The organism is Thalassobacillus hwangdonensis, assembly GCF_042675915.1.
GTDB classification, from domain to species: domain Bacteria; phylum Bacillota; class Bacilli; order Bacillales; family Halobacillaceae; genus Thalassobacillus_A; species Thalassobacillus_A hwangdonensis.
The window spans coordinates 338696-396366 of the sequence record NZ_JBHTKL010000006.1 but is presented as its reverse complement, the minus strand read 5'-3'; the positions used below and the strand labels follow the sequence as shown (position 1 = coordinate 396366).

The 57671-nt window shown below is 42.6% G+C and carries 48 protein-coding genes and 1 pseudogene (2 of these 49 running past the window's edge); 36 read left to right on the top strand and 13 right to left on the bottom strand.

Annotated elements, in window-relative coordinates:
- The 3 genes and pseudogenes from ACFQ2J_RS17550 to ACFQ2J_RS17540 all read left to right on the top strand — a co-directional run.
- A protein-coding gene (locus ACFQ2J_RS17550) for a GrpB family protein (RefSeq protein ID WP_386063669.1) crosses the window boundary here: on the top strand, window positions 1–442 show its 3' portion. The gene continues 74 nt to the left of window position 1, outside the view; the window shows 442 of its 516 coding nt (coding positions 75–516); its start codon lies beyond the left edge, outside the window; it ends in the stop codon at window positions 440–442.
- 11 nt (window positions 443–453) lie between these two features.
- Window positions 454–681, top strand: a complete 228-nt coding sequence (locus ACFQ2J_RS17545; RefSeq protein WP_386063666.1) for a hypothetical protein — start codon at window positions 454–456, stop codon at window positions 679–681.
- Window positions 682–876: 195 nt separating this feature from the next.
- Window positions 877–1692: pseudogene (locus ACFQ2J_RS17540) on the top strand (MBL fold metallo-hydrolase).
- Window positions 1693–1784: 92 nt separating this feature from the next.
- Here the strand turns inward: ACFQ2J_RS17540 and ACFQ2J_RS17535 are convergent.
- Together ACFQ2J_RS17535 and ACFQ2J_RS17530 are read right to left on the bottom strand one after the other, a co-directional pair.
- Complete coding sequence (locus tag ACFQ2J_RS17535) at window positions 1785–2309, bottom strand: GNAT family N-acetyltransferase (protein WP_386063663.1); 525 nt, start codon at window positions 2307–2309, stop codon at window positions 1785–1787.
- 17 nt (window positions 2310–2326) lie between these two features.
- Entirely contained in the window at window positions 2327–2785 is a 459-nt protein-coding gene (locus ACFQ2J_RS17530; protein WP_386064021.1) for a GNAT family N-acetyltransferase, read from the bottom strand.
- A gap of 230 nt (window positions 2786–3015) precedes the next feature.
- Between ACFQ2J_RS17530 and pruA the strand changes: the two genes are divergently transcribed.
- Window positions 3016–4566: an L-glutamate gamma-semialdehyde dehydrogenase gene (gene pruA, locus ACFQ2J_RS17525; protein ID WP_386063660.1), complete on the top strand. Its 1551-nt coding sequence runs from the start codon at window positions 3016–3018 to the stop codon at window positions 4564–4566.
- Window positions 4567–5140: 574 nt separating this feature from the next.
- Window positions 5141–6694 carry a sodium/proline symporter PutP gene (gene putP, locus ACFQ2J_RS17520; protein ID WP_386063657.1) on the top strand — a complete coding sequence of 518 codons (1554 nt, stop codon included), beginning with the start codon at window positions 5141–5143 and terminating at the stop codon, window positions 6692–6694.
- A gap of 326 nt (window positions 6695–7020) precedes the next feature.
- Here the strand turns inward: putP and ACFQ2J_RS17515 are convergent, their stop codons facing one another.
- Complete coding sequence (locus tag ACFQ2J_RS17515; protein WP_386063654.1) at window positions 7021–7821, bottom strand: alpha/beta fold hydrolase; 801 nt, start codon at window positions 7819–7821, stop codon at window positions 7021–7023.
- 253 nt (window positions 7822–8074) lie between these two features.
- Between ACFQ2J_RS17515 and gatC the strand changes: the two genes are divergently transcribed.
- From gatC to ACFQ2J_RS17485, 6 genes are all read left to right on the top strand, one after another.
- Window positions 8075–8365 (top strand): Asp-tRNA(Asn)/Glu-tRNA(Gln) amidotransferase subunit GatC, encoded by a 291-nt coding sequence (gene gatC, locus ACFQ2J_RS17510; RefSeq protein ID WP_386063651.1) that lies wholly within the window; start codon window positions 8075–8077, stop codon window positions 8363–8365.
- Window positions 8366–8376: 11 nt separating this feature from the next.
- Window positions 8377–9849, top strand: a complete 1473-nt coding sequence (gene gatA / locus ACFQ2J_RS17505; protein WP_386063649.1) for an Asp-tRNA(Asn)/Glu-tRNA(Gln) amidotransferase subunit GatA — start codon at window positions 8377–8379, stop codon at window positions 9847–9849.
- Window positions 9846–11276, top strand: a complete 1431-nt coding sequence (gene gatB / locus ACFQ2J_RS17500; protein WP_386063647.1) for an Asp-tRNA(Asn)/Glu-tRNA(Gln) amidotransferase subunit GatB — start codon at window positions 9846–9848, stop codon at window positions 11274–11276. The genes gatA and gatB overlap by 4 nt, the downstream gene beginning before the upstream one ends.
- Before the next feature lie 176 nt (window positions 11277–11452).
- Entirely contained in the window at window positions 11453–12364 is a 912-nt protein-coding gene (locus ACFQ2J_RS17495; RefSeq protein WP_386063644.1) for a diacylglycerol kinase, read from the top strand.
- A 114-nt stretch (window positions 12365–12478) separates the two neighbouring features.
- Window positions 12479–13855 carry a 23S rRNA (uracil(1939)-C(5))-methyltransferase RlmD gene (gene rlmD, locus ACFQ2J_RS17490; protein ID WP_386063642.1) on the top strand — a complete coding sequence of 459 codons (1377 nt, stop codon included), beginning with the start codon at window positions 12479–12481 and terminating at the stop codon, window positions 13853–13855.
- 12 nt (window positions 13856–13867) lie between these two features.
- Window positions 13868–14356, top strand: a complete 489-nt coding sequence (locus ACFQ2J_RS17485; protein WP_386063639.1) for a YehS family protein — start codon at window positions 13868–13870, stop codon at window positions 14354–14356.
- Between the two features lie 392 nt (window positions 14357–14748).
- Here the strand turns inward: ACFQ2J_RS17485 and ACFQ2J_RS17480 are convergent, their stop codons facing one another.
- The 3 genes from ACFQ2J_RS17480 to ACFQ2J_RS17470 all read right to left on the bottom strand — a co-directional run bounded on the left by ACFQ2J_RS17480 (window position 14749) and on the right by ACFQ2J_RS17470 (window position 17059).
- Window positions 14749–15144: a DUF948 domain-containing protein gene (locus ACFQ2J_RS17480; protein ID WP_386063637.1), complete on the bottom strand. Its 396-nt coding sequence runs from the start codon at window positions 15142–15144 to the stop codon at window positions 14749–14751.
- Between the two features lie 550 nt (window positions 15145–15694).
- Window positions 15695–15904, bottom strand: a complete 210-nt coding sequence (locus ACFQ2J_RS17475; protein ID WP_386063634.1) for a hypothetical protein — start codon at window positions 15902–15904, stop codon at window positions 15695–15697.
- A gap of 402 nt (window positions 15905–16306) precedes the next feature.
- Window positions 16307–17059, bottom strand: coding sequence for an SDR family NAD(P)-dependent oxidoreductase (locus ACFQ2J_RS17470; RefSeq protein WP_386063631.1), 753 nt, complete (start codon window positions 17057–17059; stop codon window positions 16307–16309).
- 177 nt (window positions 17060–17236) lie between these two features.
- Between ACFQ2J_RS17470 and ACFQ2J_RS17465 the strand changes: the two genes are divergently transcribed.
- From ACFQ2J_RS17465 to ACFQ2J_RS17450, 4 genes are all read left to right on the top strand, one after another.
- On the top strand, window positions 17237–17968 hold the full coding sequence (locus ACFQ2J_RS17465; RefSeq protein ID WP_386063629.1) for a YetF domain-containing protein: 732 nt from the start codon (window positions 17237–17239) through the stop codon (window positions 17966–17968).
- 13 nt (window positions 17969–17981) lie between these two features.
- On the top strand, window positions 17982–18347 hold the full coding sequence (locus tag ACFQ2J_RS17460) for a DUF4363 family protein (RefSeq protein ID WP_386063627.1): 366 nt from the start codon (window positions 17982–17984) through the stop codon (window positions 18345–18347).
- A 128-nt stretch (window positions 18348–18475) separates the two neighbouring features.
- The gene (locus tag ACFQ2J_RS17455) at window positions 18476–19519 is read left to right on the top strand and encodes an oxidoreductase (RefSeq protein ID WP_386063625.1); all 1044 of its coding nucleotides are present in this window, start codon (window positions 18476–18478) and stop codon (window positions 19517–19519) included.
- Between the two features lie 51 nt (window positions 19520–19570).
- Window positions 19571–20047 carry a DinB family protein gene (locus tag ACFQ2J_RS17450; RefSeq protein ID WP_386063623.1) on the top strand — a complete coding sequence of 159 codons (477 nt, stop codon included), beginning with the start codon at window positions 19571–19573 and terminating at the stop codon, window positions 20045–20047.
- A gap of 45 nt (window positions 20048–20092) precedes the next feature.
- On the opposite strand, the gene ACFQ2J_RS17445 is transcribed toward ACFQ2J_RS17450, so the two are convergent.
- Together ACFQ2J_RS17445 and ACFQ2J_RS17440 are read right to left on the bottom strand one after the other, a co-directional pair.
- The gene (locus tag ACFQ2J_RS17445; protein ID WP_386063620.1) at window positions 20093–20557 is read right to left on the bottom strand and encodes a helix-hairpin-helix domain-containing protein; all 465 of its coding nucleotides are present in this window, start codon (window positions 20555–20557) and stop codon (window positions 20093–20095) included.
- A 25-nt stretch (window positions 20558–20582) separates the two neighbouring features.
- Window positions 20583–21056, bottom strand: coding sequence for a DUF4367 domain-containing protein (locus ACFQ2J_RS17440; protein WP_386063617.1), 474 nt, complete (start codon window positions 21054–21056; stop codon window positions 20583–20585).
- Between the two features lie 247 nt (window positions 21057–21303).
- Here ACFQ2J_RS17440 and ACFQ2J_RS17435 point away from each other — a divergent pair, with 247 nt between their 5' ends.
- Window positions 21304–21654, top strand: coding sequence for a DUF2200 domain-containing protein (locus ACFQ2J_RS17435; RefSeq protein ID WP_386063614.1), 351 nt, complete (start codon window positions 21304–21306; stop codon window positions 21652–21654).
- A 254-nt stretch (window positions 21655–21908) separates the two neighbouring features.
- Here ACFQ2J_RS17435 and ACFQ2J_RS17430 read toward each other — a convergent pair whose 3' ends face one another.
- On the bottom strand, window positions 21909–22457 hold the full coding sequence (locus tag ACFQ2J_RS17430) for a GNAT family N-acetyltransferase (protein WP_386063610.1): 549 nt from the start codon (window positions 22455–22457) through the stop codon (window positions 21909–21911).
- A gap of 134 nt (window positions 22458–22591) precedes the next feature.
- On the opposite strand from ACFQ2J_RS17430, the gene ACFQ2J_RS17425 reads away from it, so the two are divergent.
- The 13 genes from ACFQ2J_RS17425 to ACFQ2J_RS17365 all read left to right on the top strand — a co-directional run bounded on the left by ACFQ2J_RS17425 (window position 22592) and on the right by ACFQ2J_RS17365 (window position 41284).
- A complete protein-coding gene (locus ACFQ2J_RS17425) occupies window positions 22592–24496 on the top strand; it encodes a BglG family transcription antiterminator (RefSeq protein WP_386063607.1) in 1905 nt (634 codons plus the stop codon).
- A gap of 96 nt (window positions 24497–24592) precedes the next feature.
- A complete protein-coding gene (locus ACFQ2J_RS17420; RefSeq protein WP_386063604.1) occupies window positions 24593–26539 on the top strand; it encodes a fructose-specific PTS transporter subunit EIIC in 1947 nt (648 codons plus the stop codon).
- Between the two features lie 286 nt (window positions 26540–26825).
- On the top strand, window positions 26826–27329 hold the full coding sequence (locus ACFQ2J_RS17415) for a ferritin (protein WP_386063602.1): 504 nt from the start codon (window positions 26826–26828) through the stop codon (window positions 27327–27329).
- 189 nt (window positions 27330–27518) lie between these two features.
- Window positions 27519–27986 (top strand): GNAT family N-acetyltransferase, encoded by a 468-nt coding sequence (locus tag ACFQ2J_RS17410; protein ID WP_386063599.1) that lies wholly within the window; start codon window positions 27519–27521, stop codon window positions 27984–27986.
- A gap of 399 nt (window positions 27987–28385) precedes the next feature.
- A complete protein-coding gene (locus ACFQ2J_RS17405) occupies window positions 28386–30251 on the top strand; it encodes an OPT family oligopeptide transporter (RefSeq protein WP_386063596.1) in 1866 nt (621 codons plus the stop codon).
- Window positions 30252–30427: 176 nt separating this feature from the next.
- Entirely contained in the window at window positions 30428–30658 is a 231-nt protein-coding gene (locus ACFQ2J_RS17400) for a hypothetical protein (RefSeq protein WP_386063593.1), read from the top strand.
- 165 nt (window positions 30659–30823) lie between these two features.
- On the top strand, window positions 30824–31831 hold the full coding sequence (locus tag ACFQ2J_RS17395) for a LacI family DNA-binding transcriptional regulator (protein WP_386063591.1): 1008 nt from the start codon (window positions 30824–30826) through the stop codon (window positions 31829–31831).
- 198 nt (window positions 31832–32029) lie between these two features.
- Window positions 32030–33352, top strand: coding sequence for an ABC transporter substrate-binding protein (locus ACFQ2J_RS17390; protein WP_386063588.1), 1323 nt, complete (start codon window positions 32030–32032; stop codon window positions 33350–33352).
- A 102-nt stretch (window positions 33353–33454) separates the two neighbouring features.
- Window positions 33455–34360, top strand: a complete 906-nt coding sequence (locus tag ACFQ2J_RS17385) for a carbohydrate ABC transporter permease (RefSeq protein WP_386063585.1) — start codon at window positions 33455–33457, stop codon at window positions 34358–34360.
- On the top strand, window positions 34360–35190 hold the full coding sequence (locus ACFQ2J_RS17380; protein ID WP_386063583.1) for a carbohydrate ABC transporter permease: 831 nt from the start codon (window positions 34360–34362) through the stop codon (window positions 35188–35190). The genes ACFQ2J_RS17385 and ACFQ2J_RS17380 overlap by 1 nt, the downstream gene beginning before the upstream one ends.
- A 12-nt stretch (window positions 35191–35202) precedes the next feature.
- The gene (locus tag ACFQ2J_RS17375; RefSeq protein WP_386063581.1) at window positions 35203–36537 is read left to right on the top strand and encodes a GH1 family beta-glucosidase; all 1335 of its coding nucleotides are present in this window, start codon (window positions 35203–35205) and stop codon (window positions 36535–36537) included.
- A gap of 12 nt (window positions 36538–36549) precedes the next feature.
- Entirely contained in the window at window positions 36550–37884 is a 1335-nt protein-coding gene (locus ACFQ2J_RS17370; RefSeq protein ID WP_386063578.1) for a glycoside hydrolase family 30 protein, read from the top strand.
- A gap of 166 nt (window positions 37885–38050) precedes the next feature.
- A complete protein-coding gene (locus ACFQ2J_RS17365) occupies window positions 38051–41284 on the top strand; it encodes a cellobiose phosphorylase (RefSeq protein WP_386063575.1) in 3234 nt (1077 codons plus the stop codon).
- Between the two features lie 115 nt (window positions 41285–41399).
- On the opposite strand, the gene katG is transcribed toward ACFQ2J_RS17365, so the two are convergent.
- Entirely contained in the window at window positions 41400–43610 is a 2211-nt protein-coding gene (gene katG, locus ACFQ2J_RS17360) for a catalase/peroxidase HPI (protein ID WP_386063572.1), read from the bottom strand.
- A 347-nt stretch (window positions 43611–43957) separates the two neighbouring features.
- Complete coding sequence (locus ACFQ2J_RS17355) at window positions 43958–44131, bottom strand: hypothetical protein (RefSeq protein ID WP_386063570.1); 174 nt, start codon at window positions 44129–44131, stop codon at window positions 43958–43960.
- 101 nt (window positions 44132–44232) lie between these two features.
- On the opposite strand from ACFQ2J_RS17355, the gene ACFQ2J_RS17350 reads away from it, so the two are divergent.
- Window positions 44233–44814, top strand: a complete 582-nt coding sequence (locus ACFQ2J_RS17350) for a Crp/Fnr family transcriptional regulator (RefSeq protein ID WP_386063567.1) — start codon at window positions 44233–44235, stop codon at window positions 44812–44814.
- On the opposite strand, the gene ACFQ2J_RS17345 is transcribed toward ACFQ2J_RS17350, so the two are convergent.
- Complete coding sequence (locus ACFQ2J_RS17345) at window positions 44797–45516, bottom strand: DUF4386 domain-containing protein (RefSeq protein WP_386063564.1); 720 nt, start codon at window positions 45514–45516, stop codon at window positions 44797–44799. The two genes, ACFQ2J_RS17350 and ACFQ2J_RS17345, sit on opposite strands and share 18 nt — an antisense overlap.
- A gap of 155 nt (window positions 45517–45671) precedes the next feature.
- On the bottom strand, window positions 45672–46838 hold the full coding sequence (locus ACFQ2J_RS17340) for a DUF4317 domain-containing protein (protein ID WP_386063561.1): 1167 nt from the start codon (window positions 46836–46838) through the stop codon (window positions 45672–45674).
- A gap of 193 nt (window positions 46839–47031) precedes the next feature.
- On the opposite strand from ACFQ2J_RS17340, the gene ACFQ2J_RS17335 reads away from it, so the two are divergent.
- The 6 genes from ACFQ2J_RS17335 to ACFQ2J_RS17310 form a co-directional block, all read left to right on the top strand.
- Window positions 47032–47334, top strand: coding sequence for a hypothetical protein (locus ACFQ2J_RS17335; RefSeq protein WP_386063558.1), 303 nt, complete (start codon window positions 47032–47034; stop codon window positions 47332–47334).
- A 226-nt stretch (window positions 47335–47560) separates the two neighbouring features.
- Window positions 47561–49252, top strand: a complete 1692-nt coding sequence (locus ACFQ2J_RS17330; protein WP_386063555.1) for a hypothetical protein — start codon at window positions 47561–47563, stop codon at window positions 49250–49252.
- 15 nt (window positions 49253–49267) lie between these two features.
- A complete protein-coding gene (locus tag ACFQ2J_RS17325; RefSeq protein WP_386063553.1) occupies window positions 49268–50842 on the top strand; it encodes a hypothetical protein in 1575 nt (524 codons plus the stop codon).
- Window positions 50842–55953 carry an FtsK/SpoIIIE domain-containing protein gene (locus ACFQ2J_RS17320; protein WP_386063551.1) on the top strand — a complete coding sequence of 1704 codons (5112 nt, stop codon included), beginning with the start codon at window positions 50842–50844 and terminating at the stop codon, window positions 55951–55953. The genes ACFQ2J_RS17325 and ACFQ2J_RS17320 overlap by 1 nt, the downstream gene beginning before the upstream one ends.
- A 103-nt stretch (window positions 55954–56056) precedes the next feature.
- Complete coding sequence (locus ACFQ2J_RS17315) at window positions 56057–56938, top strand: DUF4007 family protein (protein ID WP_386063548.1); 882 nt, start codon at window positions 56057–56059, stop codon at window positions 56936–56938.
- A protein-coding gene (locus tag ACFQ2J_RS17310; protein WP_386063546.1) for a hypothetical protein crosses the window boundary here: on the top strand, window positions 56935–57671 show its beginning. 2698 nt of this gene lie beyond the right edge of the window; the window shows 737 of its 3435 coding nt (coding positions 1–737); the start codon lies at window positions 56935–56937; its stop codon lies off the right edge, out of view. Before ACFQ2J_RS17315 ends, ACFQ2J_RS17310 begins: the two co-directional genes overlap by 4 nt.

The following is a 57671-nucleotide window of genomic DNA, read 5'->3' as shown; positions in this document are numbered from 1 at the left end:
GAACATTTTCGGAAACGAGCTTGTAGCTGTACATCATATCGGCAGCACATCTGTGGAGGGGCTGAAAGCAAAGCCGATCATCGACATCCTGCCAGTAGTTAAAGATATCGAAAAAGTGGACAGCTTCAATGAGCAGATGGAAGCAATCGGCTATGAACCGATGGGAGAGTTCGGACTGCCAGGCCGGAGGTATTTCCGAAAAGGCGGGGATCAGCGCACCCACCATATTCATATGTATGAAGAAAGCAATAACGAAATCGATCGCCACCTTGCGTTTAGAGATTATCTGCGTACTCACCCGGACGAAAGAGAGCGCTATGGCAATCTGAAAGAAGAACTGGCAAAACAGTATCCTAATGATATGGAATCCTATATCAATGGGAAGGACTCCTACGTGAAAGAGATGGAACGGAAGGCATTAGATTGGTATGAAAAAAGGTAGGGGAAATGACATTGAGCCAGATAGACAAAAGGAATCGGTTGGATGAAACACCTTTCAGCTATCGCGTCAATAAGGCACAGACAGTCTTTATTGATTACTTTGGTAAGCAGGTGAAAATTCTGAAAGGAAAAGAAGCGGATAAATTCCTTACAAAAATAGAGGCTGTAAATAATGAAAAAGAAGAGCAGCTGATCATGGCAAAAGTCACTGGCAACTTCAAACGAGGAAATGAGAAATAGAATAGGATTCCGGTAGCTAAGTAGTTCCGATTCGGTGGAGAAACATAAGGAATAACATACTTATTAACAGACTAAATCGCACACGATTTGGTCTGTTTTTTTTCGTAGGGTCAACGAACGATTACTTTTTTGAAAATTATGAATACCTATTCATTTTGTGCTATCATAAAAAGAGTATTTGAGGGAGATGAAGCGATGCTGTTTAAAAAGAGCTTTACTCAAAAAACGGTAAATGGCGTGCAAATGGGTAACGGATCCATTTCATTTCAGGGTGTAAAACTAAATGTGCATTGTTTTTTCCTCGATGGCGTACTGATTGATACGGGGGCAAGGTCATTACAGAAGGAATTTATGCCATTTATGAGAGACCTGAAAACTCAGCAAATTGCAATTACTCATCATCATGAGGATCATACCGGTTGTGCAGCTTTATTGCAGAAAGAGCTTCAAGTACCGCTATTGATGGATGATAAAATGATTGAGTATTGTATGAAGAAGCCGGATTATCCGCTGTATCGCCAAGTGTTTTGGGGAAGGCGTCAGCCGTTTCTGGCAGAGTCGATCGGGGATTCTTTCTCTTCTGCCAATGCTTTATGGCATGTGATCAAGACCCCAGGCCACTCTCAGGATCACCTGGCATATTTAAACAGTGAAACTGGTCAGCTTTTTACGGGTGATCTTTATATCTAAGAGAGGACAAAGGTAATCTTGCGGGAGGAAAGCATTCCGGACATTATCGAATCCTTACAAAAAGTACTCACCTATGACTTTACGGATGTATTTTGTAGCCATGCTGGTCACTTGAATGATGGCCATACTGCTTTGAAACGAAAGCTGGAGTACCTTCTGGAACTGCAGGGGGAAATAGTGAAGCTATATGATGAGGGTAAGGCACCTGGGGAAATAAATGAGACTTTATTTCCTAGAAAATATCCCATTATGCGTCTTTCATCCGGTGAATGGAATTCTCTACATATTGTTCATTCCGTGCTGGGAGAGTTGAAGCATTAAATAGGAAAAAGGACGCTTGGGTAAGCTGTTCCCAAGCGTTTTTTGTTTGTTATTTATACTGTTGTTAATCGGGTTTATTTGGATATCATCTCTTAGTCCAGCAACTTCTCCATCCGGATATCTTCCCACATCTTCCCGTCCCAGTAGGTGAACTCCTTGATACGGCCGATCTCTTCATAGCCCATCCGCTCATATAGCCGGTATGCCTGTTCATTGAATGCAAACACACCAAGCTCAATCCGCTTCAACCCTTGCTCGCATATTTCCTTTTCCAAAAAAGTGATCGCCTTATAGCCGATCCCTTTCCCGCGGCCATCGGATTCACCAATTGTGATTCCGATCCAGGCAGTGCCGGGTTCTTTTTTGTACAGATGACCGGGATCGATCATGTAGTTCATTTCCCCGACAAGCTTGTCATCGAGATAAATCAGATAGATGTCATGATTGCTGAGTCGCTCGACGATTTCTTCTGCAGTCACTTCCGCACGACTGTTCAACGCTTCTTCATCTTTATGCGGACGTGTCATCGGAATCAGCGCTGGATCATTTTCCCAACGATTGATCGCTTCCACCGCCTCGGGATGAGGTGCTGTCAGTTTATTGAATGTAAGCTTCATATGATTATTCCTTTCTGCTAGCGCTTCGTTGCTTTTTCATACACTTTGATCGACCCGCCGCCAAGACCAATTGCGTCGGTCGTGTGCTTCCAGCCGTATTTTTCATAATAGCCTTCAAGATCTGTCGTCAGGTAAAGGGTGTCATAGCCTTTTTCATTCGTGCGATTCAATCCATCTTCAAGCAGCTTTGCACCTAATCCTTTTCCTCGATAAGCAGGATCAATATACAGACATGCCAGCCACGGGCAAAGATCTTGTCTGCTGTTCAGGTCATTTCTCAGTAATGCATAAGTACCTACAATCTTTTCTCCATCCAGTGCGAGATAAAAGCGAGGCAGGTCAGCGGAGGTCGTACTGGAGTGCTCCATGCAATCGCGGTAAAAGGCGTAATTGTCCTCGCCACCCCATTCTCCCCAAAAGACATCGACTGCTTCATCGAACCGTTCGGGTACTTCGTGTAGTGCTTTTATTTCCAACATTTTCTTCCCTCTTTCTATAATTCAGGCTCCGCATGTTTATTCGACAAACAAAACGGAAACACCTCCTGTACACCCCATTTCATCTACCCCGATGCTATTTGCATATATCGATTGAAGTGTCGGGGTATATAAGATAGAATGGACTGTGGAAACGCTTTAAGTAACAATTTTCTCATAATTCTTACAAGCGTCAATACATTATTCATTCCTGAAGGGAGCGGTTTAGAATGGTAGTACCTTACAAACATGAACCATTTACAGATTTTACGATTGATGAGAATCGTAAAGCTTTAGAGGATGCGATCAAGAAAGTCGAAGCGGATCTTGGTAAAGATTACCCTCTAGTGATCAATGGGGAGCGGATCATGACTGATGATAAGATCGAAGTCGTCAATCCAGCTAACCGCAAAGAAGTAATCGGTTATGTATCGAAAGCAAATCAAGAGCTTGCTGAAAAAGCTCATAAGGTAGCAGATGAAACGTTTGAAAGCTGGCGCAAGACAACAGCACAGTTCCGTGCAGACGTCTTGTTCCGTGCTGCAGCTATCGTTCGTCGCCGTAAACATGAATTCACCGCACATCTAGTCAAAGAAGGCGGTAAGCCATGGAAGGAAGCGGATGCAGACACTGCAGAAGCGATTGATTTCATGGAGTATTATGGACGTCAGATGCTTCGCATCGATGAAGGGTTCGACGTGAACTCCCGTCCGATCGAGAACAACCGTTTTCACTATATCCCACTAGGTGTAGGTGTCGTCATTTCCCCATGGAACTTCCTGTTCGCGATCATGGCTGGAACGACTGTAGCGGCGATGGTATCCGGTAACACGGTATTACTTAAGCCAGCAAGCTCGACTCCGGTAATCGCTTATAAGATGATGGAAGTATTGGAAGAAGCAGGCATGCCTAAAGGCGTTGTCAACTTCATTCCAGGAAGCGGTAAAGAAGTAGGGGATTACCTTGTTGATCACCCACGCACTCGCTTCGTCAGCTTCACAGGTTCCCGCGAAGTCGGTTCCCGTATTTTCGAACGTGCGGCGAAAATCCATGATGGCCAGCAGTGGCTGAAGCGTACGATCATCGAAATGGGCGGTAAGGATACAATCGTTGTCGACAACGATTCTGACCTTGAGCTTGCAGCGGATGCAATCACGTATTCTGCATTCGGATTCTCCGGTCAAAAGTGTTCCGCTTGTTCCCGTGTCGTCGCGCATGAAGATGTATATAACGACTTGTTAAATCGTGTCGTAGAGAAGACGAAAGAGCAAGTAAGCTACGCGGATCCTACGAAACACGATACGTATATGGGTCCTGTTATCGATCAGGGTGCTTATGACAAGATCATGAGCTACATCGCTGTCGGTAAAGAAGAAGGTAAATTGATGCATGGTGGTAAAGGTGACGACAGCAAAGGATGGTTCATCGAGCCGACAATCTTCGCTGATCTTGAGCCGGATGCACGCATCATGCAGGAAGAGATCTTCGGACCTGTTGTAGGATTCACTAAAGTGAAATCCTTCGACGAAGCAATCGAAGTTGCAAACAATACAGAATACGGCTTGACTGGTGCGGTCATCACGAACAACCGTGAGCACATCGAGCAGGCGCGTCGTGACTTCCACGTCGGTAACCTGTATTTCAACCGTGGATGTACTGCAGCGATCGTTGGATACCACCCATTCGGAGGATTCAACATGTCTGGTACAGACTCCAAAGCTGGAGGACCAGATTACCTGCTTCACCACATGCAAGGAAAAACAACTTCCGAAATGCTTTAATAATAGAAGGAAAGAATCCTCTTCCCATAATTTGGGGAGAGGATTTTTTAATGTACTGGAAAAAATAATACCAGTCTACCTGAATGTAGCAGTCTGAGCTGGTCAGGTGCTGAACTTTCATCCTGAGGTGCTAAATTATAAAAAAATCACAAAAAATATAGTTAGAAATACCTAACGGAAAAATTTGGATGTCAACTAAATCCCAACTTTTTTTTATTAAATTTAATGAATATATATGGACGATATCGAGCATATGTTTTCATAAACTTGTCATATTTGAATAAATATACATTTAATTGTCGATGGTATAATTTTTGCAATGTTCTCAAAATTTAGCTATGATATAGTTGTACCTGTGTTTGGCTTTTTGCACTTCTGTGACTTTTATAGTATAGTTTTGAATTGTGAGAAAATTGCATAGGGGTGCATATTGAACATCAACTTAAGATGGAGGTGGAAACATGGAAGAATTTGCACTAACCGGAGCAACATGGTTCTGGCTTTTCGTACCAATGCCAATCTTGATCATACTTACCATCATTACACTATTTACTGAAAGGAGAGAATAGAAAACATGGGTACTGCTACGTTAATTACGTTTATTGTTTATCTAATCGGTATGCTCGGTATCGGATTCGCTGCATATCGTATGACAAGTAACTTATCCGACTATGTATTAGGGGGCCGCCGTCTTGGACCTGGTGTTGCAGCACTAAGTGCCGGTGCATCAGATATGAGTGGTTGGCTACTATTAGGTCTTCCTGGTGCGATCTATGCATCTGGTTTCTCAGCTGCTTGGATCGGAGTAGGACTTGCTATTGGTGCTTACTTGAACTGGCAATTTGTCGCACGTCGTCTTCGTGTTTACACTGAGGTTGCAAATGACTCCATTACGGTTCCTGACTACTTGGAGAACCGCTTCAAAGATAACTCCCATATTTTACGTGTGATTTCCGCACTTGTTATTCTTTTATTCTTTACGTTCTACACTTCTTCCGGAATGGTTGCAGGTGCGAAGCTGTTTGAAGCTTCATTTGGATTGTCTTACACGCAAGCACTTTGGGTTGGTGCGATCGTAACGATCTCTTACACATTCCTTGGTGGATTCCTTGCGGTAAGCTGGACAGACTTTGTTCAAGGTATCTTGATGTTCCTTGCATTGATCATCGTACCGATTGTCGCTATTGCTGAAGTTGGTGGCTGGAACGCTACAGTAGAAGCTGTAGGAAGCATTGAAGCTACTCATCTTGATATGGTAAAAGGTGTCGGAATCGTATCCATCATCTCATCTCTTGCATGGGGTCTTGGTTACTTCGGTCAGCCGCACATCCTTGTACGTTTCATGGCACTACGTTCACCTAAAGACGTACCGAAAGCACGCTTCATCGGTATCGGCTGGATGGTTCTAGGACTATATGGTGCACTTTTCACTGGTTTCGTCGGACTTGCATACATCAACTCTCAGGATGTTGGAGTGTTGAGTCAGTTCGGAATCGAGCTTGTGAACCAGAACGGGGTACAAATGCTTGCGGACCCTGAGAAAATCTTCATTGCATTCTCTCAGATCCTGTTCCACCCGGTTGTCGCTGGTATCCTGCTTGCAGCAATCTTGTCTGCAATCATGAGTACGATTGACTCCCAGTTGCTTGTATCTTCTTCTGCTCTTGCAGAGGACTTCTACAAAGCGATCATCCGTAAGAACGCTTCTGAGCGTGAACTTGTATGGATCGGTCGTGTTGCAGTAGCTGGTATCGCATTGATTGCGATCCTACTTGCAGGTAACCCGGATAGCTCAGTACTATCCCTTGTATCTTATGCTTGGGCTGGTTTCGGTGCTGCATTCGGTCCGATCATCATCCTGTCCTTGCTTTGGAAAGGAATTACTCGTAACGGAGCACTTGCAGGTATGATCGTCGGTGCGGTTACAGTAGTAGTTTGGAAACAATTGATCACTCCAGAAACGAACGATGCTGGAGAGGTAATTACACCTGCTGTCATCGATTTCCCACTATATGAAATCGTTCCTGGTTTCATCCTATGTGGACTTGTAGCAATCGTTGTAAGTATGGTTGGTAAGAAGCCATCTGCAGAAGTTGTTGCTGAATTCGAAGAAGCAGCACGTCGTTAATCTAAAACAAACCAAAAGCTCCATCCACGGATCAAAGTGGATGGAGCTTTTTTTATTTGTTCTGTAATTGAAATTTTCAGGTTGGGGCTTACACGATATAGGCATGAGGGGAAGGGAAACACGGAGACTCCTCGAAAATGAAATTCGCATTTTCTTCGTGCGGTGTCTTTTCGAGAAGAAAATTCAAAGTCCTGCGGGAAATGCAAGGCTGGTAAGACCTCACAGGGCGTATGCCCGAGGAGGCTTACCGCCTTCCCCGCGAAAAGCGGAGTGTTTCCTTGGACCGATTCACTTTCCATTTCTTAGCCCCAACGTGTATTTTCACGTTAAAGAGCTTTGGATTTACTTGCGATATCGATGTGGTCGTAAACAAAGTCCAGCGCCAGTTCGTTGAAACGGCTGGCTTTTTCGATATTACAGACATGACCGCAGTTCGGAATCTCGACCAGCTTGGCATTTTTCAACGTCTTGATCTGCTTACGTACATACTTCACATACAAATGATCCTGCGTGCCGGAAATGAACAGCTTCGGAACTTTGTAAGCACGGTGGATATATTTATAGGAAGCTTCCGGTTCACGTGCAAGGTTAAACCAGCTGAAAAAATCGTCGCGATCGAGCTGCTTCGCTTCCTTGATGAACGCTTCACGACCCGCCTTGTGATTCGCACGCGGCATCATGATATGCGCGAACATCCAATAAAGCGCATGGTGCGGAAGAATGTTCTTCGTCAAATCACCGAAAAGCATCGCAGTCTTCGCAATCAGGTTCATTTTTGGAACAGCCCCGCCCATCACGGCTGATTGGAAACGCTCCGGGATTCGGCTCATGATGTTCTGGATGACCATCGAACCAAGCGAGATCCCGACAAAATGGGCACGTTTGATGTGAAGATGATCGAGAACATCGATGACTTCCTTTGCGATGACCGGAATGCTGAAAGGTTCGTTGTAGGATGTAGTTTTAGGGGATTTACCGTGTCCCGGCAAGTGGATGGATAGTATATTGAAATGGCGTTTGAACACTGCCAGCTGCTTATAGAAAACTTTCGAGTTCCCACCCAGTCCGTGGATGAAAACGACATAGTCTGCCGATTCGTGGTTGTCTTTAAGGATGTATTCAAGCATAGATGTGCTCCTTCATGGTAAAAGCTACTTGAGAGTATACCACGTTTCGATCGAAAAACCACCGTCTGGATGTGACAAACTCATTAAATTTTCTGCAATATTCGATATAAACATCGTCCCGCATGTCAAAACTGATAGAAGCGACCGGATATGTTAGAATAGATAGGGTGTAAGTCGATTTACAATTGATTATTCGATACCGATTTTGGTATCATCAAATATTATGGAATGGAATCGAAATGGAGGGATAACGATGTCACGCATCAGTAAAGACGAAGTAAAACACGTGGCAAATCTAGCGCGCCTTGCCGTTACAGAGGAAGAGGCGGATCTTTTCACGAAGCAGCTGGATGACATCATCACGTACGCAGAACAATTGAACGAGCTGGATACGACAGGTGTCGAACCGACGACGCACGTCCTCGACTTGAAGAACGTACTGCGTAAGGATGAACCGAGAAAATGGCTTGATAAGAAAGACGTAATGAACAACGCACCAGATCATCAGGATGGACAGTTCAAAGTCCCATCTGTACTGGAATAGGAGGGGAAAGCATGTCACTTTTTGAGAACACACTACGTGAGCTTCACACGAAGCTACATAATAAAGAGATCAGTGTGACCGACCTTGTCGAAGCTTCTTACAATCGCATTGAAGAAGTCGACGGGGAAGTACAAGCATTTTTGACATTGGACAAAGAGAATGCACTGCAGCAGGCGAAAGAGCTTGATGAAGCACGCGGGAACGACGATGCCGCGTTATTCGGTCTGCCGATCGGTGTCAAAGATAACATCGTAACGAAAGGGTTGCGCACGACGTGTGGAAGCCAGTTCCTGAAGAACTTCAACGATCCGTTGTACAACGCAACCGTTGTTGAAAAACTTTCCGATGCCAAATCTGTCACGATCGGAAAATTGAACATGGACGAATTCGCGATGGGATCTTCTAACGAGAACTCAAGCTACGCTGCGACACGTAACCCGTGGAACACGGATTATGTGCCAGGTGGTTCCAGTGGAGGTTCTGCAGCTTCTGTTGCTGCAGGCGAAGTATTCTTCTCACTTGGTTCCGATACAGGTGGATCGATCCGTCAGCCGGCAGCCTTCTGTGGTGTAGTTGGCTTGAAGCCAACATACGGCCGTGTGTCCCGTTTCGGACTTGTCGCATTCGCATCTTCCCTTGATCAGATCGGACCAATCACTCGTACAGTGGAAGACAATGCGTACTTGCTTGAAACAATCGCTGGATACGACAACATGGACTCCACGTCTGCGAACGTCGATGTACCGAAATATACCAAAGCACTGACAGGCGACGTTAAAGGTCTGAAAATCGCCGTGCCGAAAGAATACTTGAGCGAAGGGGTCACTTCTGAAGTCCGTGAATCAGTCATGGCTGCTCTTAAGAAATACGAAGAACTTGGCGCGACGTGGGAAGAGGTTTCCCTGCCGCACTCGAAGTATGCAGTAGCGACCTACTACCTGCTTGCATCATCCGAAGCATCCGCGAACCTTGCGCGTTTTGATGGTGTCCGTTACGGCGTCCGTGCAGAAAATGCCGAGACGATGCTCGATATGTTCAAGCAATCCCGTGCACAAGGCTTCGGTGACGAAGTGAAGCGCCGGATCATGCTTGGTACATTCGCACTTAGCTCAGGCTATTACGATGCTTACTATAAAAAAGCACAACAGGTACGTACATTGATCAAGAACGATTTTGAAAAAGTGTTGGAAGACTACGACGTCATCGTTGGTCCGACAACACCGACACCTGCCTTCAAAGTAGGCGAAAAAGTCGACGATCCTTTGACAATGTACGCAAACGATATCCTTACGATTCCAGTCAACCTTGCCGGCGTTCCGGGAATCTCCGTACCATGCGGATTCTCATCTGAAGGTCTGCCGATAGGATTGCAGATCATCGGAAAGCACTTCGATGAAAGCACTGTCTACCGTGCAGCGCACGCATTCGAGCAAGCGACTGACTACCATACGAAACGCCCGTCTCTTGGAGGTGCACAGTCATGAACTTTGAAACGATCATCGGTCTAGAAGTACACGTCGAACTGAAGACCAATTCGAAAATCTTCAGCCCGTCCCCGAACATGTTCGGAGATGAGCCGAATACGAACGTCAACCCGATCGACCTTGGGTATCCAGGAGTACTTCCTGTACTGAACGAAGAAGCAGTAAACTTCGCGATGAAAGCTGCGATGGCGCTGAACTGTGAAGTCGCGACTGATACTAAGTTCGACCGTAAAAACTATTTCTATCCGGATAACCCGAAAGCATACCAGATCTCCCAGTTCGATAAGCCAATTGGGGAACACGGCCACATCGACATCGAAGTCGATGGTGTGAAAAAGCGCATCGGCATCACTCGTCTCCACTTGGAGGAGGATGCAGGTAAACTGACACACAGCGATGATGGCTACAGCCTTGTCGATTATAACCGTCAAGGTACACCATTGATTGAAATCGTATCCGAGCCGGACATCCGTTCACCAAAGGAAGCGTACGCTTACCTTGAAAAATTGAAGAACATCATCCAGTACACTGGCGTTTCTGACTGTAAGATGGAAGAAGGTTCCCTACGTTGTGATGCGAACCTTTCCCTTCGTCCGATCGGTCAGGAGCAGTTCGGTACGAAGACAGAGCTGAAGAACCTGAACTCATTCTCTTTTGTTCAAAAAGGGTTGGAGTTCGAAGAGGTACGTCAGCGTAAGGAACTGTTGAATGGTGGAGAAATCCTTCAGGAGACACGTCGCTATGATGAACAGACGAAAGAAACGATCCTGATGCGTGTCAAGGAAGGTTCCGATGACTATCGTTACTTCCCTGAGCCGGATCTTGTTCCACTGCACATCGATGAAGCTTGGAAAGAGCGCATCCGCGCAGAAATCCCTGAGCTTCCGGACGCACGTAAGAAGCGTTATGTCGAAGACCTTGAACTGCCTGATTATGATGCAGATGTCATCACAAGCAGCAAGGAAATGGCTGACTTTTTCGAGTCCACCATCCAGGAAGGTGCCGACGTGAAACAGGCTTCCAACTGGCTGATGGGAGAAGTCTCCGGTTACATGAACAAGCATCAGAAAGAACTGCATGACCTTGCATTGACTCCTGAATCGCTTGCGAAAATGATCAAGCTGATCGAGGATGGCACGATTTCCTCCAAGATTGCGAAGAAAGTATTCGCTGAGCTTGTCGACAAAGGCGGAGACCCAGAGAAGATCGTCAAAGACAAAGGCATGGTCCAAATCTCTGACGAAGGTCAGCTGACGGAAATCATCACGAAAATTCTTGATGACAACGAGCAGTCAATCGAAGACTACAAGAATGGTAAAGACCGCGCACTCGGATTCCTTGTCGGACAAGTGATGAAAGAGACGAAAGGTCAAGCCAACCCGCCAATGGTTAACAAAATTATCCTGGCAGAAATCGACAAAAGATAAAGTTAAGACTTGCCACTGGCATCGAATGGAGATACAATAAAGTACGATAATGTATTGTTCGATACGAGAGACGGCCCTGCAAAAGCACGCATAGGACTGCGTGCTTTTGTATGTTTTACAGTCTGTCTCATATAATAGATACGATTACAAGCAAGCCTGGATGAGGGGGAGACCTTATGAAACGCGCTCGGATCATCTACAATCCGACCTCCGGAAGGGAAGCATTCAAGAGAGCATTACCGGACGTCCTGCAACGCTTTGAGCAGGCAGGATATGAAACATCGACTCATTCTACAACCTGTGCAGGGGACGCGACCGAAGCTGCGAAGATCTCAGTGGAGCGACGCTTTGATGTCGTTGTCGCGGCAGGTGGAGACGGAACAATCAATGAAGTGATCAACGGCCTTGCCGAACAAGAACATAGACCGAGACTCGGGATCATTCCAGTCGGTACGACGAATGATTTTGCCCGTGCCCTTTGTGTGCCGAGAAATATCCATAAAGCGGTGGACGTCATCCTTGAGGATTATTCCACGCCGCTCGATATCGGACGAGTCAACGAGCAGTACTTCATGAATATCGCCGGTGGCGGGAAGCTGACCGAGCTTTCCTATGAAGTCCCAAGCAAGCTGAAGACGATGCTTGGACAACTCGCCTATTACCTGAAAGGCATGGAGATGCTGCCATCTTTGCGCCCGACGAAGGTTAACATCGAGTATGATGGAAAACAATTCGAGGGCGACATCATGCTCTTCCTCGTCTCCAACACGAACTCCGTGGGTGGTTTTGAAAAACTGGCTCCGGCAGCGGAAATGAACGACGGTCTGTTTGATCTTTTGATTATCAAAAAGATGAACATCGCTGAATTCATCCGGATTTCGATGCTTGCGGTCAACGGGAATCACTTGAATGACCCGAACATCATCTATACGAAGGCAAGCCGCGTCAAAGTGCATACCGATGAGAAAATGCAGTTGAACTTAGACGGGGAATTTGGCGGATTATTGCCCGGGGAATTTGTCAATTTGTATCAGCATTTAGAATTTTTTGTGCCAGAAGATAAATTCAGCCCTGAAAAGGACTGCTGAAAAAATCCTTGCTCCCTGTGAGTGAGGATTTTTCTTTGTTCGCCGTAATTTCGCATTCGGGTGTGCGGTTGTGATAAAATTTGAAGAAGCATAACAAGTAAAGGACGATGTCATATGGCGAAACCAAAGCCACCAGTAGAGAAAAATGAAACGATTGAGCTCACCTTCGAAGACCTTACCCACGAAGGCGACGGAGTCGGAAAAGTGAACGGTTATCCGTTGTTCGTGCCATACGGACTTCCGGGAGAGAAAGCGCTCGTTAAAGTCATCAAAGTGAAGAAGAACTTCGGCTTCGGAAAACTGCTCGAGGTTCAGGAGTCTAGCCCGGAACGTGTTGAACCGCCTTGTGATGTGTTTTACCAATGCGGAGGCTGTCAGCTTCAGCATATGAGCTATGACATGCAGCTTGAGATGAAGCAGAAGCAGGTCAAGGACGCGATGCGTAAGATCGGCCACCTCGAACATGTACCTGTCCATCCCGTCAAAGGCATGAAGGACCCATGGCGCTACCGCAATAAAGTATCGATGCCAGTCGGCGAACGTGACGGTCGCCTTGTCGCAGGCTTCTATCAGAAGCGCAGCCACAACATCATCGATATGGATACGTGTGTCGTCCAGGAAGAATCGAATGACCGGATGGTCGAAGCCGTCCGTCGGATTGCCGAACGCCATGGTATCCGTGCATATGACGAGAAGAACAACCGCGGTGTTTTGCGTCATATCATGGTGCGTACAGGGAAAAATACACAGGACGTCATGGTCGTGCTCGTAACCCGTACGAAAAACCTTCCGAATCAGGAAGAATTGATTGATGAAATCCGTGACGCCTATCCAAGCGTGAAATCAATCGTCCAGAACGTCAACTACAAAAGGACGAACGTCATCCTCGGACCGGAAACGAACGTGTTATGGGGAGAAGAATATATTTACGACACGATAGGCGATATCAAGTTCGCGATATCCGCAAAGTCGTTCTATCAAATCAACCCGACACAGACAAAAACGCTATATGATCAGGCACTGGAGTATGCTGCATTGACAGGCAGTGAACAAGTAATCGACGCCTATTGCGGAATTGGAACAATTTCCCTATTTTTGGCTCAGCAGGCGAAGAAAGTGTATGGTGTGGAAGTCGTACCAGAAGCTGTAGCTGACGCGAAAGAAAACGCCAAACTGAACCGTATTGATAATGCAGAATTCTACGTAGGACAAGCAGAAAAAATCATGCCATGGTGGAAATCGCAGGGCCTTGCGCCGGACGTCATCGTAGTCGACCCACCACGTAAAGGCTGTGACGAAGCATTGCTTCAGTCGATGCTGGACATGCAGCCGGAGCGAATTGTCTATGTATCCTGTAATCCATCGACACTAGCGCGTGACTTGCGTGTGCTGGAAGATGGCGGCTATGAAACGAAGGAAATCCAACCAGTGGACATGTTCCCTCAGACTTCGCATGTAGAAGCAGTCACTTGGTTAGAGAAGAAAAAGTAAGGAGTTATTTAAATGACAAACAACGATATTTTAATCCGTTTGCGATACGCACTGGATATAAAAGATATAGATATGGTCGACATCTTTGAACTTGGCGGTATGGACGTGACGAAAGAAGACGTCCAGAAAATGCTGACGAAAATTAAGGACGAAGAGGAACCGGATGACGACGTGATTGTAGTCAGCAATCAGGAACTTGAACAATTCCTGAACGGCCTGATCACGTTCAAACGTGGAAAACAAGAACCAAAACCAGGCCAGCCAGAAAGACCACCACTTTCCAACGAGCCTCCGAATAACCTTCTATTGAAGAAAGTGAAAATCGCACTGAAGTTGACAAGTGAAGATATTATTCAAATCCTGGATGAGGTTGGAGTCAGGATTACTAAAGGGGAAGTTGGAGCTCTATTAAGGAAGAAAGGCCACAAGAACTATCAGGAATGTGGCGACAAATATGCCAGGAACTTTTTGAAGGGATTGGCTGTGCGGTATAGGGGATGAGTAAAGAGTCCACAAAAGAGGTGAAGTTGGTAGTGAAATGCATCTCTGATACCACTGAAAACAGGGGTCAAATCATTTTGCGAAGAGGGCTGGGGGTTGAACGTGACTAACGAAAAGGCATTATTACAGTTAGCTTTGACAATCATTATTTCAGTGATTATCTTCCTTGTTATTGCCAATATCTTTAAAACTGATGAACCTGTCAGAGACTTTTTGCTAACAGTTATTACAGTACATCTCATCTATCGTGGATACCTTATAGACAACAAAGATTAGGTGAAATTAATAGTGCCAGGATCCCCCGATGCGTTAATCTGACGCGTCTAGGACCCTGGCATTTTTAGATGCTTTAACGCTTTTCCTCATCTAAGGAGAATATATCTTCTATCTGCTTACTTCATTTTTATTCGCACTGGATGGATCTCTTGTTTATTCTGATTCTGCGTATCATTTGTGTCTTGTGTATCAATGGTTTTCCTGTTTTCTTTTTCCAAAGCATTTCGTTTCATTGAACTTGTTGCACTGTGCAACATCTCGCCCATATCACGAACGGACTCCACTAACGGATCAACGGCTTCCATTTTACCTTTCACATCAACTGAAATTTTATTGGCTTCATTCATCAGCTCTTCTGCCTCGTCTGTAATGGTGTTTACGGATTGTCTAGCGTCATACAGCGTCTCTTTTGTTTCTGCCAGTGTAGCCATGAGTTTTCGTAATGTCAAAATCAAAAAAGCTACGAGAAAAACAAATGCAACAGCTGCAATACCAACACTCCATTCAATCATTGAGACTACCTCCCTTCTTCTCTCTAAGTCTATGAGGGGGGAGGCTTGGACATTCCTTATTACAACACTTGTTGTGGTACAAGAATTATCAAGAATGGGTCACCTGTTTCTAGAGTGCATATGAATTGGAGTTTTTTTAATAATAGTATCGAAAAATATTATTGGATAGTCTAAATATAAGTAGTGATCCTGTACTTTATATAACATCGATTATCTGAACAAATATTTAGGATAGTGTTATCTTAATCAACGCCAATCAAAAAAATACTAATTAGAATGTTGATCCAATTTTCAAATATGAGTATCTACGGTGAAAACAGAACAAATGCAATCGTCCAAGATAAAATAACGAAACTAATCGTTCCCGTTGACAAACATGACCAAATTTCTCAATTTCCACTAGAGCTATGGGGTATGACCCCATAGCTTAGTAAGGTTTTTTCTTTTTCTATAATTAGAATTAGATCCCTATAACGAAAATACTTAATGGATTACATTTACAAAGAGCCAACTTCTATTTAAAAGAAATTGGCTCTTTGTATGAACTCTATTAACGTGACGTTTTGGGTGGTTGGCATACATCACATTTACGTTGGTTGTTATTTTTAAACTTTGTAAACGTTTTATCAAAATTATTGCCACATGAACACTTGAAAAATAACTTTTGAGAGAAACCGTTGAATTCTGTAGATAATAAAGTACTATCTGAATTCTTTTCAACAAACTCATTAATTTTACTGATTGTCCATCGTTTATTCATACTCTTACACCTCCAAATTTCATCTCTAGGCGGAGGCTTTTCTTGGCATCCGTTCTATAGTGAGAAAAATCGTATTTAACCTAAGTTTGCTATTATACCATGATATAGGTTATAAATGGAATTTTAGTTTATTTGCCATTAAACATTTCATAATTAAGTCCCCTTATTTGTTTCTATTGTAGTTATTAATCCGTTGTAAGTAAAAGGGAAAAATAACAAATTTATTTGCTGCATAGTACAACACTACTATTCAATAGAAAAAGGAAGAATGTTATATGGCTCATTATACATAATCATCATTATGTGTATAAGAAATAGACCAAATAAATCTCCGTTATTATGTGTTTCAACCAAAACAAGTGCCTGTCCTCTACCAAAAGAGGACAGGCACTTGTTTATTATTTAAAACTTCGTATTCGTAAAGCCGCCATCAATCCGGATAACTTCACCATTGATATACTCAGCTTTCCCTGTCAGAAGGAAAGTGACTAGCTCGGCGACTTCTTCCGGTGTACCCAGGCGTTTTTGTGGGATTCCGGATTCGGCGCTTTCTTTCATTTTCGGGTTTGCTTCGAAATAGGATTTGACCATTGGTGTTTCGGTTGGACCTGGTGCGACGGAGTTGATGCGTAGGCCGTCTTTGGCATATTCAGCAACTAGGCTTTTGGTAAGTCCGACAATTCCGTGTTTCGTCGCAGAGTAGGTGACGACGGTGTCCTGGCCGATCACTCCGGCACTGGATGCTGTATTCACGATCGATCCTCCGCCATTTTTCACCATGACTTCAGCGACATAGCGGATTCCATACAAGACTCCAAGCAGGTTGATGCCGACGATTTTCTCGATTTCGCTAATGTCCGTTTCCAGAAAGTATTTTCCGCTTCCGGAGATTCCGGCGTTGTTGAAGAAGTAGTCGATGGTACCGAACTTCTCAACGGTTTGATCGACGTAATTTTTCACATCTTCAGCATTGGAAACATCAGCCTTGACGAACAGAGCGTCGACTCCTGCTTCCTTCAGTATTTCTACCGTTTCATTGCCGCCTTCTTCATCCACGTCTACGATCACAATGTTGACGCCCTCTTTTGCCAGACGGAGTGCAGTGGATTGTCCTAATCCACTCCCGCCGCCGGTAACAATTCCAACTTTACTCATGATCATTCCTCCTGGCTATTTAATAGGTAATCATTAAGCTACATTCCCATTATAGGATGCACGAAAACTGACACTTTAGTGATGTTCCCCCAGCCTACTGGTATTCAAAAATGTATTATCTTCCATCCTCCGAGCAACCTAAAGAATATCTGAGCAACTGAAGGTGGAGGTGTTTTTATGTACAATGAGGCACTCGTAGTCATTGTCAGGGTTATCATATCTTTTTTTACTCTCTTAATATTCACCCGACTTCTTGGCAAACAGGAGGTTGGGCAATTAACATTTTTTGATTATATTAACGGTATTACGATTGGGTCAATTGCAGCAACGCTAGCTACCGATCTGTCTTCCAAGGCTTGGGCACACTGGGTTGGTCTATCTGGGTATGCATTTTTAACTTTTCTACTTCAATTCATCACGATAAAGAATCGATACTTAGGTAAGGTATTAGATGGGGAACCTACGGTGGTTATTGAAAACGGAAAAATCCTGGAAAATAATCTTAAGAAGATGAGAATTAAGTTAGGCGAGCTAATGATGCTTTTACGGTATCGAGGGATTTTTGATATTACTCAGGTGGAGTGTGCCATCATTGAAGTGAATGGTAATTTGTCCGTCTTACAAAAAGCGGAGTACCTGCCAGTAACATCAAAAGACCTGCACATTCCAAGTACACCTAGTAGATTATCAACGGAAGTCATTCAGGATGGGATTGTCATAGAGCAGAATTTGAGCCAAAGAAATAAAGATATGGAGTGGTTGAATCAGCAGCTGCAGACTCATGGAATAGGGGATGTGAAAGAGGTATCTTTTGCATTGATTCTACCTAATGAACAACTGTATGTAGATAAATACAAAGACAATTTAGGGGATGAAGCAGATATGGGCGATTACGAAGGTCCCTATTAATGAGGTGGTCCAGTTGAAAAAAATCATATTGTACCTTGTTCCCATTTTAACGATAATCCTCTTTATTTTAGTGATGAACAGTGGATATGTTCTGAAAAAACCTTTAGGAAATGATGATCGCTTACTTGAAGCTATTACTCAGATTGAAAGTGATGTAAAGGAAGAGGAATGGGATCATGCGAAAGAACACATCACGTATTCGGAAAAAGCCTGGACAAAAATCGTAAGGCGTATCCAATTCAGTCTCGAAAAAGAATACGTTATTGAGATTACAGGCATTCTCTCTCGAATTAAAGGTGGCATAGAGGTTAAGGATGATAAAGGGATCATCCAAGAAATCTATTACTTTTATGAACTATGGGATAAACTCGCAAAATGATTCGGAAGCAACGGGACGGTTCTGACGCTTCCATATGTGAAAGAAGGGATTTTGCCACCTATAAAGAATACAAACATATATAAAGGGAAAACTCATACATCTAGATAAGAAAGGTGAGGGGAAATCTTTTGAGAAAAATTAAAGTTGGACTAGTTGGGTATGGCTTTTCAGGGGCTATATTCCATGCACCATATATTAGTGGGTTAGAGGAATATGAGATAGCAAAAGTTGTTAGTTCAAATGTGCAAAAGGTTCAAAAGGACTTAGGAAATGTAGTTGTAGTAGGCAACTTGGAAGAGGTGCTTGAAGATACGACGATTGATTTAATCGTGATTACAACACCAAGTGGCATGCACTATGAAATGGCAAAGCAATGCCTGATGGCTGGTAAGCATGTTATCTTGGAAAAGCCGATGGTTGTGGAAAGTCGCGAGGCAGAGGAACTAATTGAAATTGCCTCAGAAAAACAACTGCTTTTAAGCGTCTATCATAATAGAAGATGGGATAATGACTTTTTAACTGTGAAAAAGCTAATAAACGATGGTGTGCTTGGTGAGGTCAGTACATATCAGGTTCATTTTGATCGATACCGACCGAACGTACGGGATCGTTGGAGAGAGCGGGAAGGTCCTGGCTCTGGAGTATTGTATGATTTAGGTTCTCACCTTATTGACCAGGCTTTACATCTTTTTGGGTGGCCGAAATCTGTATCAGCCGATGTAGTTGCTCAAAGACAGCATGCTGAGACGGATGATTATTTCCATATCACATTGGGATACGAAAAGTTGCGGGTCATTTTACATTCCGGTTCGATTGTTCCAGTGAGCGGACCACGTTTTCAAGTTCATGGGACGAAAGGAAGTTTTTTTAAGTATGGTCAGGATGGCCAGGAAGCCTCACTTAAAGCTGGAAAGAAGCCGACAGAAGATACGAGGGGAGTCGATGATCCGCAATTGTATGGAGAACTCCATACCGTAGATGGGGAAGAAATGAAGCGGGAGTCTATTGAAATGTTACCTGGCACTTATGCAACCTATTATAAGGAAATTGCTGAAAGCATCCTGGATGGGAAACGTGTCCCTGTTACAGCAGAGGAAGGTTTGTCCGTGATTAAAATTATTGAGGCTGCGTTTAAAAGTAGTGAAGAAAAGAAAGTGATTTTTGTTGATTAATAGATTTGCGGGAAGCGTCCTTAGGCAAAACTAAATCTGGAGTGAGACGGTATGCAGAAACTGTTTGAATACAATTGGCAGGTTCGGGAGGATTGGTTTACATGGTGTGAATCCGTCCCGGAGGAAGAATTACTAAAAGAACGGGTAGGCGGGATTGGCAGCATCCTATATACCCTTTTTCACATTGTCGATGTTGAATACAGTTGGATCTGTGGTTTACAGGGAGACCCGGAACCTGAAGAACCCCCGTTTGATTCCTATGCAAGCTTATCGAAGGTGCGAGAACTCTCCGAGCAATATCATAAAGAAGTAGAATCATTTATAACATCCTGGTCGGATGAAATGGAAAATCTGCAGCTGACAGAGGTTGGTTCTAATGGGAAGACGTTCACTTATAGGTACGGGGAAGTCATGCGACATGTGATCGCACACGAAATCCATCATATCGGTCAACTATCTATATGGTCACGTGAAATAGGACGTCAGCCGGTTACGGCAAACCTGATTGATAGAGGATTATTTGAATAACTATATTACTATCAAAGACCTTCAAAAATGGCTTTTGAAGGTCTTTTAATCATTTTCATACCAGGCTACCTTTGGTCTTGATGCTGGATAGCCATGTTGTTTCCTATATGATTTTCTTTCCGCTGTAAAATCAAACCATTGCTTTTCACTACCAGGATTATTTGCATAATTGATAACGCAAATGATCTGGTCTTCCACACATGGATCCGTCCAACACCCTAGTTTCATTTCCAAGTCATGGAATACCTCTGCCCAGTTTTCTGTTTTAATTTGCTGGAAATCATAATATCCGAGGCTGACTAACTTCGAAGCTAATTCGTGACCAATGGAAGGGACTTGTTGGAACTGAGCTAAGCCCACCAAGGTGTTTGCCCGATCCATTGATACACCCAACAAATCTCTGATAGCTTTTGCCTTCAAATTGTGGACATCACCTAGCTTAATTTTATTTTTCCTAAGTATTTGTTTCTCCTCGTGGGAAAGAGGTAGCTTTGGTCTTTTTACACTCAAGATTTAACCTCCATTCTACACTTAACTACTTAAAGGACTCGGCCGTCTCAATTAATTCTTCTTTAGTAACTTCTGATTCGGATTGTGGGGAGAAATAAGTCATTTGATAGTCGATGCTATTGTCTGTCCAATATAAAAGCATCGCTCCTGCTTGGTTTTTCACGTAGTAACCTTGAATATTTCCTATCTCAACTTGTTCAAACCCAGACTGAGACACAGATTCCATATCACCCTTCACAACCATCATAGAGAGGTGATCGGATTTTTCATCGTCACTAAAGATATCTATCGAAATAAGGTTTGTTTGATTCGGTGGACGAGTGAATTGCGCATGGGAAGCTTTGAAAGGTAACTTTGTAGGCAGCTTAGGTTGAAAAGATTCATTTTCTAATTGATTCAGTAAATTTTCGTTATCAAACTTATGTAAAGCCACATCATCCCCTACACACCCAGTGAAAATTACGGAAATTGAAATAACCATAAAGATTAATTTCTTCATACTTACCCTCCCTTATCAAATCTATACGAAATAATCATAGAAATGTTTCGTAACTTTAGAAATGAGATTACTATGCTGTCAGTCTTTGATGTTGTTCGCTCTCTTCCTATTCATTTTTGTTGAAAAATATTTTTAAATTCGATGACACTTTTTCACTGCTAAGTAACGATTATAGTAGATAGGGTTTTTTTGTACCCGGCGGATTTTCCTATTATAATAAAGAAAACCATACAAGGGAGACGGTACCATGGCTAAGCACAAGATATATTCGATGAGTTTCGCGAGTGTCTATCCTCATTACGTGACGAAGGCGGAGAAAAAAGGTCGCACGAAAGCGGAAGTCGATGAAATTATCCGTTGGTTGACGGGATATAGCCAGGAAGAGTTGGAAGCAGTCCTGGATAAGAAGACAGACTTTGAAACCTTCTTCGCAGAAGCTCCTCAAATGAATCCTTCGCGCGAATTGATCAAAGGTGTAATCTGTGGAGTGCGCGTGGAAGATATCGAGGATCCGCTTATGCAGGAAATCCGCTATTTGGATAAACTGATTGATGAGTTGGCAAGAGGTAAGTCGATGGAGAAAATTTTGCGGAAATAATTAAGATAAGTGCCAGACCCACTTTAACGAAGTGGAGTTCTGGTACTTATCTGTGAATGGGATGGAGTTCAATTAAAAGTTAGTAATCATCTCCTTCTTTTGATTGATTCCAAAAGTAAACGCCTACTCCGAAAAGTAGTGCAATTATAAGTAAAATGGAAAGTGGTGAAGTCCAACCAGAGTTTGATACTGCTACAATAAGTGCTATTGTACCAATTAGAATATATAGAATATCGAAAAAGGTAACTACGTTTTTATTCATACCAATCTTTCTTTAATAGAGAATACGAATAGTGGTCATAGTATTTTCCTCTGAACAAATGCTTGTCTCGATAGATGCCTTCTCGTTTAAACTCCAGACTTTCCAGCGTGTTTGCAGATTTTTCGTTCTCCAAGGCAACATGCGCATTGATTCGATTAAGGTTCATATTAGTAAAGCCGGACTCGATGGCTGCAGTTAAAGCCTCTTTCATATATCCCAATCCCCAAAACTCGTGCCACAGATCATAGCCGATTTCCGCGATATTGTTAACTTTATCCCATAGGAAATATCCGCAAGTACCAATCGGTTCCTGGCTGCTTTTCTCCACTAACACCCATCTGTTATATCCTTTTTCTTCCGAGTTTATATACGACTCGATGAGTTCTATAGCTTCTTCCTTCTTTGTGTAAATTTCTTCATCATAAAGGTATTCACACACTTTTTCATTGCTGAAGTGCTTATAAATGAAATCTGCATCATCACCAATAATATCTCTTAATGTTAATCGGTTCGTCTCTAATTCAGGAAAAAACTTTCCCATATACATCCACCTGCCATCAATTAAGTATTATGAATATTTTACCAAACGGTTGGTAGAATCTAAACCAACAGTTTGTCGCTGCAGTACCTATCAGGTAGAATGAGGGTGATACAAAAGAACTGCAGGTGGTCAGCATGAACGAAAGACAGAAAGAGTTAATACGGATTTTAGCCCTTGATTCAAATACATATAAACAAGTGAAAGACTTGGCGGCAGACCTTGATTGTTCCGAGAAAACAGTTCGGAATGACTTGAAAGCAGTGGAGTCTTTTTTGGCTGACTATCAAGGAGCATTGGTGGATCGTAAGCCTGGACTTGGTGTGCGGATTTCCATCAGTCAGGACGAGAAGTCCCAGCTATTTGACCGGTTGTACCAGTCAGAAAAGAAGTCGGAGGATGATCGTCTGCTTGAAATCACGTATCATCTGCTGGTGAATGAACAGGCGGTTACGCTGGCACAACTGGCGGATACCTACTATGTAAATAAGGCCATCATCAAAAGTGACTTGGCAGTGATTGACCGCTGGCTGGAGCGGTTTGATTTGCAGTTGATTTCCAAGCAGCGGCTTGGGCATGTCGTCCAGGGCGGAGAGCTGCAGAAACGAAATGCGTTAGCTCGGCTCCCTGAACTGACCGCATCTCGCCCGGGGAACAATAAGGATATTCTGGACTTATTTCCGGCTTATGAGGTGAAATTAGTCAGCGATTTCCTGAAAGATATGCAGCATCATTTTTCTGTTTTAAAAAATGAAGGCGACTACCAAAGCCTGTTGATTCATGCACTTGTCATGATCAAACGCACGGCCCAGCATGCTCCGATCGAGTTGAAGGGATCTGAAAAGGCATCTGTAATCGATAAGGAAGAGTACGGAATTGCTACTTGGTTCATCAATCGTCTCGAGCATGCAATGCAGATGTCGTTCCCTGAAAATGAGCGCGTTTATTTTGCTTTGCATCTTGTAAGCAGCAAAGGAGTTCCTTCCACTCAGGAAGCGGAAGTAACGAAAATCGTTAGTCAGCTGATTGCAAAAATGGAGAACCTGACGCTTGCGGACTTTACCACCGATCAAACGCTGTCAGACGGACTGCTTACCCATATGGAACCTACTATCAGCCGAGTACAATTCGGTTTTACAATACAGAATCCACTCCTTAATGAGATAAAGAAAAAGTATCCTTACATGTTCAGTATGGTGATGCTTGCCTTAGAAGAATTGGGGGAAAAGCACGGGCTCGCCTTCCCTGAAGAAGAAGCGGCTTATCTTGTACTCCACTTCCAGGCGGCGGTTGAGCGGTTGCAGCAAAAACGAAATGCACGAAAGAAAGTGCTGATCGTGTGCGACCTCGGCGTCGGGATGTCGCACCTCCTTCAGGCAAAGCTCGAGCAAACGTACACGGGTTTTGACATGATCGGGAGTGTGGGCGAATGGCAGGTGCAAGAGAAGCTGAAGCAGCAGCCGGTCGACTTGATCATATCCACGAAGCCGCTCGAGGACATCGAACTGCCAACCTTGGTGGTTTCACCTCTCCTTGAAGCACAGGACAAAAAGCGCTTGGATGATTTTTTGCAGACGATTGAAAAGGAAAGCCGTTCGGATCAGGGAATGGAAGACTTAGTCCGGTTATTGGATGAAGAATTCATCTACCTCAATGTCCGCGAAACGCATCGGTTCAAGGTCGTCGAAATGCTTGCCAATGGCCTGATGGAGATGGGGAGGGTCACCTCGAAGTTTCCTCATAGTGCACTGGCAAGGGAGCGGTCCTCAGCGACATCGATGGGAGGAGGAATAGCGATTCCCCATGCCCCAACGGAGGAAGTTCACAGGTCGACCGTGGCGATGGCGGTGCTGGATGAACCGTTGGAATGGGGAACGGAGCATGTGTCGGTCGTATTCCTTTTAGCGATAGCAAAAGAAGATCAGCAGCTGACGAAACCACTCATCCAGTCGATTGCTACGATTAGCGAACAACCCGAACTTCTGCAGCAGCTGATCAAAGCTGAAAATCCGAACGAAATTATCGCGTGTTTTTCTAAATAATTCATTTTTGCCACAGCTCCGGTAAAAATGAATTATTTTTTATGGGGAAAATTAGCTTATTCTAAGAGTACAACAACTAAGTGAGGGGGAAACGACATGAAAATACTAGCGGTAACCGCGTGTCCGGTCGGCATTGCTCATACGTACATGGCTGCAGAGAACTTACAGAAAGCAGGCGAAGAGTTGGGCGTCGACATCAAGGTCGAGACACAAGGTTCGATTGGTGTAGAAAATGCGTTGACCGATAAAGATATCGAAGAAGCTGACGGTGTGATCATCGCCAGCGACAAAGAAGTTTCCAAGGAGCGTTTCATCGGAAAGAAACTGATTGTCGTAGGTGTACAGGAAGGGATCCGTCAGCCGAAAGAGCTGATTCAGCGAATTCGGCAAGGAAATGTATCCGTTTACAAGGCGGGAGCTGCTTCCGTCTCAGAAGCGAAGAGTCAAAAGAAAGAGAAAGAGAACCCGATCTATCGTCACTTGATGAACGGGGTATCGTACATGATTCCGTTCATCGTTGTCGGTGGTCTGTTGATCGCACTGGCATTGGCGTTCGGAGGCGAGCAGACAGATGGTGGACTTGCCATTCCGGAAGGTTCTTTCTGGAAGCAGATTGAAGCATTAGGTGGCGCGTCGTTCACCTTCATGGTACCGATTTTAGCCGGTTTCATTGCCTATAGTATTGCAGACCGACCTGGTCTTGCACCTGGTATCATCGGTGGGTACATCGCTGCCAATGGAAGTTTTTACGGAAGTGAAGCAGGAGCAGGATTCATCGGCGGAATCATCGCTGGTTTCCTAGCTGGTTATGTCGTTTTAGCTATCAAAAAAATTAAAGTACCTCAGGCGATTCAGCCTGTCATGCCGATCATTTTCATTCCGATTTTCGGATCACTGATTGTCGGATTGCTGTTCATCTTCGTCATCGGTGCACCAGTTGCAGGTGTATTCGAAGGACTTACTGCTTGGCTTGAAGGCATGCAGGGGACAAGCTCGATCGTGTTGGCATTGATCCTTGGCGCGATGATCGCCATCGATATGGGTGGACCATTCAACAAGGTGGCATTCCTATTCGGAGCTGCCATGATTGCTGAAGGTAACTACGAAATTATGGGACCGATCGCAGCCGCAATCGCAATCCCGCCGCTTGGCATGGGGCTTGCAACATTCATCAACAAAAAGAAATACCAGCAGGCAGAACGTGAAACAGGAAAAGCATCCTTCACGATGGGATTATTCGGTATCACGGAAGGTGCAATTCCATTCGCTGCGCAGGATCCACTACGTGTCATTCCGAGTATTGTCGTCGGTTCGATGACCGGATCTGTCATCGCGATGATGAGTAATGTCGGAGACCGTGTCGCTCACGGTGGACCAATCGTAGCCGTGCTTGGCGCTGTAGATAACGTACTGATGTTCTTCGTCGCAATCGCAGTCGGGGTAGTTGTCACCGCATTCCTCGTCAACTTTTTGAAAAAGGACGTCGCACTGGCTGGAGTACCAGCTGGAGATGTAGCGGCTGAGCAACCTATTGAAGAGCCCGCAGTGGCAGAAACCACTACTGAGGAAAAGCAACCGAAAGAAATCAACAAGCTTACGGATATCACTACACCGGAATTGATCAATATCAATCTCGAAGGTACTTCAAGAGATGACGTCATCGATGAACTGATCCAGACATTGGACACACAGGACATCCTTGATTCAAAAGCTGACTTCAAACAGGCGATTCTGAATCGTGAACAGGAAAGCAGCACAGGACTTGGCATGAACATCGCCATCCCACACGGAAAGTCTTCCGCAGTCAAAACGCCGGCAGTAGTATTCGGCATCAAGCGTGACGGCGTCGACTGGAGCAGCCTGGACGGAACCGATGCAAAGCTCATCTTCATGATCGCAGTACCAAAAGAACGCCAGGGCGACGATCACCTGAAGATTCTGCAGATGCTGTCCCGTCGTCTGATGGACGAGAAATTTAGAGAAGATTTATTGAAAGTTAACACAAGAGAAGAAGCTTATCAGTTATTGGAAACAATACGGTAAGAGGGAAGCGAGCAGATTTGCGTCTGCTCGCTTTTTGTATAGGGTCAGCAGAATTTCTGAAATCGGTCATAAATTCCCGAGATCGGTCGTAATTCGAGAAAGTCGGTCATAATTACCTCTGAATCGGTCAAAAGTGCAGAAAGTCGGTCAAAATCCTACACATAGAGGAGGGCCTGGCACTCCGGGACTTTGCACGACTGGTTCCTGGTATTATTAAATGTATATGCACATTCTCTTTAATGGGTCATAACCTAATTGGTGTAAAAGCCAAAGAAGGAGTGTCCATATGGTTAAAGAAGAAGTGCAGCAGCTCATCAATAATCTGATTGAAATCGAACACGTCTCTACAACGTTATATTTAGCGATGTCCGCTTACTTAGATCGTAAGAATTATACAGGGATGGCAAAGTGGCTACGACTTCAATCGGAGGAAGAACGTACACATATGCTTACCTTAATCGATTATTTAGCTGGGAAAGATGGGGTTGTTAAACTGAGTCAAGTTCCTGCGCAGCCTACCGATTTCGGAACCCCGCTTGAAACCTTTCAAAAGGTTCTGGAGCATGAGCAGTATGTGACGAATGCTTACCGCCAAGCCTACGATTACATTCAACAAGTGGACCCTCAGACAGCAGTCATCATCCAGGATTTCTTAAGAGAGCAAATTGATGAAGAAGCACAAGCATCGACTATAGTGGAACGTCTAAAGATGGCAGGGGATAATCCTTCAGCATTATTACTTCTTGATCAGGAGCTTGGTCAAAGGAACGGGGCGACTCCTGCAGGATGAACATATGGGGACGGTTCTGGTGCTTAAAACAAAGCATAGCGGGCCGTCTCTACGACTATGATGGAACGACGAATAGTGCTGAAGGATTACTCGGTGGAAAAGCGAATAATATAATGCAAAGCCAAATGTGATTTTTTCATTGTACTTTGAATGCGCAATGGATTCTCACCGAGGGTTAGGAGGCAGCAAATGATTACGGTTCGGGAAGTTCGTTCAGAAGAAGTCAATAAGTTACATAACATCATTCAATTTTACATTTACGAGTTCAGCAAGATTGTCTCTGAAATAAAGCTGGAGAATAATGGTGCCTTTAAGCCGTTTGAATTAGAAGCGTACTGGACAGACGATCACCTTCACGCATTTTTCATCAAACTGGAGGATGAGTTGATCGGGTTTGCACTTGTGGAGAGTGCGAATAATGGAGACCCTAATACAATCCAAGAGTATTTCATAATGGCAAAGTATATGGGAAAGGGTTATGGAAGAGAAGCTGCCAAAAAGCTGTTTAATATGTTTCCTGGTGAATGGGAGGTTACCCAGATAGAAAATAATCAACCTGCAAGAGCTTTTTGGAGGGGGTTGATTGACGAAGTAGCAGAAGGTGATTTCGTAGAGCAGTTCAATGGCAGGCAGTATATACAAAGGTTCAAAGCTTGATTAAAGTGTCAGGCCCTCATTTCGTTAATACTTTAGCGAAACTGTGGCCTGGCACTTTTGCATTTGTATTGAGACTTTGGGCAAAATCCCGGAATCGGTCATATTTCGAGAAAGTCGGTCATAAATGCCTGGGAATCGGTCATAAAAACCAGAAGTCGGTCATAAATGCCGAAAGTCGGTCAAAATCGTGCCAGCAGTCCCGATGTTCATCCGGGTATGGCACTTTTTACTTTGGAACTTTTTTCTTTTTTGGAAAAATGGGACACTTTTTCGGTTCTCTTGTCGAATGGTATGACAGGATTTACAAACCCTACCTGTAGAGGGTTATCCATCCGGAAATCGGGGTAAAAGATACCGATTCCATGAAATCATTCATACCATTCAAAAAGGAGGATTCCTATGGCACAAAAGCCAACAGACTTTAAACCATACGTGCCTGCCAGTGAGCGGAAGCCTGAATTCACGTTCCTCGCGCTGATTGTGGGTGCGTTGCTGGTGCTGATTTTCGGAGCGGCGAACGCGTATCTTGGACTACTTGTCGGGATGACCGTGTCTGCTTCCATTCCAGCGGCAGTAATTTCAATGGCGATCTTACGAGTAATTCTTCGCCGCCAATCGATTCTAGAAAACAACATCGTCCAGACGATCACCTCATCTGGTGAAGCGTTAGCGGCTGGGGTGATTTTCACCTTGCCTGCTTTGTTCATCTGGAACATGCAACCGAGCCTGCTGACGATGGGGATCATCGCCCTCGCTGGTGGGGTACTTGGTGTCATTCTGATGATTCCGCTCAGAAAAGCGTTGATCGTAAATGAACACGACACACTTCCATACCCGGAAGGGACAGCCTGTGCTGAGGTACTCGTTGCAGGTGAAGGAAAAGGGAAAGGTGCGAAAATCGTCTTCAGCGGTCTTGGAATTGGCGCTGCCTTCAAGTTCCTGACTGATGCAATCAAAGCATTCCCGTCCCAAGTCGAAACTACAATTGCAGGATTTAAAAATGCTGCAATCGGAATGAACACGATGCCTGCGCTTCTAGCTGTCGGTTATATCATCGGACCGCGCATCGCGGGGATCATGTTTGCCGGTGCGGTACTTGGCTGGATCGGACTTATTCCTTTGATCACGTACTTCGGAGACTTTGCCAACCAGCCGATCGCTCCTGCAGACGTACCGATTTCAGAGATGGACTACCATATGATTTGGGATAACTACTTACGCTACATCGGTGCTGGTGCGGTGGCGTTCGGAGGAATTGTCGGACTGCTGAAAACACTTCCGACCATCTTTTCTTCATTCGCTGGTGCAATCAGAGGATTCAAGGAAGCGGACAACACCCAAGGTACCCTTCGTACGGATCAGGATATTCCGCTATCCTTGATCGGAGGACTGACCATCCTGGTTATCGGGATCCTGGCTTTCTTCCCGCAGATTGAAGTAGGTATCCTTGGTGCATTACTAGTCATGATTTTCGGATTCTTCTTCGTCACCGTTTCCGCCCGGATTGTAGGGGTCGTCGGAAGTTCTTCCAACCCGGTATCCGGAATGACGATCGCAGCTTTGATTTTCGTTTCCGTCATTTTGAAGGGTGCGGGGATCACTGGTGAAGAAGGAATGCTGACAGCAATCATCATCGGTGGTGTCGTCTGTATCGCAGCGGCGATTTCAGGTGACACGTCACAGGATTTGAAGACTGGTTTCATCGTCGGTGCAACTCCGAGATGGCAGCAGATTGCGCAGCTATACGGAATTCTGATTGCCAGTATCGTTACAGGCTTCATCTTGATTCTGCTCGATAACGCTTATGGCTTCGGTTCTTCTGAATTGCCGGCACCACAGGCTGTACTGATGTCACTTGTTGTAGAAGGAATCATGGAAGGGGATCTTCCTTGGAACTTGATTCTGATCGGTATGGCAGCGGCTGCGACAGTGGAACTGTTCGGAATCGGCTCCTTGCCATTCGCCGTCGGTCTCTACCTTCCGATTCACCTGACTTCACCAATCATGCTTGGTGGAATCGTCAAAGGCTGGATCGATCGCCGCGAGAAAGATGCTGCAGTACGCAAGAAAAAAGGAGAACGAGGCATCCTGATCGCTTCCGGTTTCATTGCCGGGGAAGCATTGATGGGTGTTATCATAGCCATTGCTGTAACCGCAGGCTTCGTCATGCCGGAGAACGCAATCTTCGGTCCTTGGATGTCACTGGTCGCGATGGCAATTGTTACAGGTATTCTTTACTTTACAGCTAGTCGAAAAGTGAATTAATCAATAAAGAAAAATTTGAATGCCAGGTCCCGCGTTAGAGTGGGATCTGGCTCTTTTTTATAGGTTAAATCTAGGCAGCATGATTTGCCTGACCTGTTAATTTTTCGTATCATGACAACATAACCTTTGTAAATTTATGTAAGTCATTTGAGGTATAATGAAGGAGGGTTGTGGAATTGAAAGCCCGTATAACATCAACTCAATGGAGATTAACTAGAATCGCTTTAGGTACGTTCGTTGGAGTTGTGATTGGAGGTTTTATTGCAAGTCTGCTCTTTAATAACATAAATGCTTATTATGTTTTAGGGGCTTTGAGTGTTTCTATTTTACTGATCATTATCAACGTGATATCTGTTATTTACAAGAAAATGAACAGAAACGACAACGATAAGCATGACGTCGGTTAATGTTGCACCCATCCAGCAAAAACTTTGTATCAGTTTCTTTTGCGTTAACAGCGCAGATGATCTGGTACTTTTTCATGAAAAATTAAAAAAACCTTTACATACCTATAAAATTCAGAATATAATAATCTACGAAAGCGCTTTCGTTAGAATGAGGTGAAGAAGTCTTTGGTTACGATTTATGACATTGCCAATAAGACTGGCTACTCAGCAACAACTGTATCAAAAGCATTGAACGATTATGCGGATGTCAGTGAAAAGGCGAAGAAACGCATTTTGGAGGCAGTGGAGGAAATGAAGTATTTCCCGAACTCCTCGGCACGCACACTATCGACGAAGAAGTCGTGGACCATCGGTGTCGTGTTCGTCGAATCGCTTGGCATCGGGATGAAGCATCCATTCTTCAATGAGGTCATTGAGAGTTTCAAGCAATCCGTAGAAGTGCATGAATATGATCTGCTCTTTGTATCCCGGAATCTACATAATCAGAAAAAAAGCTACTTGGATCATTTTCGGTACCGTGGAGTGGATGGAGTCGTTGTCGTCTGCTCGAATACGGAGGACCAACAGGTCAAGGAACTCATGGAGGATGCACTTCCAAGCGTCGTGATCGACTTGAACAGCGATACGTCCAGTGTCGTGTTCTCGGATAACTGGGCAGGAAGCAGTCTCGCAGTCAATCATTTATATGAACTTGGTCACCGCAGAATTGCACATATTACCGGACATCGGAAAACCTTCGCAGGCCAACAGCGGTTGAAGGGATTCATGGAGAGTATGAATCACTTAGCTTTGGATGTACCTGAGAGTTACATCGTTGATGGGGATTACTTCTCGGAAGAAGGCGGCTACCGTGCCATGAAGGAGTTATTATCCTTACCTTCGAATCCGACAGCCATTTACGCAGCGAGTGACAGCATGGCGATTGGTGCGATCGAATGCATCAACGACCACGGCTACAGTGTTCCAGACGATTTTTCCATCATCGGTTTCGATGATATCGCACTTTCCAAGTTTGTGAATCCGAAACTGACGACGATCAAGCAGCATACCGATCAAATCGGACAGAAAGCAGCAGAACTGCTGCTGAAACAGATCAATGGTAAACAGAAATCAGCCGAAGAGGTGCAAATTCCTGTCGAGCTGGTCGTACGAGAAAGCTGTAAGGCGTTATAAATTTTTTTATTCCAAATCGAAACCGCTTTCGAAACAATTTCGCAGCACAAGAATTGAAGGTTAGCTTGTTTCACAATAAGTGAAACCTTTTATTTACATAAAATCGAAACCGCTTTCGTACCGCTTAACCTTTATTTGTCCAGGTAGGAGCCCTATCTGTTTCAAATAGGAAAAAATCATAAAAACGGGGGTAATTCCATGAAGAAGTTAGGTTATGTATTGCTTACGCTTGTAGCGATGTTGGGAATCATGGCAGGATGCTCTTCTGATGAAGCGAAATCCAGCAGTGATGACAAAGTATTGAAAATCTGGTCCTTTACAGATGAGCTTCAAAAAGAAGGTGCCATCGAAAAATTTGAAAAAGAACACGATGTCAAAGTTGAATTGACGATTGTTCCGATCGCGGACTATCCGACGAAGCTGAAGCCTGTACTTGAAAGCGGCGTTGGTGCTCCGGACGTATTCACTGGAGAAATTGCTTTCCTTAAACAGTGGACAGAGCGTAACTATTGGGAGGATCTTTCCCAGGAGCCTTACAACGTCCAGGAGTGGGAAGATGACTACATTCCATACGTATTCGATCTAGGTAAAGACCCTGAAGGTAACGTTAAAGCTGTATCATGGCAGACGACTCCTGGTGGAATCTTCTACCGCCGCAGCATCGCGAAAGAAGTGCTTGGCACAGACGATCCTGCTGAAATCGGTGAAATGATGAGCACTTGGGATGGATTGTTTGAAGTCGGTGAGAAGTTGAAAGGCGAGGGTTACCGTTTGTTCCCGGATGAGGGTGCAATCCGTTGGTTCGCTAAATCAGCAGATCCACAGCCTTGGGTAAATGAAAACAATGAACTTGTCATGACGGATGCGAAGCTTGAATATTTCGATCGCTCAAAAGAATTGCGTGACAAAGACTTGACTGCCTTTGCACCAGAATGGTCACCTTCATGGTTCGCAGCAATGGACGGTCCTGTCGCATACAACGGTGGATGGGATGAAGTAGAAGATGCATCTGGTGAGCAAACTGAAGTATTCTCATTCGCTTTGCCGACTTGGGGACTTCACAGTGTGTTGAAAGCGAACACAGAAGAAACAGTAGGAGACTGGGCAGTAGCGCCAGGTCCGAACCCGTATTTCTGGGGTGGAACATGGCTTGGAATCTACAGCGGCTCTGAAAAGAAAGACCTTGCATTTGAATTCGTGAAAATGATGACGCATGATGAAGAATTTTTGACGGATTGGGCGAAGGAAACGGGAGACGTGCTAGCTTATAAGCCTGTTACTTCCAAAATCAAAGATGACTTCAGTGAAGACTTCCTTGGCGGACAGAATCACTACAAATTCTTCCTTGAAGAAGCAGAGAAAATCGATTCGAATGCTGTAACGAAATATGATCAGGAGATCGATACACTTCTAGGTACACATGTCAGCGAATATGTGGACGGGAAGAAGACAAAAGAAGAAGCACTTGAAGATTTCTATAAAGCTGTAAAGAATGCTTACCCGGATATCAAAACACCATAAGACTGACTGGTAAACATGAACAAGGGATGGACATCTCATTTATGTCTGTCCCTTTTTCACTCTCAGCCGTTCATTCCAGCAAAGGGAAAGAAGGAATACATTATGAAAAACATCAATTATAAGGGCTATTATTTCATAGCGCCTTTCTTTCTGGTTTTCCTCGTTTTCAACATCTATCCGATTCTCTTAACCTTCTATTATACATTCACCAGTTATGAAGGGTATGGAAGTCCGGAGTTCATCGGACTGGATAACTATATTCGAATACTGACCGATACATATTTCTTTGAAGCGTTCTTCAATACGCTGAAAATCTGGGGATTGAACTTCGTATTGCAATTGGGGATTGCGTTGGCATTGGCTGCCTTGTTCTCTGATTTGCGTTTCCGGATGAAAGGGATCGGCTTTTTCCGGGCGATCTTCTACCTGCCGAACTTGATCACGATCAGCTCGGTCGCGATTTTGTTCAACATCATGCTCGATTGGCAGTACGGATCGATCAACCAGTTCCTCATGCAACTCGGTCTGATCGGTGAACCGATCGACTGGCTGAATAACCCGTTTACCGCTCAAGTATCCGTGTCGCTCATTCTGACATGGATGTGGTTCGGTTACACGTTCATCATCTTGATGGCTGGTGTCTCAGGGATTTCGAAAGAATACTATGAAGCTGCGCTCATTGATGGTGCGAACCGCTGGCAGATGTTCACCAATATCACATTGCCGTTGCTGAAGCCGATCATGCTTTACGTATTGATCACTTCACTGATCGGAGGACTACAATTATTCGACCTGCCGATGCTGATCACCGATGGACTAGGTGCACCAGAAGGCTCGTTGAACACGATGGTCCTGTATCTGTATAACCAGGCATTCCGTTATAACAACTACGGTTACGCAGCGACAGTAGCTTATGCGTTATTCCTGATTACGGTCATATTCTCGGTGGTTACATTCAAATCGATGTACCGTGATGTAAAAGCGACCAAGAATAGAGGTAAGAAATAATGAAATCAAAAAAGCGAGTCATCACAATTACCATATATTCTTTATTGATACTTCTGGCGCTCATCAGCATTGTGCCGTTTTACATGATGATCATCAACGCAACACGTGAAAACAAAGAGATCATCATGGGATTCAGCTTCCTTCCTGGAAGCAGCCTGATCGACAACTACAAAACGATGATGGACTACGTCAACATATGGGCAGGTTTCAGGAACAGTCTGATCATTTCCGTTGCGGTCACCCTACTTAGTGGGTACTTCTCTGCCCTGACTGCCTTCGGGTTCGCCGTCTATAACTTTAAGGGGAAAAACTTCCTGTTCATCACGATTCTATTATTGATGATGGTCCCTGGACAGCTCGGATTGATCGGTTTCTATGAATTGAACAAAGTACTAGGTTTCCTAGATACGTATATTCCTTTGATCGTTCCGTCAATCGCCAGTCCGTTCGTCGTGTTCTTCCTGCGTCAGTATCTATCGACGACACTGCATCCGGCACTACTTGAAGCGGCGCGGATGGACGGAGCTGGAGAACTGAAGATTTTCCATACGATCGCATTGCCGATCATGATGCCGGCAGTTGCGACGATGTCGATCTTTACGTTCATCGGATCCTGGAACAACTACATCGTACCATTGGTCATCCTTTTCTCTCCGGAGAAATACACATTACCAGTTCTGATGGGCTTCTTGAAAGGCTCACAAGTCGCACAGAACCTAGGTTCCATGTACTTGGGAATTGCAATTTCCGTCGTTCCGATCATGATCGCATTCCTGTTCTTCTCCAAGTACATCATCAGCAGCATATCAGCAGGATCTATCAAAGGATAAGAGGTGTAAGCTATGAAAAAGTTTTCAAAGGATTTTATATTCGGAACCGCAACGTCCTCCTATCAGATTGAAGGAGCGGTTTCCGCCGGAGGAAGAGCCCCTTCCATCTGGGATACATTCTCCCATACACCAGGCAAAGTGCTCGGTGGTGATACCGGAGATTTAGCATGCGACCACTACAATCGTATGGAAGAAGATATTCAGATCATCAAAAGTCTCGGCGTCGATTCGTACCGTTTTTCAATCGCATGGCCGAGGATTTTCCCGGAAAAAGGGAAGTACAACGCAGAAGGCATGGAGTTTTACCGGAAGCTTGCAATCCGATTGAAGGAAGAAGGCATCCAGCCATTCGTTACCCTTTATCACTGGGACCTTCCACAGTGGGCGGATGACTTGGGTGGATGGATCAACCGTGATTCCGTCGAGTGGTTCATGGAATTCGCTGAAAAATGCTTCGGCGAACTCGATGAGCACGTGTCGATGTGGATTACCCACAACGAACCTTGGTGTGCAGCAATGCTCGGATACCACCAGGGTGAACATGCGCCAGGGCATACGAACTTGGATGAAGCATTGAAGGCAGCGCATCATATCCTGTTGTCGCACGGTAAAGCAGTCCAACATTATAAGCACGTTTTCGAAGGCAAGCACCCAATCGGGATTACACTGAACCTGTCACCTGTCTATCCTGCTAGCGGAAGCTTCCATGACCAAGTGGCGGCCAACAATTTCGATGGCTACCTGAACAGATGGTTCCTCGATCCTGTCTTCAAAGGGCAGTATCCGACGGACATGATCAATATGTTTTCCAAACAAGTGCCTTCCTACGATTTCATCAAAGAAGGCGACTTGGAGGCAATCTCCACGCACATGGACTTTTTCGGAATCAATTTCTACAACCGTTCCTTGATGGAATACGCGGAAGGTGCAGAATTTATGTTCCAGGGTGCGGAATCTGATTATCCGAAGTCGGGCATGGGCTGGGATATTTCACCGAATGAATTCAAAGAGCTGATCTATCGACTTCGTAAGGAATATACGGAACTACCAATCTATATTACGGAGAACGGCGCAGCATTCGACGATGTGCTTGAAGCGGATGGTCAGGTGCATGATACGAATCGCGTCGATTATCTTGAAAAACATTTGAACGCTGTCGCGGAATTGAACGAAGAGAACATGAACATCGCTGGCTATTACCTATGGTCGCTGCTTGATAACTTCGAGTGGGCATTCGGCTACGAGAAGCGCTTCGGCATCGTGTACGTCGACTTCGACACGCAGCAGCGTTATGTGAAAGACAGTGCGAAACGGTATGCAGAAGTCATCAAAAACCGGTCATTGTAAGGAGGAGTATACATGTCTGAATTGAATGTAACTGTAACGGCGAAGGATACGGAAGATCGCCTTTCACGGAAGGCTCCGCTATCCCTTTCTCCTTACGGTGGCGAAGCGTCTGCAGATATAGAAATTAAGACAGATGAAACCTATCAGGAAGTTCTGGGATTCGGAGGGGCATTCACGGAAGCGACCGCCTACACCCTGTCACAGCTGCCTGAAGAAAAACGCCAAGAAGTCATCAACAGCTATTTTGATCAGGAAAACGGGCTCGGTTACACAATCGGAAGAGTAGCCATCCATAGCTGTGATTTCTCACTCGGCAATTACACGTATGTCGAGGAAAAGGATGAAGAGTTGGAAAGCTTCGATATCGAACGCGAGCACCGCTGGGTGATCCCGTTGATCAAGGACGCGATGAGCGTTCGTGGCGGAGAGATTCCGTTGTTGGCATCGCCTTGGAGCCCTCCGGCATGGATGAAAACGAATGGCGAGATGAACAACGGTGGTCAGTTGTTGCCGGAATACCGTGACACCTGGGCGCGCTATTATGCAAAGTTCATCCACGCCTTTAGGGATGAAGGTTTGTCGATGTGGGGAATTACCGTCCAGAATGAACCAGCAGCTGTGCAAGTCTGGGACTCCTGCATTTATTCTGCAGAAGAAGAGCGCGATTTTGTGAAAAATCATCTTGGACCTGTCATGCACGAATCCGGACTGGAAGGTGTAAACATCATCATCTGGGACCATAACCGCGATATTATCGTGGAGCGCGCATCGACGGTGCTGGAAGATGAAGAAGCAGCGAAGTATGTATGGGGTACAGGGCTGCACTGGTATGTAAGTGAAGAATTTGAAAAAGTCGGCGAGGTGCATCGTCGCTTCCCTGATAAGCATCTGTTGTTCACGGAAGGCTGCCAGGAAGGTGGAGTCAAGCTCGGTGAATGGTTCACCGGTGAACGCTATGCCAGGAATATGATCGGCGATCTGAACAACTGGGTCGAAGGCTACCTGGACTGGAACATGGTCCTCAATGAAAAAGGCGGACCTAACCACGTAGGCAACCTCTGCGACGCACCAGTCATTGCAGACACGAAAACCGGCGAAGTGCATTACAATAGTTCCTACTATTATATCGGCCACTTCAGCAAGTTCATCCGACCAGGTGCAGTGCGCGTTGGCGCATTGAGTCATCACGATGACTTGAATACGACCGCGTTCAGGAATGAAGATGGTACTGTTGCGGTAGTTGTTTTGAATGAGACCGATCGTGAGGTAACGTTCTCGCTACGAATGGATGATGGTGTCGTTGAGACTACGCTTCCTGCGCGAGCGATTGCAACTTATACTGTATAAGGATTGGGGTCGGATGAGAATCCGGCCCACTTTTATAGAAGGATTATGCGGTTTCGGTCATAATCCCGAAAAATCGGTCAACATTGAACTAAAATCGGTCAAAATCCAAAAAAGTCGAGCATAACCCAGAACAAAAGAGCTATTACATAACTGAGGAAGGTGAAAGATGATGACTAGCCACTACGCATTTGATGATCAGAAAAGATTTGTCATCGAGAATTTTGATAAGGCGCCTGCATTCTCAAGTTTCCTGCCGGGAATCGCAGGAACGAAAGGGATCCCGATGTGGACGTTCTATGCCAACCGGGGTCAGGGAATCTGCAGCTTCGGCGTAGAGGACAAGCATTCCCCGATCATGGAATTTTCACCGGCGAACATCGCCTATAAGAATGTATCGACGAGCGGTTTCCGCACATTCATCAAGTTTACAAAAACAGGTGAAATCTACGAGCCGTTCCAGCCGGTTTCAGGCGTTTCGCCTTCGATAAAAAGAAAGATGTTCATCGAAGCGAACCAGCTGAGCATCGAAGAAATCGATGAAGATCGCCAACTTAAAACTAAGGTAAGCTATTTTCAGATGCCGGAAGAAAACTTCGCTGGACTAGTCCGCAAGGTTGAAGTAACCAACTTGAAGGATGAGCCGGTCGATGTGGAGATTCTCGATGGACTTCCGGAAGTTTTGCCATATGGCGTGACGAATCCTGCTTATAAAGAAGTGGGTAACCTGTTACGCAGTTGGATGGAAGTCTACAATTTGGAGAACAAGATTCCTTATTATCGGGTCAGAGCGAGCATGGGGGATGAAGCGGAAGTGAGTGAGGTCACGAGCGGCCACTTCTACCTTTCATTCACGGAGGATGAAAAACTGATCACTCCGATAGTGGATGCTACCAACGTATTCGGAAGTGACACATCGCTGCAGCATCCGGAAAAGTTTTCAACTACTAACCTCAATGATTTGAATCCAGCCAAGCAAACGACAGCGAACAAAGTGCCGTGTGGATTCACGCCGGTCCAGGCATCTATCAACGCACAGGATAAAACAACGATTTGTACTGTGATCGGGCATACCAGTGACATCGAGTTGATTCATAAGCAAACCGATAAGCTTGTGAGCATGGCGTTCATTGAACAAAAACAAATCCGGGCAACCGAAATGGTCACAGCTCTTACAGGCAGTGTGGAAACAAAGTCGTCCTCTGATGTTTTTGATGCCTATTGCCGACAGAATTACCTGGACAATGTCCTGCGTGGCGGCTACCCGCACATTTTTGAAAATGGGGAAGACGGATTCGTCTATCACCTGTACTCAAGGAAGCATGGCGATCCGGAACGTGACTATAACTTCTTCACGATTGCACCAGAATACTATTCGCAGGGGAATGGCAACTTCCGGGACGCGAATCAGAACAGAAGGAATGATATCTACTTCAACCCGAAAGTCGGCAGTTTCAATGTGAAAATGTTCATGAGCCTCATCCAGGCAGATGGATACAACCCGCTTTCTGTGGAGGGCTGTTCATTTGAGATCGTGGCAGATAAAAAGCAGGAGCTGGAAGCCTTATTAACCGCTCATTTTGATGAGGATGGGGAAAAGGTAGCCAAGCTGTTGGAAGGGAAATTCACTCCTGGAAAATTGATCAACGCAATTTCAGACAAGGGCATTGCATTCAAACGGAGTGAACAGGAATTCCTGACCGATGTGTTCAAGCTGTCCAAGCAGAACATCGAAGCTGGATTCGGCGAAGGCTACTGGGTCGATCATTGGACATACAACATGGATTTGGTCGAAAGCTATCTCGATGTCTATCCGGACAAGGCTTCAAGCTTCCTTTTTGACGATGATAGCTATACATTCTTCGACAGTCCTGCCTATGTGCAGCCGAGAAGTGAGAAGTATGTTCTGTCGAAAGGGAATGTAAGGCAGTACGGCGCGATCATGAAGGACAAGCAGAAGATGATTCAGCAGGACCTTCATATCAATGACACGAACTGGTTGAAAACGAAGCATGGAAAAGGCGACATCTACACGACGAACCTGGCTGTGAAGCTGCTTTCACTGGCATTGAACAAGTTCGCGACACTTGATCCGGCTGGTATCGGTGTGGAGATGGAAGCTGATAAACCAGGCTGGAATGATGCACTGAACGGATTGCCGGGCATTTTCGGCTCTGGAGTCAGTGAAACATATGAGTTGAAGCGAATCCTCCAGTTCCTATTGTCTGCTGTAGAGCAAGATAGACAGGCGATCAAGCTTCCAGTTGAGATGAGCGAGTTGCTTTCTTCAGTGAGCGAATTGCTGGAGAAAAATCTGCGGGGTGAGCTAGATAACTTCAACTACTGGGATCAAGTGGCATCCGTACGTGAAAACTACAGAAGAGAAATCCGCTTCGGTATCGACGGGGGAGAAGCTCCGTTGAGTTTGGAAGAGTTGAAGGGAACCCTTGAAAACATGCTTGAAAAAGTGGACCGCGGAATTGCTAAAGCAGAACAGCTTGGCAATGGTCTGACTCCAACTTACCTGCGCTTTGAAGTAGAGGAATACGAGCAGGTGACCGATTCTGAAGGGAATGAAGTTCTCAGCAGTTACGGATTGCCTAAGGTTCAAGTGAAAAAGTTCAAAGAAGCTACAGCGCTGCCACACTTCCTGGAAGGACCTGCGAGGTCAATGAAGACTTTGCATGATTCAAGCAAAGCTGAAGAAATCTATCAATCTGTTAAGCAGACGGAGCTGTATGATCAGCAGATCGGTATGTATAAAACCTCCGTCAGTCTGAACGAAGAGGCCAACGAGATTGGAAGAATCGTAGCATTCACGCCAGGATGGCTCGAGCGCGAATCGGTCTTCCTGCACATGTCATACAAGTACTTGCTGGAGTTACTGAAATCAGGATTATACGAGCAATATTTCACCGACATCCAAACATCGCTGGTTCCATTCCTTGAGCCGGAAATGTACGGAAGAAGCACGCTTGAAAACTCATCCTTCATCGCAAGCACGGTCAACCCTGACCCTGCTACCCATGGTCGAGGATACGTTGCCCGCTTAAGCGGATCGACAGCAGAGTTCCTGAGCATGTGGAAAATGATGATGGTCGGGAAAAATATGTTCCAGGTGCAGGATGGCAGCTTGACGCTAACCCTGTCACCGATTTTACCGGATTGGTTGTTCACAGAAGACGGTACTGTATCGTTCACGCTATTAGGTCAAACGAAAGTGACGTACCATAATCCGGATCGGAAGAATACGTTCGGTGAAGACGGAGCAGAGGTTCAGTCTTACAAACTGACTTATCGTGATGGAAAAGAACAGACCATTGAAGGTGCAGTTCTCGCTGGTATGGAAGCGGAAGCTGTGCGTAATGGAGAAATTGTAGAAATGGTAGTTACATTAGGTTAAGAAGCGAGGGGACGGTTCTCATGCTTCCTGGAAGCACCGGAACCGTCCCCATGCATCAAAAAAGCCCTCACCCGATGTGTCACATCAGGTAGAGGGCTTTTTTAGATTCATAGATTTAGTTCAAATCGAAACGATCGGCGTTCATCACTTTCACCCATGCGTTCACGAAGTCGCGGACGAATTTTTCTTTGTTATCGTCCTGTGCATACACTTCTACAAGTGAGCGAAGGACAGAGTTCGATCCGAAGACGAGGTCGACGCGGGTAGCTGTGCGTACGACTTCACCTGTTTTGCGGTCGCGGCCTTCGTACAGGTTGAATTCGACAGGCTTCCATTCGATGTTCATATCAAGCAGATTCACGAAAAAGTCGTTTGTAAGTGCTCCGACATTATCGGTGAACACGCCGTTTTTCGAACCTTCATAGTTAGCTCCTAGTACACGCATACCGCCAAGCAGTACTGTCATTTCCGGTGCAGTTAGGCCGAGTAGTTGTGACTTGTCTACCAACAGTTCTTCTGGACTTAAGGTGTAGTCCTTTTTCTCATAGTTACGGAATCCATCAGCCATCGGCTCCAATACTTCGAAGCTCTCAGCATCTGTTTCTTCCTGGGTTGCGTCGCCGCGTCCAGGCGCGAATGGAACAGTGACGTCGACACCTGCATCTTTGGCAGCTTTTTCGACTGCTGCAGTACCGCCGAGTACAATCAGATCCGCCATGCTGACTTTTTTATCTAAATAGCTTTGCACCTCTTCATAGACGGAAAGGACTTTTGCAAGTTTCTCAGGCTCATTCACTTCCCATTCCTTCTGTGGTGCAAGACGGATGCGTGCACCATTGGCACCACCGCGTTTGTCAGAGTCGCGGTACGTGCTGGCAGAAGCCCATGCAGTCGATACCAGCTCACTGATTGTCAGGCCGGAATCAAGGATTTTTTCCTTAAGACCAGCTACTTCAGAATCTGTAAGGTCATAGTCGACCGTCGGAACCGGATCCTGCCAGATCAGATCTTCTTGTGGGACTTCCGGGCCGAGATATCTTGCTTTAGGTCCCATATCACGGTGGAGCAGCTTGAACCATGCGCGTGAGAAAGCATCTGCGAACTCATCCGGATTCTCATGGTAGCGGCGTGAAATTTTTTCATAGTCAGGATCCACACGCAATGCCATATCCGCAGTCGTCATGAACGTAGGAACTTTTCTGGATGCATCCTCTGCATCCGGAGCCATGTGTTCTTCAGTCTGATCAACTGGTGCCCATTGGTTGGCGCCTGCCGGACTCTTCGACAGCTCCCATTCGTAGCCGAACAGTAAATCATAATAACCGTTATCCCAGACGGTCGGGTTGGATGTCCATGCACCTTCGACACCACTTGTGATCGTGTCGCGGCCTTTACCGCTTCCGTGCGTGCTCTTCCAACCGAGCCCCTGGTCTTCGATATCAGCAGCTTCAGGCGATGCACCGACATGTGCTTCCGCATCTCCGGCACCGTGCGCTTTACCGAAGGTGTGACCTCCAGCAATCAAAGCAACCGTTTCTTCATCGTTCATTCCCATCCGGGCGAATGTTTCTCGAATGTCACGCGCGCTAGCAAGCGGATCTGGATTCCCGTTCGGACCTTCAGGGTTTACGTAGATCAATCCCATCTGGACGGCAGCAAGCGGATTCTCTAGCTCACGATCGCCAGAATAGCGGTTGTCCCCGAGCCATTCGGTTTCAGTACCCCAGTAGACATCTTCTTCCGGGTGCCAAATGTCTTCACGACCGCCACCGAAACCGAATGTCTTCAATCCCATTGACTCAAGGGCGACATTTCCAGTCAAGAGAAGCAGATCGGCCCAAGAAATCTTGTTTCCATACTTCTGCTTGATCGGCCAAAGCAGACGACGAGCTTTATCCAGGTTGGCATTGTCCGGCCAGCTGTTCAGTGGAGCGAAACGCTGGTTACCACTCGCGCCGCCACCACGACCATCGCCTGTACGATATGTACCGGCTGCGTGCCATGACATACGAATGAAGAGAGGACCATAGTGTCCATAATCCGCCGGCCACCAATCCTGGCTGTCGGTCATCAACTCATGGAGATCCTGCTTCAATGCATCATAATCGAGCTTGCTGAATTCTTCTGTGTAATTGAATTCTTCGCCCATAGGGCTCGCCTTCGTATCATGCTGACGAAGGATGTCCAGGTTCAGCTGATTCGGCCACCAGTCTTTATTCTTTGTACCGACTTTTGTGGTCGTAACCGCACTTTCTTCCTTGGATTTCCCTGTGAATGGGCACTGTCCAGCACCCGCTTTACTGTCGTGCATTTCATTCTTGTCCATCTTTCATTCTCCCTTCTGAATGTGGAATAAACTAATTATAATTTATGTTAGATTATAATTATAATAAATAAGTTGATAGATTGGAAGGAAAACGCTTATCAATTTTGTGGTAACATTTTCAATTAGAAAACAGGTTGAGAGAGTGTGATGATTATTAAAGGTAATGTGAGAGGTGTGAGTATGGTTCAATTCTTATCTTAACAAATATTCTGAATATATTGCACATTTAATGGTTTTTAAAAAGTGCTTTCCTGGTTATTCTCAATTATTCGACGGCATTCGAGCCTTGCTGAATCCTCTGATAAAATGAAAAGGACTTCCAATGGTGTGGAAGCCCTATTTCTGTATCAGATTTTATCTTCTTCTTGAACTTGTTTGTGGAATTCGAACTTCTTCTTTTCCAACTCCAGTTTCTTTTCTTCAAGCTCCAACTTCTTCTTATTAAAGTCGTACTTGATCACGAAATATAAAAAGATGAAAGTCAACGCTACAATTACAGAAATAAATAAAAACAGGTCCAAACTTATCTCCTCCAAATATTAAAAATACATAAACCAGCACTTTCAAAACTATGGTAACTTTAAAGTAGAGAGCTCCAATTATATTGAGAGGAATGATTCAAATGAAGGAAATCCTCGTCAACTATATGAAACGTTTTTCTGACATGAGTGAAACAGAACTGGATGCGATCGCTTCGAATGTCCCGATTGCTACTTATAAAAAGGGAACAGTCCTGCTGCATCAAGGAGATGTCCCGGATAAGTGTTACTTCATCCTGAAGGGGTGCATCCGTAAGTACACGGTAGATGCATCCGGAAAGGAAACCACCTTCAACTTTTACACCGAAGAACAGAGCGTAACGATCTTCAATCATCATTCGGCTGATAAAGCTTCCAACTTCTCGTTAAATTGCCTGGAAGACTGTGTGCTGGTCGTTGGTGACTTATCGACAGAGCAGGAAGCATACGATACCAACCCGGCTCTTGAAGCGATGACTCGTAAAATGATCGAGGGAGATATCGGTGCGATGCATGATGAGTATGCAGCGTTCATTTCATCCACCCCGGAAGAACGTTATAAAGCATTGCTGGAACAAAGACCGGAGCTTATCGATCGGGTGCCGAAGTACCAACTTGCAAGTTTCCTCGGGATCACTCCAGAGTCGTTAAGTCGAATCAAAAAGCGATTAGGAAGCCCCCTTTAAGGAGCGGCGTGTAACCGTCTTTGCTTTTATCCCTTTGAACAAAAGCCAAATGCCGAAGCCTGATTCACCTGCCATCATCGGTAAGCTTAGAATGCTCTCGAGAGTTCCGGTAAGATTTTCAATGGACGGAAAGAAATTATACATGGAATGGATCAGGGCATAACATCCTCCAGCTACCATCAGTAAAATACTGATCACTTTTGGGATGGTGATGGATTTAATCGCGACATAGCCCGCAAGCATAAGGTGAACCCCGAATACGATCAGCCCGATCGACCAAATGGCTTCAAAGCCAATCACAGATTGCATGACTTGTGAGGCAGAAGTTTCGGGTGCCTGGATGGTTTTGCTTGCAATCACTAACTGGGCTACAGCTGTCGCAAGGATTGCAGTATAGAGAATGCGTAGCCATCCTACCAGCAATGAATATCCTGCATGCACAGGCTTCAAGACGATGTAAAACGCCCAGGACACGACGATATCGGTCAGGATGATCACCATCCAGCCTAAGATTCCAAAATGAAATAAGGGAAGAGATGCCTGCAGGTTTTCGAATGTAGCGCCAGCATCTCCTTCCACGATCAGCGAACTATGCACATATCCATAGGAGAACATCGCTGCCAGCGTCATGATGATCAAGGAAACCCCTGCAATGATTGCGGCTTTCCGTTGTGCACTTCCAAATGTAATGGTTGTAGTCATAATGAACCTCCTTCAATATCTATCTGAATCATATCCCCAAAAAGGAAGGTTCACCTTGACATAAGTCAAGAAAATCACATTTTCGGAAAAATTTTTCGTGGAAATGAAAAAAGCTGATGGGAGGAGGTCTCCACATCAGCTTTTTTAAATGATTGTTATTCTCCAAACGCTTCCGGCAGCATCCGGAATCCATCGATTTCTGCATCTTCCTCGACTTCAATCATGATGCAGCGCTTGCCCTTGTAATTGACCTGTCTGACATACTCCAGGTCCTGCGGGCTGATGGAAATGTTGGCGACCTTCGTCTGGATCTTGATCGACTTAGACTTGTACTTAGGCACAATGCTGCTCGCTTTCAGCTCATAGGACTCATCATCGGTGATCTGATAGAAAGCTTCCTTGATCCGGTCTCCGTCCACTTCCTGACCACTGTTCGTCAGCACGCGTTCGACGTCTTTATAGTCGAGCTTCGGAGGCTCGTCCTCCTCATTATCCTCGACAGCCGTATTAATTTCGCTGTACACGTTGGCAAGTGTGGAAGGGGAGAGCTGATCACCGACGACACTCTTGATGACTTCCTCGAACACAGCCTTATCTTCCTTCGCAGTCATGAATTCTTCGCTGTTCAACACCTCATCGATAAACCGGTAATCCGGCTCATTCGCTTTACCAGCCGAGTAGAGGATATGGTTCACGTCGGATGCATGATTGGTGATGCTGGGGAAGAGGAAGCCGCTCATCGGATTCTTCAAATCAATCACAGGATCGACCTCGATCTTATACTTGAATTCCTTCTCGATATAGTCGAACTGGATCTCCTTCTTCGGTTCCTCCGTCTTATTCACACTGCAAAGGATGAAGGAGTGGGAGTAGACCGCATCCCTATCACTTTCCTCTGCATCATCATTGCGTTTCCGCATCGGCTTCATGTACTCCGCACGAATGAAGGTGATGACGACATCTTTTTCATACGGATGGTCCTTGATCATTTTCTCCGTCATCAGCAGCATTTGCGCCTTCCAGTCCTCGACGTCCGTGCTAAGCAACCCTTTATGTAAAATCAGCTGACTATGATCCTCCGCCTCACGCTTGAACTTCAGCTCGAACAGCTTCTCATCGAGCTGTCCCGTCAGCACCTTCTTGAAGTTGGCCATGAAAAGCTCCTGCTGGTCACTGTCCAGCATCTCGAACGGCTGGCTCTGGTGGTGATAGATGTCGGTCGTTTCTTTCATGATATATACGTTGAAGATATCTGAGATCTTCAGTAAGTCGTTATCTACTTTCAACTGCCTGCGAATGCCGGCGATGTCTTTTTTGTCCATGTAGCTTTCACTCCTAAAAGGGTTTTAATCACGTTCATACTACCTCATTTATTTTAACATTCTAGTAAGAGATGATGGGGTATTTTAAAAGAAGATAAATAATACCATTACAAATTATTGCATAGGTATAACTTAGATCCATGATAAACTTTATATGAAGTTGAATTTTTGCCCACTATAAGGAGAGTTTAGAATGAAAACTTGTGAGAATTGCTCCAGAGGATTATCAGATCGCAATAAAGTGACTTTTGATGATTTTGGTGCTTTAAACGAAGTTAAACACTACTGTAAAAGCTGCTATATTAAACGTCTAGTAAACAATTTCTCAGAACTTCAAGATGGTAATTGTGAGAATTGCGGAGGGAAGCTGGTTGTTGATTTAGATGATCTTGATATTGATTTAATGGAGGAGCGAATTATTTGGTTTCGATGTGAAAATTACTTTAAAGATGATTCAGATCATGAAGATATAGGGTTATATGTAATCCAACCTTGATGCAAATTAAGTAGATTAATAAGCAGCTAAAGAAACCCTTTCTGATTTAAGAAAGGGTTTCTTTTAGTACAAATGATATCTTTTATATAAGTTCTTTTAAAAACTTGTGGAAAATCAAGGGATTTCCCCTATAATAGTTGTAAAAGTTCACCATAACATGAAATAATATTATTGTTATCTAATTGTAATATAAAATTAATTTTAGAGCATAACGGAGGTTGGAAAATTGAAAGGAAATCCGTTTATTTACTACTTAGACCAGTATAATGTTTTATCACCAAACCATTCTAAGATTTATGATGAATACACATATGACGTTAATAATGAAGAGAATTACACTTTTAATGTTCCCACTAAAATTGAAGAAACTTTAGTAAGCTTATTTGAAAATGCTCCCCAAAGCGTAATTCTTACAGGTAATGCGGGGGATGGAAAAACTAGGCTATGTAGGATTATTTATAATTACTTTAATGATGATGATCTTACAACTTGGCCTGAAAAAGGTATTGTAGACTTTTCTTTTAACAATGGTAAGACTTTGAGAATTGTCAAAGACTTATCTGAATTAAAAGAAGAAGTAATACACAGAGAATTAGCTGAACTTCAAAAGAATATTCAGGATAACCATTCATCTAACATTTATTACTTAATTGCTGCTAATGAAGGTAAACTTACCAAGTTTCTTTCTCAGAGAGAGGAATTAAATTACTTAAGGGAAGAAGTCAAGAAAAGGTTTGACTCGTATAAATATAACTCAAATGAGTTAAGCATATTTAACTTACTAGATGTTACTTCTTCGGTATATGTTGATAGAGTACTAAAGGAATGGAATCAAAAAGAAAATTGGAGTTCTTGTCACTCTTGCCCTATGCAGGATAGGTGCATTATATACATGAACCATGATCGTACTTCTCAACCACAAATACAAGAAAAAATTGTAGAACAGTACCAACTACTCGATTATTTAGATACCCACATCACAATGCGTGAAATGCTAATTCACATTAGCTTTATGTTAACTGGAGGCTATACTTGTGATGATGTTCTTGATGCTGATTATAAAGAGTTAAAAGAGCAAATTAAACACTCATACTATCAAAACTTCTATGGTCATGACATAAGTGAAAATGCATTTTCAGAAATGAAGGCATTAAGATTGTTTAAGACCCTAGATCCAGGTATCTATTCACACTCTTCAATAGATGACTTTATTGTTAATGGAGATATAAATGGTGATGAAAAGCTAGAACAAACGCATAGTCAAATTTTTGGTAAGACCCTTGATTTAGAATTGGGTTACTTTAAGAAAAAGCTAACGCTTTATCGAGATTATAATGTTAATAATGACCATTCACTCATAGAAGAATGGATTCCCAAACTTAGACGGAAGCTATTCTATGAGCTACATGATGAGGTTGGTTTTAATACAGATCAACTTCTACCATTTGAATATATAGACAGGTATAAATCATTGTTTGACAACCGTAAAAATCAAAAGGCTATAAAAAAAGATCTTACAAATGGATTTAATCGCGTATTCTCAGGGCGGCTTACGAAGGATAAGAAAGAATTACTTGCAACAAATAAGAATTTAATGATATATGAATCATTCTCTAAAAAAGCCGTAGATTTACTGGAAGAGATAGGTAGAAATGACTTAGATAGAGAACCTTCAAAATTCACTTTTAAGGTTGAAGACGAAGTATCTGTTAACTTAAACCTAGCGATCTTTGAATATCTTATGAGAGCAAGTGGTGGAGGGACTCACAATATTCTTCAACAGGATGCTGAAATACTAGTAGATACATTCAAAAATGAATTAATTAGATTAAGTGAACCTGATGATTATGAATTAAATATACTTCGGTACGACAGAGAAGAAGGTTTATTTATTGAAGATGAAATTAGTTTAGATTAATCGGAGGGGTAATCAGTGAGTAAAAAAACGGATGTTGAGCAGTTTTCTACACAACTTTCAGCTCAAATTTGGGGCCATAGATTTAAAGATGGTCAAAAAGGACCTGAATATGTTTTAGAATTTTTAAACGTTTTATGTGGGACGCAATATAAATTAAACGCTGATAATTATGAGAGGAAAAAGTCAACAGGACTTCGAAAGTTTATATTTGAAGGAGAAAAAGAAGGTGCTCAAGATGGTGTGGTTTCTTTAACTCCTGAAGAAAAACAATGTCTATATGAAATGGCTTCAGACCGAGACCAGATAAGTGTAATTAGAGAATTCTTTCGTAATCTCGAAGTGCCCTTACATGATGGTAAAGGGAAAGCAGCTAATAGATCTTGGTATGCAAAAACCCTGTACCCTCTACATGAATCCTTACTTTTCTTTGAATTAAGAACAAAAAAAGGTGTGCCTGCATATGAGCGGAACTTCTTTTCTAGGGGTGGAGAGCTATATTTTTTGATGTTAAATTATGGTACTGAAAATGATTTATTTCTAAGAGAAAAGATAGAAAATAGACTTAAACACTTGCTCCAAAAAAATAAGCAAATAGATAATATTGTTAGTAAATTATTAGAGAAACTAGACAAAGATGAGCAAGAAAAGAGCGATCCATATCCATTAAAGAAAGTGAATGATAAAACAAAGGAATATCCTTACCTCCCTGTTACAAATGATGCTATTTATGAAGAGTTTGCTAAAGAGTTTAATCAATTAATTTCTTTAAATATTGATATTTATGAAATGTTTGAACTCATGACCAGCTTAATTACTTTCCAGTTATCAAGGTATATGTTGCATCGAGCAAATGAAACTGAAAACAATAAAGTCACACATTTCTTTGATTGTTTAGATGGTCAAATTGGGCCAATTCAAACTCTTTCCTCCAAATCATTTAGTGGTAATGAACTATTAATAAAAAATAAGTTTGAATCATTTTTTGAAAGAATTTTTTCTGACAAGATACAGGACGAAGAGTTTGTAATTGCAAATCTTCAAACATGGAAAGAAAACCCAGATGATTTTTTAGATTATTTAGGCCTAAAACGTTTATCTAAAGTTAGAAAGAATAAAGTAATAAAGGTATTGGATAAGTGTAAAAATTATCAGGACCTTTCAACGAAGCTTTATTCAGTTGTAAAAGATATTATTTCAGATCAGTTAAAAAGACATCAGCTAAATATTGTACGAGGTCTAACTAGAGATGGTGGTTTTGGTGGCTATAAGGCCGGAAGTAAATATCGTTATTTCATGACAGATAATTTTTTACAAGTGCTTGTGTATATCGTCGTAGAACCTAAAGGATCTATGGAATTTAATGAATTTTTAGAGGTAATTTATAAAAAATTCGGATTTATCATTGGTGAAGTAGAAGCAAGAAATGATGGAATCTATGAAAAATCTAGAATTAACATCAGTTATTTTCAAAAGAATGAACATTCATTACGGGAAAAACTTCGACACAATGGATTATTAATAGAATATTCTGATGCTACAGCTATGATTAGAAATCCGTATGAAGCAGTGGGAATGCAGGTGGTGAAATAATGCAAAGTAATCAGTTATTAGGTAAGTGGATATATTATGTACTTAAGAGCCACTTTTCCAATCAAAAGAAAGAAAATGCTGAAAAACTCTTTATTAAAGTTAACGGTTTAACTCATGAAAATATTGAATCTGTACTAAGTGAATTAAGAGTGAATGTTTCTGACCTTGAAAAGTATTATTCTCCTATTATTCGTACAATTAAGCCGGTACATGGTTATGATGAATACAAATTAAGAGATATTGAAACTTCTACACGACTTAGGAATTATACTTTTTCAAATCAAGCATTAATAATGATCATCAATGAAAATACACCAGAAGGACAAAGCTTAGAAAACATTTTCTCAATAGATGAAGCATATTTACTTTCAAGAGATGGCTTTGAAAAATTATATTCGTTACTGTTTAATGAATACAATTTTGCAGAGGAAGAAATTGAAACATTGAAAAGTTTTCTTAAGATGTATAATCAACTGACGGATCCTCAGCTAAGGTTTGTATTAAGGTTTATTTCAGCAACTATTACCAATCAGTCACCTTCTATAGTTGAACGAATTCAAGAAAGCTTACCTAAATTAAATCTTTTTAAAGATAGTGAACTGTTAATACCTAAAGGAAAAAAACGCTTAAAGGCGAATTTTTTATTGGCCAACCTGCAAAAAACAAACGGCGACTTGGACTCAGAGGATTTACAAAATAAACTATATGCTTTTTTAGACTCAGAAGAGAAAAGTTTGTACCCTAGTGACTTATGGAGAAATATATCACCAGAAGAGTTTGAATTGGAAGCAATGAACTTTTTAAATCAAAAAAGCTTGGAGCTACTTGAAAACGAATTTTCTATAATTGAATCTATATTTAAATTTAAGGTTAAAACTACTCTTCCTGATAAAATAAGAAACACTTTACCTCTAGAAGATTACTCGAAAGAAGAAAAAGAAAAAGTTGAAGAAGGTATAGCTTCTATAGAAAAAAGTGAAGATGCTGATGATATGCAAGAGTTCTTAGATGAATTTGAGGGTGATTTATCAAAGGATTCAAAATTAGTAAAAACCATAAGCAGAAAAATTGAAAAGGTTCGCCATCCTAAGGATTATAAAGATATCTCAGAGGCTGTCTTATATCACACATATGTCTTAATTGAGGATAATGCAGAAGAATTATGTGGAAAAGAACCTCGTTTTACACTTGAAGTAGTAAATAATAAATTAAACCCTGCTGCAAAGAAACTCTCCGAGATCCTTTTAATGAATATGGAAAAAGTTGTTTCAACTGTTCAATTTAATAATAATTCAATATTAAGTGTGAGAGAGGATCCCACTATTAATGACTTAGACATCACACTTGAATTAAAGTTAATTATAAATGGTGATGTAAAAGGTAAAGAGAACTTTAAGATAATAGGTTTTGAACATTTGAAATTGCTGAGTTTGTTTGATTCTATAGATGACTACCAGTTGCCTTATGTTAAAAACTACAAGGATGATCAAATTGAAAAGCTAAATGTAGTCGAAATAGTTAGGGATGAGGTTAGCAGCTTCTTATCTATTAACGAACCTGGAATGGAAGACCATTATGAAGCATTCCTTAATTTTAAGGATAATTATGTAAGTCATTTGGAACAAGCTTATAGAAATGGTGTTTTTTCAGTTGATTATAACAAATTAGAACAAAACCTATCTAATTTGTTAGAAGGTGTAACCACATCTGTTTCAATTACAAATACTATTTATAAATATATTAATAATATCGGAGCTATTGATTTTATAGATGTTAATTTAGGTGATGTAGGTTATAGCTACGAACGAATATTAACCCTCCTTAACCCTGTACGTTTACTAAGCATAAAGAATAGGTATCAAGAAATCGATGCTCAAATACGAGAATGGATAAATAAAACCCAAGAACAATCTTTAGAAGTAACTAATCTTGAGGAATATCTTAATCACGTTGTAGATAAAACACTTAAGCTGGGTCCAAGGTATTTTACAAGCGAAGGGGACGACTCTTTCCTAATTGAAGTTAGTGAAATTTTAGGTGAAGGACATTTTGTATTAAACACAACTCGTTCGGAAAAAATGGATCATTTGGCTAAAGATTTATCTAAAGAATTGTTAACGAGTGTAAAGAGTTATTTTGATGTGTATCCTTACGCAAAAGATGGACTAGATATTCTCTTCTTATACTGTCAAAGTGCAGAAATGATTATTCAATCTATTGATACGTTGTTTAAAAAGTTGAAAGATTTGAATAAATTGAAGATTACTGTTCACAGTACACATGCTGCACCTATTCACAAAAGGCTTAATCAGTGGGTTCAACAAAGGGAAGAGTATATACATCCTGATGGATCAAGTAAATTTCCTAAAGTGGAATTGAAGGTCATATCAGGTCATGATGTAAATGAAATTTCAAAACAAATTAATACTCACATGATAGATGCTGATTTAGTTGTTTTAGCTGACTATTTTGCTCAAAGCAGTCAAATTAATTATGATTTTGACAAAATTGATTTTAGACCTTCTGATAACTGGTTTGAGGTAGTTTACAAAGAACCTTTATTAGATAATGAAGTTGTGAAACGAATTTCTTATGTTAGTGAGTCTATGCCTAACATTTTAAAATCGTTTTACCAATTACAATACATTTCACAAAAGAAAGAAATGTTAGATAAAGATGAATTGTATGTCTTGAAAAATAAAGTGTCATTATCTACTCTAAATAATGATTTGATTGATTTTATGCACGAGAACTTTAACTGGATTATTTTCATGGATCGTTATTTAGACAAGTCATTACTTGAAAAGACATCCGCTAAAGCACAAATAATACAATACAAATCTAAAGCCGGCTCAAACAATAATTATAAACTAATAGTATCTTCCTCTGAATATATTAGGAAATTAAACAATGAACAAAATGATGAGTATTATGATCGCTTAACCAAAAAATTAGGATTAATAATGAAGAATGATTTTATTACTAAAGAAAAAATGGTTAAAGCGGTACAAGAAGTTAAAAAAATATCAGGAGCACTTGTATTAAAAGCTATAGGTCCTGGTAAGTATTCTCATGAAATGGTTGCAACATATCTAAGTAAAAAATTCAGACAAAAAGATGAATTTAATACCCTTCAAGTGTGGGCTGTATGTGATGAATTACCTTGGTTCTCTAACAATAAGAGACGTCCAGACATGGTAATTACAACTCTTACAGAACAGAATGGTATGTTAAAATTGGACTTTGAATTAGTAGAGTTAAAGTTTGTTCGTCACACCATTTTTGAAAGAGAACGGTATGACGCAATAAAGCAAGTAGATGCTGGAATAAATGTTTATAATAAATTGTTTACATTTGAAGACTCTAAGACAGATTCTGAATTTTGGAGGGAAGAGCTAGTTCATTACTTTATCGAGCGTGGCTCATATTCCCCAGAGGAAGCATATTTATTAAAACAATTACAAGATAAAGATTTGTGTGATATTAATGTAACTGTTAAATCTTCTATCGATGCTTATTGTTATACTTCAAATCTTCAAGAGCAAGACTTCGAACGTTATGATGAAGGTGTTTACCTTGATAGGTTAGAAGGAGAATACCCAAACTACATCTTTACGAGGTCATATATTCTTGAGCAGCTAGGTGCTGAGGAAGTGAATGAGCCTGATTATAACGATTTAGAAGCAAGTGAAGATGCTTTTGAACTTGAGCTTGTTAGAGAAGATAAAGAAAGCGAAAGCTCTGTGACAGATGATAGCAATAATGATGAAAGAGAAAATAATGATGAAGATTCAAATGATGTAGAAGAAGGAAAAGGGGCTAATGCTAAAAGCTCAGATCAAGGTGTCCTTGGAGAGGGGAAAGTAATTTCGGATCCAGAACCTACACCAGACCCAAAACCAGAACCAAAGCCAAAACCAGAACCAAGACCAGAACCAGAAACATTGCTAAATGATTCTTGCAATTATCCAGAAGTGATTGCATTAAAAGGAATAGAAAACACTAAACCTGAAGTATCAGAAGAACACGAAGCCTTAAAGAAAAAGTATGTTAGTAATTTAGAAAGTCACTTCAATCGCAATAGTTTAAATGTAAAAGTTAAAGAAGCAGTGTTGGGTTCTAGTGTTATCAGGCTGATTTTAAATATTCCTTCTTCATTAAACTCAGATAAAGTCTTGAAACGAAAGCAGGATATTCAGTTATGGTTAGGGTTAGATCAACCTCCTCACATGTTTATTGATAAGAATGGTATTAATATTGATATTGCACGAGAAAATCCAGATACTATTTTCTTTGAAGAATTTATGAAGATTTCACGAGAACAATTAAGTAACAAAATAAAACCTACTAACCTACTATCGCCTTTGGGGTTTGATCCTTTAAATAATGTTGTTCACATCGACTTCTCTGATCCTTCTACACCCCATCTTCTGACTGGTGGTACGACAGGTAGCGGTAAGAGTGTTACGCTAAATTCTATTATTTTAGGAAGCATGTGCATTTATGACCCAACTCAATTGCAGTTTGTTTTTATAGACCCTAAACAAGTGGAATTTAAAGTATACGAGGGATTGCCGCACACTAGAGATGTAGTGACCGATATTAGTAAAGCAGTAAACACATTAGAATTTTTAGTGCAGGAAATGGAAGAGCGATATAAAGTTTTTGCCGAGGAAAAGGTAAGCAATTTAGATGAATATGTAGAGCTAACTGAAAATCAGATGCCTAGAATTGTAATTGTCTTTGATGAGTTTGCAGACTTTATGAGCCAAGAAAAAGATGTGGCGCAGAAGGTAGAAAATTCAATATTACGTTTAGGTCAAAAAGCTAGAGCAGCGGGATTGCATTTAATTATTTGTACACAAAACCCTAAATCAGACATTATCAATACTAATATTCGTAATAACTTAGGAGCTAGATTAGCATTAAGGGCTACCGATGCGACAGCTTCTACGATAATATTAGGGGATAGTGGTGCTGAAAACCTAGGTGGTAAAGGAGATTTCTTAGCAAAAACAGGTGGGCAAAAAATAATCCGAGGAAAAAGCCCTTTCCTCACACCAAAAGTAAAAAGGGCACTACTGAAATATTTTGAGAGTCTGAGTAAATAACTTATATAATTTAATAATGCATCTAGATTTAATGTCTAGATGCATTATTATGTGTTCTTTGACTGCTGGAACTTTTATTCCAGTGAAAATAGGAGGAAGAAGAATGGCATATGGTCAACATCAAAGCTTCTATTTAAGAGATAGATGGTTAAGTAAAGCAATCAAACAATTAAGAGAAGATAGTCGTTTCTTTTATGATAAAGAGGCTTTTGAAAAAATAGGTCTTGGTAAGAATATGGTGCAATCTCTTAGGTTTTGGGTTGTAGCTACTAATATTGTAGAAGAAAACACCAATGAACAGAGAAAGAAAGTGCATCATATAACATCCTTTGGTGATGTTATAGATAGGTATGATAGACATATTCAATTTAATGATACTGCGGCGATGTTGCATTACCATTTAACAACTAATAAAGAATCATCTACAGTTTGGTATTGGTTCTTTAATCTATTAGAAGAAACTGCAATTAGTAAAGAAGATCTCTTTAGTATTTTTGTTAAATGGGTAGAGGAAACAGAAAACAAAAAAATATCCCACAAATCATTAAAAAGAGATATTGATTGTTTAATTAAATTGTACACTGCTGGTGAAGACGCTCAAGATCCGGAAGAAGTTATACAAAGCCCTATTAACAAAATTTCTTTATTATCAGAGAAGAATGGTAACGTGTACAAAAAAACACCGAATAGTATCGGTGAAGTTGGAATTATAGCTCTTTACTATACTTTATTAGTTTACTGTAGTCAGAAAGAAACCTATACTGTTTCAGTTGAAGAGCTAATCAATCAGCATGGGCTATGGGGAAGAGTTTATAATATGAATCGAAACCTTATAATTCAAGCATTACATCAGCTAACAAGCCATGCTCAATATCCAATCTTATTTACAAGAACAAATAATTTGGACACCGTTAAAATTCCTGAAATTGAACCCATCTCATTTTTAGAAAGTGAGTATAGTAGAAAGGTGAAAGTATATTCATGAGCATTAATATAGCACCCTCATTTAAATCTAGTGTAAATATTAAATTTGATATTGGGAATAGAGGATTCTTTGAACGTTATTTACCAACACCTTCACATGCAGATGCTTTATATGGGTTATTAAAAGGCTTTAATGAACCAGAAGCTCCCAAATCACATATAATTATTGGACCTTATGGTACTGGGAAGTCATTAATAGGGACAATATTAAGTAGTATTACTTCAGATACTGTTTCAAATGATACTGTTAGTGTACTACAAGAGAAATTTAACAAAGTAGATGACGATATATATGATGAACTGAAAAAGGTTCAGAATATAGACAAGACCTATTTACCAATAGTACTTAATGGAAATGAAGGAAGGTTTCGAGTTACAATAATATCTTCCATTATGAAAAAGCTAGAAGAACAAGGGATTGAAATTGTCATCCCAGGAGTAATATCAAAGATAATATCCACTGTTGAAAAATGGGAAAGTGATTATGCATCCACTTACCAGCAATTTCTAGACCTATTACATGCTGAAGGAAAAGATATTCAGCTATGGAGATTAGAGATTCTAAGTAGCAACATCGAAGAAATTGATTGGTTTAAATCGATTTTTCCAGAATTAACTTCAGGAACTGAATTTATTGTTGATTATAAAGAAGATTTTATAGAGCAGATTAAAACCTTGTTAGATGAACTAGCTAAAAGAAATATTGGACTTTTTATTACTTATGATGAGTTTGG

Bases quoted from the DNA above. Each gene is read 5' to 3' on its own strand.
- ACFQ2J_RS17535 (WP_386063663.1), bottom strand. From the start codon at position 2,309: ATGAAGCTTACATTCAATAAACTGACAGCACCTCATCCCGAGGCGGTG.
- pruA (WP_386063660.1), top strand. From the start codon at position 3,016: ATGGTAGTACCTTACAAACATGAACCATTTACAGATTTTACGATTGAT.
- putP (WP_386063657.1), top strand. From the start codon at position 5,141: ATGGGTACTGCTACGTTAATTACGTTTATTGTTTATCTAATCGGTATG.
- ACFQ2J_RS17515 (WP_386063654.1), bottom strand. From the start codon at position 7,821: ATGCTTGAATACATCCTTAAAGACAACCACGAATCGGCAGACTATGTC.
- gatC (WP_386063651.1), top strand. From the start codon at position 8,075: ATGTCACGCATCAGTAAAGACGAAGTAAAACACGTGGCAAATCTAGCG.
- gatA (WP_386063649.1), top strand. From the start codon at position 8,377: ATGTCACTTTTTGAGAACACACTACGTGAGCTTCACACGAAGCTACAT.
- gatB (WP_386063647.1), top strand. From the start codon at position 9,846: ATGAACTTTGAAACGATCATCGGTCTAGAAGTACACGTCGAACTGAAG.
- ACFQ2J_RS17495 (WP_386063644.1), top strand. From the start codon at position 11,453: ATGAAACGCGCTCGGATCATCTACAATCCGACCTCCGGAAGGGAAGCA.
- rlmD (WP_386063642.1), top strand. From the start codon at position 12,479: ATGGCGAAACCAAAGCCACCAGTAGAGAAAAATGAAACGATTGAGCTC.
- ACFQ2J_RS17485 (WP_386063639.1), top strand. From the start codon at position 13,868: ATGACAAACAACGATATTTTAATCCGTTTGCGATACGCACTGGATATA.
- ACFQ2J_RS17480 (WP_386063637.1), bottom strand. From the start codon at position 15,144: ATGATTGAATGGAGTGTTGGTATTGCAGCTGTTGCATTTGTTTTTCTC.
- ACFQ2J_RS17475 (WP_386063634.1), bottom strand. From the start codon at position 15,904: ATGAATAAACGATGGACAATCAGTAAAATTAATGAGTTTGTTGAAAAG.
- ACFQ2J_RS17470 (WP_386063631.1), bottom strand. From the start codon at position 17,059: ATGAGTAAAGTTGGAATTGTTACCGGCGGCGGGAGTGGATTAGGACAA.
- ACFQ2J_RS17465 (WP_386063629.1), top strand. From the start codon at position 17,237: ATGTACAATGAGGCACTCGTAGTCATTGTCAGGGTTATCATATCTTTT.
- ACFQ2J_RS17450 (WP_386063623.1), top strand. From the start codon at position 19,571: ATGCAGAAACTGTTTGAATACAATTGGCAGGTTCGGGAGGATTGGTTT.
- ACFQ2J_RS17440 (WP_386063617.1), bottom strand. From the start codon at position 21,056: ATGAAGAAATTAATCTTTATGGTTATTTCAATTTCCGTAATTTTCACT.
- ACFQ2J_RS17435 (WP_386063614.1), top strand. From the start codon at position 21,304: ATGGCTAAGCACAAGATATATTCGATGAGTTTCGCGAGTGTCTATCCT.
- ACFQ2J_RS17430 (WP_386063610.1), bottom strand. From the start codon at position 22,457: ATGGGAAAGTTTTTTCCTGAATTAGAGACGAACCGATTAACATTAAGA.
- ACFQ2J_RS17425 (WP_386063607.1), top strand. From the start codon at position 22,592: ATGAACGAAAGACAGAAAGAGTTAATACGGATTTTAGCCCTTGATTCA.
- ACFQ2J_RS17420 (WP_386063604.1), top strand. From the start codon at position 24,593: ATGAAAATACTAGCGGTAACCGCGTGTCCGGTCGGCATTGCTCATACG.
- ACFQ2J_RS17415 (WP_386063602.1), top strand. From the start codon at position 26,826: ATGGTTAAAGAAGAAGTGCAGCAGCTCATCAATAATCTGATTGAAATC.
- ACFQ2J_RS17410 (WP_386063599.1), top strand. From the start codon at position 27,519: ATGATTACGGTTCGGGAAGTTCGTTCAGAAGAAGTCAATAAGTTACAT.
- ACFQ2J_RS17405 (WP_386063596.1), top strand. From the start codon at position 28,386: ATGGCACAAAAGCCAACAGACTTTAAACCATACGTGCCTGCCAGTGAG.
- ACFQ2J_RS17390 (WP_386063588.1), top strand. From the start codon at position 32,030: ATGAAGAAGTTAGGTTATGTATTGCTTACGCTTGTAGCGATGTTGGGA.
- ACFQ2J_RS17385 (WP_386063585.1), top strand. From the start codon at position 33,455: ATGAAAAACATCAATTATAAGGGCTATTATTTCATAGCGCCTTTCTTT.
- ACFQ2J_RS17380 (WP_386063583.1), top strand. From the start codon at position 34,360: ATGAAATCAAAAAAGCGAGTCATCACAATTACCATATATTCTTTATTG.
- ACFQ2J_RS17375 (WP_386063581.1), top strand. From the start codon at position 35,203: ATGAAAAAGTTTTCAAAGGATTTTATATTCGGAACCGCAACGTCCTCC.
- ACFQ2J_RS17370 (WP_386063578.1), top strand. From the start codon at position 36,550: ATGTCTGAATTGAATGTAACTGTAACGGCGAAGGATACGGAAGATCGC.
- ACFQ2J_RS17365 (WP_386063575.1), top strand. From the start codon at position 38,051: ATGATGACTAGCCACTACGCATTTGATGATCAGAAAAGATTTGTCATC.
- katG (WP_386063572.1), bottom strand. From the start codon at position 43,610: ATGGACAAGAATGAAATGCACGACAGTAAAGCGGGTGCTGGACAGTGC.
- ACFQ2J_RS17350 (WP_386063567.1), top strand. From the start codon at position 44,233: ATGAAGGAAATCCTCGTCAACTATATGAAACGTTTTTCTGACATGAGT.
- ACFQ2J_RS17345 (WP_386063564.1), bottom strand. From the start codon at position 45,516: ATGACTACAACCATTACATTTGGAAGTGCACAACGGAAAGCCGCAATC.
- ACFQ2J_RS17340 (WP_386063561.1), bottom strand. From the start codon at position 46,838: ATGGACAAAAAAGACATCGCCGGCATTCGCAGGCAGTTGAAAGTAGAT.
- ACFQ2J_RS17335 (WP_386063558.1), top strand. From the start codon at position 47,032: ATGAAAACTTGTGAGAATTGCTCCAGAGGATTATCAGATCGCAATAAA.
- ACFQ2J_RS17320 (WP_386063551.1), top strand. From the start codon at position 50,842: ATGCAAAGTAATCAGTTATTAGGTAAGTGGATATATTATGTACTTAAG.
- ACFQ2J_RS17315 (WP_386063548.1), top strand. From the start codon at position 56,057: ATGGCATATGGTCAACATCAAAGCTTCTATTTAAGAGATAGATGGTTA.